General features: G+C 65.8%; 33 protein-coding genes. 10 read left to right on the top strand and 23 right to left on the bottom strand.

Annotated features, from left to right (window positions below):
- Positions 1–29: 29 nt before the first annotated feature.
- Positions 30–620 carry a maltose acetyltransferase domain-containing protein gene (locus J7360_RS15450; RefSeq protein ID WP_209034188.1) on the bottom strand — a complete coding sequence of 197 codons (591 nt, stop codon included), beginning with the start codon at positions 618–620 and terminating at the stop codon, positions 30–32.
- A gap of 452 nt (positions 621–1,072) precedes the next feature.
- On the opposite strand from J7360_RS15450, the gene J7360_RS21670 reads away from it, so the two are divergent.
- Positions 1,073–1,297, top strand: a complete 225-nt coding sequence (locus J7360_RS21670) for a hypothetical protein (protein WP_042805800.1) — start codon at positions 1,073–1,075, stop codon at positions 1,295–1,297.
- A 179-nt stretch (positions 1,298–1,476) separates the two neighbouring features.
- On the opposite strand, the gene uvrD is transcribed toward J7360_RS21670, so the two are convergent.
- From uvrD to J7360_RS15425, 4 genes are all read right to left on the bottom strand, one after another.
- Entirely contained in the window at positions 1,477–3,663 is a 2,187-nt protein-coding gene (uvrD, locus tag J7360_RS15440) for a DNA helicase II (protein ID WP_033481367.1), read from the bottom strand.
- Between the two features lie 312 nt (positions 3,664–3,975).
- Positions 3,976–5,370 carry an FAD/NAD(P)-binding protein gene (locus tag J7360_RS15435; protein WP_057659037.1) on the bottom strand — a complete coding sequence of 465 codons (1,395 nt, stop codon included), beginning with the start codon at positions 5,368–5,370 and terminating at the stop codon, positions 3,976–3,978.
- Between the two features lie 142 nt (positions 5,371–5,512).
- Positions 5,513–6,931, bottom strand: a complete 1,419-nt coding sequence (cls, locus tag J7360_RS15430; RefSeq protein WP_057659002.1) for a cardiolipin synthase — start codon at positions 6,929–6,931, stop codon at positions 5,513–5,515.
- 16 nt (positions 6,932–6,947) lie between these two features.
- On the bottom strand, positions 6,948–8,255 hold the full coding sequence (locus J7360_RS15425) for a LysR substrate-binding domain-containing protein (RefSeq protein WP_022560328.1): 1,308 nt from the start codon (positions 8,253–8,255) through the stop codon (positions 6,948–6,950).
- A gap of 101 nt (positions 8,256–8,356) precedes the next feature.
- Between J7360_RS15425 and J7360_RS15420 the strand changes: the two genes are divergently transcribed.
- The 3 genes from J7360_RS15420 to J7360_RS15410 all read left to right on the top strand — a co-directional run bounded on the left by J7360_RS15420 (position 8,357) and on the right by J7360_RS15410 (position 11,318).
- Entirely contained in the window at positions 8,357–9,019 is a 663-nt protein-coding gene (locus J7360_RS15420) for a 4-carboxy-4-hydroxy-2-oxoadipate aldolase/oxaloacetate decarboxylase (protein ID WP_057659006.1), read from the top strand.
- Positions 9,012–10,067, top strand: a complete 1,056-nt coding sequence (locus J7360_RS15415) for a 4-oxalomesaconate tautomerase (protein ID WP_046832436.1) — start codon at positions 9,012–9,014, stop codon at positions 10,065–10,067. Before J7360_RS15420 ends, J7360_RS15415 begins: the two co-directional genes overlap by 8 nt.
- Positions 10,068–10,295: 228 nt before the next feature.
- Positions 10,296–11,318: an amidohydrolase family protein gene (locus J7360_RS15410; RefSeq protein WP_057659008.1), complete on the top strand. Its 1,023-nt coding sequence runs from the start codon at positions 10,296–10,298 to the stop codon at positions 11,316–11,318.
- Positions 11,319–11,615: 297 nt separating this feature from the next.
- On the opposite strand, the gene rpmG is transcribed toward J7360_RS15410, so the two are convergent.
- The 8 genes from rpmG to rsmG form a co-directional block, all read right to left on the bottom strand.
- Entirely contained in the window at positions 11,616–11,783 is a 168-nt protein-coding gene (gene rpmG, locus J7360_RS15405; protein WP_002809462.1) for a 50S ribosomal protein L33, read from the bottom strand.
- Between the two features lie 13 nt (positions 11,784–11,796).
- Positions 11,797–12,033 carry a 50S ribosomal protein L28 gene (gene rpmB / locus J7360_RS15400; RefSeq protein WP_002809459.1) on the bottom strand — a complete coding sequence of 79 codons (237 nt, stop codon included), beginning with the start codon at positions 12,031–12,033 and terminating at the stop codon, positions 11,797–11,799.
- A 312-nt stretch (positions 12,034–12,345) separates the two neighbouring features.
- On the bottom strand, positions 12,346–15,540 hold the full coding sequence (locus tag J7360_RS15395; RefSeq protein WP_057659010.1) for a CusA/CzcA family heavy metal efflux RND transporter: 3,195 nt from the start codon (positions 15,538–15,540) through the stop codon (positions 12,346–12,348).
- Between the two features lie 822 nt (positions 15,541–16,362).
- Positions 16,363–17,634, bottom strand: coding sequence for an efflux RND transporter periplasmic adaptor subunit (locus J7360_RS15390; protein ID WP_007972839.1), 1,272 nt, complete (start codon positions 17,632–17,634; stop codon positions 16,363–16,365).
- 194 nt (positions 17,635–17,828) lie between these two features.
- Positions 17,829–19,100: a TolC family protein gene (locus tag J7360_RS15385; protein ID WP_209034186.1), complete on the bottom strand. Its 1,272-nt coding sequence runs from the start codon at positions 19,098–19,100 to the stop codon at positions 17,829–17,831.
- A 54-nt stretch (positions 19,101–19,154) separates the two neighbouring features.
- Positions 19,155–19,538 carry a DUF2946 family protein gene (locus tag J7360_RS15380; protein WP_057659014.1) on the bottom strand — a complete coding sequence of 128 codons (384 nt, stop codon included), beginning with the start codon at positions 19,536–19,538 and terminating at the stop codon, positions 19,155–19,157.
- A 265-nt stretch (positions 19,539–19,803) separates the two neighbouring features.
- Entirely contained in the window at positions 19,804–21,621 is a 1,818-nt protein-coding gene (locus J7360_RS15375) for a DUF885 family protein (RefSeq protein ID WP_209034184.1), read from the bottom strand.
- Between the two features lie 343 nt (positions 21,622–21,964).
- Entirely contained in the window at positions 21,965–22,603 is a 639-nt protein-coding gene (rsmG, locus tag J7360_RS15370) for a 16S rRNA (guanine(527)-N(7))-methyltransferase RsmG (protein ID WP_057659018.1), read from the bottom strand.
- A 223-nt stretch (positions 22,604–22,826) separates the two neighbouring features.
- Here rsmG and J7360_RS15365 point away from each other — a divergent pair, with 223 nt between their 5' ends.
- Together J7360_RS15365 and J7360_RS15360 are read left to right on the top strand one after the other, a co-directional pair.
- Positions 22,827–24,455: an alkaline phosphatase D family protein gene (locus J7360_RS15365; RefSeq protein ID WP_057659020.1), complete on the top strand. Its 1,629-nt coding sequence runs from the start codon at positions 22,827–22,829 to the stop codon at positions 24,453–24,455.
- Between the two features lie 169 nt (positions 24,456–24,624).
- Complete coding sequence (locus J7360_RS15360; protein ID WP_007972830.1) at positions 24,625–26,196, top strand: alkaline phosphatase D family protein; 1,572 nt, start codon at positions 24,625–24,627, stop codon at positions 26,194–26,196.
- Here J7360_RS15360 and J7360_RS15355 read toward each other — a convergent pair.
- Complete coding sequence (locus J7360_RS15355; protein ID WP_042675837.1) at positions 26,166–26,813, bottom strand: 4'-phosphopantetheinyl transferase superfamily protein; 648 nt, start codon at positions 26,811–26,813, stop codon at positions 26,166–26,168. The two genes, J7360_RS15360 and J7360_RS15355, sit on opposite strands and share 31 nt — an antisense overlap.
- Positions 26,814–26,939: 126 nt before the next feature.
- On the opposite strand from J7360_RS15355, the gene J7360_RS15350 reads away from it, so the two are divergent.
- Entirely contained in the window at positions 26,940–27,191 is a 252-nt protein-coding gene (locus J7360_RS15350) for a GlsB/YeaQ/YmgE family stress response membrane protein (RefSeq protein WP_005914591.1), read from the top strand.
- 64 nt (positions 27,192–27,255) lie between these two features.
- Here J7360_RS15350 and J7360_RS15345 read toward each other — a convergent pair whose 3' ends face one another.
- Together J7360_RS15345 and xth are read right to left on the bottom strand one after the other, a co-directional pair.
- The gene (locus J7360_RS15345; RefSeq protein ID WP_057659022.1) at positions 27,256–27,693 is read right to left on the bottom strand and encodes a GFA family protein; all 438 of its coding nucleotides are present in this window, start codon (positions 27,691–27,693) and stop codon (positions 27,256–27,258) included.
- Positions 27,690–28,469, bottom strand: coding sequence for an exodeoxyribonuclease III (gene xth, locus J7360_RS15340; RefSeq protein ID WP_057659024.1), 780 nt, complete (start codon positions 28,467–28,469; stop codon positions 27,690–27,692). Before xth ends, J7360_RS15345 begins: the two co-directional genes overlap by 4 nt.
- Before the next feature lie 391 nt (positions 28,470–28,860).
- Between xth and J7360_RS15335 the strand changes: the two genes are divergently transcribed.
- Positions 28,861–30,003 carry an ROK family transcriptional regulator gene (locus J7360_RS15335; RefSeq protein ID WP_057659026.1) on the top strand — a complete coding sequence of 381 codons (1,143 nt, stop codon included), beginning with the start codon at positions 28,861–28,863 and terminating at the stop codon, positions 30,001–30,003.
- 32 nt (positions 30,004–30,035) lie between these two features.
- Here the strand turns inward: J7360_RS15335 and J7360_RS15330 are convergent, their stop codons facing one another.
- From J7360_RS15330 to J7360_RS15305, 6 genes are all read right to left on the bottom strand, one after another.
- On the bottom strand, positions 30,036–30,743 hold the full coding sequence (locus tag J7360_RS15330) for a hypothetical protein (RefSeq protein ID WP_057659028.1): 708 nt from the start codon (positions 30,741–30,743) through the stop codon (positions 30,036–30,038).
- Positions 30,744–30,906: 163 nt separating this feature from the next.
- Positions 30,907–31,791 (bottom strand): peptidylprolyl isomerase, encoded by an 885-nt coding sequence (locus tag J7360_RS15325; RefSeq protein ID WP_057659030.1) that lies wholly within the window; start codon positions 31,789–31,791, stop codon positions 30,907–30,909.
- Between the two features lie 68 nt (positions 31,792–31,859).
- Positions 31,860–32,960: a glycerophosphodiester phosphodiesterase family protein gene (locus J7360_RS15320; RefSeq protein ID WP_057659032.1), complete on the bottom strand. Its 1,101-nt coding sequence runs from the start codon at positions 32,958–32,960 to the stop codon at positions 31,860–31,862.
- A gap of 497 nt (positions 32,961–33,457) precedes the next feature.
- Positions 33,458–35,185: a cation acetate symporter gene (locus J7360_RS15315; protein ID WP_007966464.1), complete on the bottom strand. Its 1,728-nt coding sequence runs from the start codon at positions 35,183–35,185 to the stop codon at positions 33,458–33,460.
- Positions 35,182–35,499 carry a DUF485 domain-containing protein gene (locus tag J7360_RS15310; protein ID WP_007966466.1) on the bottom strand — a complete coding sequence of 106 codons (318 nt, stop codon included), beginning with the start codon at positions 35,497–35,499 and terminating at the stop codon, positions 35,182–35,184. The genes J7360_RS15315 and J7360_RS15310 overlap by 4 nt, the downstream gene beginning before the upstream one ends.
- 86 nt (positions 35,500–35,585) lie before the next feature.
- Positions 35,586–36,968, bottom strand: a complete 1,383-nt coding sequence (locus J7360_RS15305) for a DcaP family trimeric outer membrane transporter (RefSeq protein ID WP_007966468.1) — start codon at positions 36,966–36,968, stop codon at positions 35,586–35,588.
- A gap of 295 nt (positions 36,969–37,263) precedes the next feature.
- On the opposite strand from J7360_RS15305, the gene acs reads away from it, so the two are divergent.
- Positions 37,264–39,207: an acetate--CoA ligase gene (gene acs / locus J7360_RS15300; RefSeq protein ID WP_057659227.1), complete on the top strand. Its 1,944-nt coding sequence runs from the start codon at positions 37,264–37,266 to the stop codon at positions 39,205–39,207.
- A gap of 174 nt (positions 39,208–39,381) precedes the next feature.
- Positions 39,382–40,050: a response regulator transcription factor gene (locus J7360_RS15295; RefSeq protein ID WP_005914583.1), complete on the top strand. Its 669-nt coding sequence runs from the start codon at positions 39,382–39,384 to the stop codon at positions 40,048–40,050.
- A 301-nt stretch (positions 40,051–40,351) separates the two neighbouring features.
- Here the strand turns inward: J7360_RS15295 and J7360_RS15290 are convergent, their stop codons facing one another.
- Positions 40,352–41,260 carry a DUF4424 domain-containing protein gene (locus tag J7360_RS15290; RefSeq protein ID WP_176214955.1) on the bottom strand — a complete coding sequence of 303 codons (909 nt, stop codon included), beginning with the start codon at positions 41,258–41,260 and terminating at the stop codon, positions 40,352–40,354.
- Positions 41,261–41,279 lie beyond the last annotated feature (19 nt).

Below are 41,279 nucleotides of genomic sequence, written 5' to 3'. Positions count from 1 at the left end.
GCGGGTCAATTTGAAGTTGCTGCGGTGGGTCAGATTAAAAGTGCTGGTGACACCTCATCGGCAGCAAGCCGGGGTGTGCGCACGCGCGCCGGATTGCCCACGGCGATCGCACCGGCCGGCACATCGCGCGTGACCACCGCACCGGCACCGATTACCGCATCGTCGCCGATGCTGACGCCCGGCAGGATGATCGCTCCGCCCCCAATCCACACATTGCGCCCGACGCGGATTGGCCGCCCGAACTCCAGCCCGCTGGCACGTCCGGCGGCATCGCGCGGATGGTCGGCAGCGTAGAACTGCACCGCTGGCCCCACCTGCGTGCCATCGCCGATGTACACCTGGCAGATATCCAGGATCACGCAATTGAAGTTGAGGAACGCGCCCGCGCCCAGATGGATGTTGTAGCCGTAATCGCAATGAAACGGCGGCCGGATCACCGCATTCGCGCCCACCTCGGCGAGCCGCTCGACCAGCAATGCATGCCGTTGCGCCGATGACTGCGCGCCAGTGGCGTTATAGCGCACCATCCACGCCGCAGCCGCCGCCTGATCGGCCTGCAGTTGCGCATCGGTGGCGTTGTAGAGCTCGCCTGCCAGCATTTTCTGTTTTTCGGTGTGCATGCCGCCGGGTGCCTATGCAATGAACGGCTGACAGGGTGGCATGGATAGAGCGCGGTATGCATCGAGCGATGCACCAATGGCCTTGGTTTGCCGATCCATAGCGGCCATAACACGTCGCGTCGGGCGATTGATGAAGGCGACTGGCATGTGCACCCTTGGGTGAAAACCGCCCATGTAGCTTTCGGGCACCTGCCTCACCCGCGTGCGGCTATGTGGTCATTCCATTGCTCGCCGCATCCGTTGCGCTGCCGCGGCGCCAGCATCGATACTCCCGGCCGTGCCCTTGCGGCATGGCGACGTTCAAGGATGATGTCATGACACGATTTTTAGCCGCTTGCATTGCATTGTTGCTATGGGCATGCCTAAGCACCCCTGCTAGTGCAACCTCGTCGCTCTCGTTCGAAGGCGGCGGATACTGGATAGATTTCGAAATCGGTCACGACACCCGACCAGTGATCGCCAGTCTTCGTTTCAATGCACCTGGCGCGAGCGAGACCGTGTTGTTGCGGGGCAATTTTCAGGTCAAGACGTTCGATACCAAACGCAGAATCCTCCGCCTGATCTACACAGGAGACGACAGGCGCGTGCCGCCCTTTACCCTGGTCGTGCTCGCAAACAGGTCGACGCTTACCGTGAACGGCAAGCAGATCAACTCAAGCTTCAGCTGGGAAATGTAAGCGCGCAACAGAGCAGGGCAGGCCACGCCTCATCCATCGATCATCTGTCGCAGATGATCACACGATCTCCCTCGACGTGAGGTGCAGCAGCGGCCGGTTCCACTTGCTGCACGCACAGCGCAACCGCACGACGCCCTCGCCTGCTGAAGAAATGCAATCGCAGACGAGTGCAAGCCTGGCTAGACCACAGTCAGATTGGCATAGGCCATCACCAGCCACTTGGCGCCGACCTCGTCGAACTGCACCTGCACGCGCGCATGCGCGCCAGCGCCTTCGTAATCGACGACCACGCCGCCGCCGAACTTGGGGTGTTCGACGTTGGCGCCGAGCTTGATCGGTGCCGTTTCCACGATGCCATGCACCGGGCCGCCGCGCGCCGCGCCCAGCGATGCGGTGCGCGAAACCTGCACCTTCGGGCGCACTTCGTTGAGCAGGTCGCGTGGAATCTCACGCAAGAAGCGCGAGGGCACGTTGTAATTGTCCTGGCCGTGGATACGGCGCGATTCGGCGTAGCACAGCACCAGCTTCTGCCGCGCGCGGGTGATGCCCACGTACGCCAGGCGACGCTCTTCTTCCAGCCGCCCGCTCTCTTCCAGCGAACGCGCACTCGGGAACAGGCCGTCTTCCAGGCCGACCAGGAACACAATCGGAAATTCCAGGCCCTTGGCCGAATGCAGCGTCATCAGCTGCACGCCCTCTTCGCCAGCCTGCGCCTGGCCTTCGCCGGCCTCCAGCGAGGCGTAAGCCAGGAAGGCGACCAGCTCGGTCATGCCCTGGCTGTCTTCATCGTCCGGGCGGGTGAAGCGCGAGGCGACCGACACCAGTTCGTCCAGGTTCTCGGTACGCGATTCCGAATCCAGCCCGCCGCGGCTTTCCTTGGCCCAATGCTCGCGCAGGCCCGAGCGCATCAGCACATGGTCGATGCGTTCGGCCAGTTCCATCTCGCCGGTTTCGGCATGCAGCTGGCCGATCAGGCTGAGGAAGGTCGCCAGGGCATTGCGCGCGCGCGCGGCCAGCGTGTTCTGCTGCGTGCACAGCATCGCCGCTTCCCACAACGACAGCGCACTGGCACGTGCCAGCCGGCGCACCTCATCCAGCGTCCGGTCGCCAATGCCGCGCGTGGGCGTGTTGACCGCGCGTTCGAACGCAGCGTCGTCGCTGCGATTGGTCAGCAGGCGCAAGTAAGCCAACGCGTCCTTGATTTCGGCACGTTCGAAGAAGCGCATGCCGCCATACACGCGGTACGGCAGCTGCTCGGAAATCAGCGCTTCTTCCAGCGCGCGCGATTGCGCGTTGCTGCGGTAGAGCACCGCCACTTCGCCATAACTGCCGCCGTCGCGCACCCACTGCCGTGCACGCTCCACCACATAGCGCGCTTCGTCCACTTCGTTGTAGGCCGCGTACAGATCGATCGGGTCGCCATCGCCGGAATCGGTCCACAGCTGTTTGCCGATACGGTCCGGGTTGTGCGCAATCACCGCATTGGCAGCGCCCAGAATATTCGCGCTGGAGCGGTAGTTCTGCTCCAGCCGCACGGTCTGCGCACCGGGGAAATCCTTCAGAAAGCGCTGGACGTTTTCGACCTTGGCACCGCGCCAGCCATAGATGGCCTGGTCGTCGTCGCCCACCACGAACACATTGCCCGATTCGCCGGCCAGCACGCGCACGAAGGCGTACTGGATGGCGTTGGTGTCCTGGAACTCATCCACCAGAATCTCGCGAAAGCGCGCGCGGTAATGCGCCAGCAACGCGGGCGTGTCGCGCAGCAACTCATGCGCGCGCAGCAGCAACTCGGCAAAATCCAGAAGCCCGGAGCGGTCGCAGCGTTCCTGGTAGGCCGCATACACCTGCCGGCGCACCTCGGTCCAATCGTCGTTGGGCTCGGGCTGGATATGTTGCGGACGGCGGCCCTCATCCTTCTGCTCGTTGATCCACCAGCTCATCTGCTTGGGCGGATACTTGCTCTCGTCCAGCTCCAGCGCCTGCACCACGCGCTTGACCAGCCGCAACTGGTCGTCGCTGTCCATGACCTGGAAGCCTTCCGGCAGCCGCGCATCCTGCCAATGCAGACGCAACAGGCGATGTGCCAGCCCGTGAAATGTACCGATCCACATCCCGCGGCTGCCATTGCGCAGCTGCAGGTCGGTGCGGTGACGCATTTCGCCGGCGGCCTTGTTGGTGAAGGTCACCGCGAAGATGCCGTGGTTGGGCACGCCCTGGACTTCATTGAGCCAGGCGATGCGATGGATCAGCACGCGCGTCTTGCCGGAGCCGGCGCCGGCCAGCACGAGGTAGTGCCCCGGCGGCGCAGAAACGGCCTCGCGCTGGGCGGGGTTTAAATGATCGAGCAAATGAGAGACATCCACCGGCGCATTTTACCGGTTGTGGCGTCGCTGCGGCTGAGATTGCGATGAAGCAGTTGGGATTGTGGTGATTGCTCGCCGGATGGACACCCCTCTTCCTCTGGGAGAGGGGTTGGGGTGAGGGTACGGGGCGAAGCAACGGGCATGTCACCTTTGCAGGCGCGTGGCGACGCGTTTCTCATTGCAGGGGCGCGTAAATTTCTGCGGCGCCCCTCATCCACCCCTGCGGGGCAGCTTCTCCCCCATGAGGGAGGACAATGTCCCGTCGGGAGAAGGAATCACCTCTCCGGCCGGAACCTGCGTACCGTCAATCCATCACCGCCCAAGCAGCAACAGCACATCCCGCGCAATCGCCGCAGCCTGCTCGCGCAACTCCGGCACCGCCAGGCTTTCCCACAACGTGCCGATGCGCAGGCTGCCGATCACCCGCAACTGCGGCTGCGTACGTCCATCTGCATCGATCAGGCTGCCATCGGGGCCGGTGTCCATGCCAATCCCGTGCGGGCCGGCCACTGCAATGCCCTGCCCCAGCAATTGCTGCAGCAGCCGGTTACGCATCGCCTGAACGCGCATTTCCACACCGGTGGCATTGACTAGGGTCTGCACATCCAGCTGCAAGGCATGTCCGGCACTGGCGGCCCCGGCGCTCACGCGCACGCAAGCGCCCACCTCGAAGGCCACATCCAGCCGCGCGCGATGCACCTGCAGCTGCCCGCGCGCGTGCATCGTCTGCAGCTGCGCATGCACCGTTGCGGCGATGCGATGCCGATGCACGTCCCAGTAGCGCACCACATGCCGTAGAAAACGGCGCTGATCGGCAACCGACAGCGTCTGCCATAACGCCTGACTCAACGGCCGGATGCGTTCCATCACGCTCTGCCATGGCAGGCCCTGCGCGGCGGCGGCACGCGCGTGCAGGCGCAGGGTACGCATGCGCGCGCGCAGCGGCATTGTCAGCAGAGGCTGTGGATCGAACAGCGCCATGCCGCCGTGCGCCTGCGGCAACGGCAGCAACCCATGCCGCGACACCACATGCACGCTTGCCCGATGCCCCTGCGCTGCCAGCGTCACCACGGTATCGGCCATGCTCAAGCCCGAACCGACGATGCACACGGCCGCGTCCGGTGGCAGCGCTGCCACCGCCTCGGTCTCCCAGGCTTCAACACGCTGCGCATGCGACAACCCGGTGGCCCCCCGCAGCGGAAGCGGTCGCAGTGCATTGCCCACCGCCAGGACCACCGCGCCAGCCTGCAGCAGCTGTCCATCGTCCAGCTGCAACAGTGCGCCACCGGCATTGGGGTGCAGGGACTGCACGCGTGCGCAGTGGACGCGCAACATCGCCGGGCTGTGCGCGCATGCCGCCTGCAAGCGATCGCGCAAATATGGCGCGTAGTGCCGGCGTCCCACGAACTGCCGCGGCAACTGCGCATCCTCCAGTTCGGGGCAACAGGCGTTCGCGCGCAGGTAATCGACAAAATCGTACGGCAGCTCCGGCAGCGCACTCATGCGCGCAGCCGGGACATTGAGCAGGTGTTCGACACGCGCAGTGGAATACGCCACACCCTCGCCAAGCGCCGCACGCGGCTCGATCAGGACGATCTGCAACGGCGCTGCAGCCTGGCGCAGCAGCTGCAGCGCAACCAGCACACCGGACGCGCCACCACCGACGATGGCGATGATTGCATCGCCGGGATCACGCAGTGTATTCATCTCGACATTGTAGGCGATGCGTCCGAACACCCGCAGGCCGTCACCGGCAGTGGTTGTCTTCCACGGCATCGCAAGCGGTACGACGGCCGCAACCCGGAAGGCAGCCTCTCCCAGGTCATGCGCCTGGATCGACGCAAGCGGCCTACATCAACGCATCGGCCAGCCGCGCAATGCCCTCGCGACTGCGGCGCCAGGCCGGGCGGCGACGCCACTGTTCCAACGTCAATTGCCGCGCGTTGGCCAGATAGTCCTGCTCGATCTCACGCAACCGCTGCACCACGCCAGTGTCGTAGCAGAGCATGCCGATCTCGGCGTTGAGCGCGAACGAGCGGATGTCCAGATTGATCGAGCCCACCAGCGCAATGTCCTCATCCATGCTCAGGTGCTTGGCATGCAGAAAGCGCGGGCGATACAGCGCAATCTTCACCCCGCAACGCAGCAGCTCTTCGAAATAGGCCTCCTGCGCCCACGCGGCCAAGCGTTGGTTGTTGTGTTCGGACAGGATCAACTGCACATCCACCCCCGACACTGCGGCGATGCGCAATGCGCTCAGCAAGGCTTCGTCGGGCACGAAGTACGGCGTGACCAGCACCACCTTGCGCCGCGCCAGATGGATCACCGCATTGATCGCATCGCGCGCATTTTCGAACGGATACGCCGGCCCGCTGGGCAGCAATTGCGTGGCGATATTGGCCTCGCACACCGGTGCATCGGGCCACACGTCCAGCCGCTCTCCGGTTTCGGTGAACCAGTCGCTGGCGAAGACCGCTTCCAGATGATTGACCACCGGCCCGCGCACGCGTGCCACCAATTCGCGATTGGGCACGCCATCAATGAAGCCGGCCTCGGCCAGATTCTGCGAACCGACAAACGCCACCCGGTTGTCGAGCACCGCAATCTTGCGATGGTTGCGCAGATCCATGCGGCCGCTGCGACGCCAGCGCAAACCTCCCGGCAATACTGCCAGCACCTGCACGCCACCGTCCTGCAGGCGCTTGCGGTAGCGGCGCAGGCCGCGCTTGGCGCCCACCGCATCCAGCAGCAAGCGGCAACGTACGCCGCGCACGCTGGCGCGTTCCAGCGCCGCTACCACCGCCTCGCCCACCGCATCGTCGAACATCAGGTAGTACAGCAGGTGCACACGTTTGTCGGCCGCGTCGATCGCCGCGATCAGGGCCTGCAACGACTGCGCGTAATCGTCGAGCAATTCCACCGCGTTGCCCAGCGTGGGCATGAAATCGCCTTCGCGTTCGATGAGCGGCACCACTTCGGCACTGCTGGTGTCTGCCTGGGGCATCCAGCGCAACGCATGCAAGGGCAGTTGTTGTTCGCGAATCACCTGCGAGGCGGTGGCTTGCCGCTCCACCCGCAGCCGCGACAACCACGGGTGGCCGAACAACAGATACAGCGGCAGGCCGACCACCGGCACGAAGCCGATCAGCAGCAGCCAGCTGCGCGCCGCACCCGGCGTGGTGCGGGCGGGAATCCATAGCAGTGCGGCCAGGCGGATCGCCCAGTCCAGTGCCAGCAGCCAAGTGCCTGTGACCCAATCGGGCAGCATCAGTGTTCCGTCTTCGTCAGGAACCCGATTCTGACTTGGCCGCGCGTAAACGCAACGGCGGCGGCGCACAGACAGGGGGGCAATAGCGAAACGGCCCGCCCTGGGCATCGGCAGGCTGCACGCGTTCGGCGCAGACCTGCCGCAATGTCTGCACGAAGGCCGACTGCATCCGGGTGGGATACCAGTCGCTGCGCGTGGTCATGCCGATCTGCCGGCGCAGCAGCGGCCCGGCGCTGCCGATCTCTTCCAGCAGGCCGGCGCGGCGCTCGAACAGGAACTGGTCGCGCGACATCAAGGTCAACCAGTCGCCCTCCAGCAGCAGGCCACGCACGGTCAGTTCGGCGCCGCATTCGATGCGCACCGGCGGCGGCTCCAGCTGGTGGTCGCCGAACAGCTGCTCCCAGCGCGCGCGCACCGGCGTGCCGGCCGCAGCGATCACCCAGGGATAATCGCGCAGTTGCGCAAACGCGTAGCCCCGCCCGGCCAGGGGGTGGCCGCTGCGCGCCACGATCACCGGTTCGTCGTCGAACAGCGGCTCCTGCAGCACATCGCGTACCGGCAACGGGTCGCGCAGCGCACCGATCAACAGATCCAGGCCACCCTCGCGCAGATGCGCCAGCAATTGGTCGTACGGGCCCTCGACCACCTGGACGCTGGCGCCCGGGTACGCATGCGCAAACCGCGCCAGCACCTGCGGCAACAGAATCGCGCGCGCCAGCGGCATCACCCCCAGGGTGAGGCGGCCGGCGTGCTGCGAACGCAATGCGGCCACCTCGTCCAGACCGGCGCGCAACTCGGCCAGCGCCAGCCGCACCTGCCGCAACAGCCGCAGCGCCACCGGCGTGGGCTGCATGGTCTTGCCGCGGCGTACCGTCAGCGGCACTTCGATCACATCGGCCAGCGCTTGCACCGCGCGATAGATCGCCGGCTGCGAAACGCCGGCGCGCACCGCCGCCAACGCGTAACTGCCTGCCACATCTACCGCCACCAGGGCCTGCAAGTGGCCCAGCGACACCCGCCGCTCCAGGCCAGGGCGGGCCGGCAGGCGCAGCGCGCGACGCGCGACCCCGATCCCCCGGCCCAGATGCGCCAGCACCCGCTCGATACGCGGCACCAGCAACCCGGCGGCCTCGGTGGCCAGCATGCCGCCCGGGTGCCGGTCGAACAGGCGCACGCCCAGTTGCTGCTCCAATCGCGCCACGGCCTGGGTCAGGGCCGGCTGCGACAAATTCACCCGCGGCGCCGCCGCGCTGATGCTTCCGGACTGATGCACCACGACCAGCGCGTAAAGGTGACGCAGATTTGGTTCCGGGCTCGGCTGCATGCTCTAACTATAAGCAAAACCAATATGCATACCTCAAATGAATCTTGAGCCAGCTGGCTCTGCCCGGCCAGACTCGGCGCACTCTTAACGAGGATGGATGGATGAGCCATGTCGTTACCCGGATCGAGCGTACGCCGTTGGCCATCGTCGACGGACTGGCGCAGTCCGGCGTGGCGACCGTGCACGAAGCGCAGGCCCGCAGCGGCCTGCTGCATCATCGGCTACGTCCCATCTACACCGGCTGCCGCATCGCCGGCACCGCGGTCACCGTGTCGATTCCGCCCGGCGACAACTGGATGATGCATGTGGCCATCGAGCAACTGCATGCCGGCGATGTGCTGGTGGTCGCGCCAACCAGCGACTGTTGCGACGGCTACTTCGGCGACCTGCTGGCCACCTCGGCGCAGGCGCGCGGATGTCGCGGCCTGATCATCGATGCCGGCGTGCGCGATCTCACCGCCATGCAGTTCCCTGCCTGGAGCCGCGCCATCTGCGCGCAGGGCACCATCAAGGAGACGCTCGGCTCGGTCAACGTGCCACTGGTGTGCGCCGGGCAACTGATCCAGCCCGGCGATGTGGTGGTGGCCGATGACGATGGCGTCTGCGTGGTGCCGCGTGCCACCGCTGTCGATGTGCTGACCGAAGCGCAGGCGCGCGAGGCACGCGAACTGCTCAAGCGCGAACGTCTGGCACGCGGCGAACTGGGCCTGGACATCTATGCGATGCGCGAACGTCTGGCCGCCAAAGGCCTGCGTTATGTCTGAGCGCGTGCGCGCGATGTGGATGCGCGGCGGCACCTCCAAGGGTGGATTCTTTCTGGCCGACGAGTTGCCCGCCGACACCGCCGCGCGCGATGCGTTCTTGTTGCGCGCCTACGGTTCGCCGGATGCGCGCCAGATCGACGGCATGGGCGGCGCCGACCCGCTGACTTCCAAGGTCGCCGTGGTGTCGCGCTCCACGCATGCCGATGCCGACGTGGACTATCTGTTCCTGCAAGTCGCGGTGGAACATGCGCAGGTCAGCGATGCACAGAACTGCGGCAACATGCTGGCCGGCGTTGCCCCGTTCGCGCTGGAACGCGGCTTGCTGCCCATACGCAATGGCCAGACCCAGGTGCGCATCTTCATGCGCAACACCGGCACCCTGGCCACCGCCACCGTGCAGACGCCCGATGGCAAGGTACGTTACGACGGCGATGCCCGCATCGACGGCGTCCCCGGCACGGCTGCGCCGATCGCGCTGGCATTCGCCGATATCGCCGGTGCTTCGTGCGGCGTGCTGCTGCCGAGCGGGCATGCGGTGGACACGCTCGACGGTGTGCAGGTCACGCTGATCGACAACGGCATGCCCTGCGTGGTGCTACGCGCCAGCGATGTCGGCATCAGCGGTTACGAAGACCGCGCCACGCTCGATGCCGATGCTGCGCTACGGGCGCGTCTGGAAACGCTGCGTCTGCAGGCAGGTCCGTTGATGCATCTTGGCGATGTGCGCGACGCCACGGTGCCGAAAATGATGCTGGTCGCCGCCCCGCGCGCCGGTGGTGCGATCAGCGCGCGCTCGTTCATCCCGCACCGCTGCCATGCCTCCATCGGCGTGCTGGGTGCGGTCACCGTCGCCACCGCCTGTCTGTTGCCCGGCTCGCCCGCCCACGCGCTGGCGCAGGTGCCCGGCGGGCGCAGCCAGCGGCTGGACGTCGAACACCCCAGCGGCGCAAGCAGCTGCCTGATCGATCTCGATGCGCAGGGCGCCGTGGTCGGTGCCGCGGTGGTGCGCACCGCGCGCAAATTGTTCGATGGTGAGCTGTATGGCTGAGTATTCCGCTGCGTCGCCAAGCTGCGGCAACCGCCATCGCAGCGGCACGTGTGCGTGTGTGCCGTTCGAGGAAGCCATTGCTACCCAGTGCGTCGCGATCCGTGCCCATCTGCACATCGGGACCACCACATCCACCGCGGCCTGCAGCGTCCGTGCACCCGGCCGGCCCACCTTGCGCACAGGCAATCGCTGGCGCGCCGCTTCCGCTGCAACACACACACCATCGCCATGATCATCGACTGCCACGGCCACTACACCACCGCGCCCGCCGCGCACGATGCGTTCCGCACGGCGCAGATTGCGCATTACAACGATGCGCACGCGCCTGTGCCGGTGTATCCGTACATCTGCGACGATGCGCTGCGTGAAAGTGTCGAGCTGCACCAACTGCGCCTGCTGCGCGAGCGTGGTGCCGACATGACGATTTTTTCGCCACGCGCCAGCACCATGGCGCATCACATCGGCGACGAAGCGGTGAGCCAGGTATGGACGCGCCATTGCAACGACCTGATCGCACGCGTGGTACAGCTGTATCCGCAGACCTTTATCGGCGTATGCCAGTTGCCGCAGTCGCCGGGAGTGCCGATCGCGCACGCGATCGCCGAACTGGAACGCTGCGTCAACGAACTGGGTTTCGTCGGCTGCAACCTCAATCCCGACCCGTCCGGCGGGCACTGGAATGGTGTGCCGCTGACCGACCGCGCCTGGTATCCCTTTTTCGAGAAGATGGTGGAACTCGACGTCCCGGCGATGGTGCATGTCTCCGGCAGCTGCAATTGCAATTTCCACGCCACCGGCGCGCATTATCTCAATGCCGACACCACTGCTTTCATGCAGTTGCTCGAAGGCGATTTGTTCACTGATTTTCCGGACTTGCGCTTCGTCATTCCACATGGCGGCGGCGCGGTGCCGTATCACTGGGGCCGCTTCCGCGGCCTGGCCGATATGCTCGGCAAACCTGCGCTGTCCACGCATGTGATGCGCAACGTGTTCTTCGACACCTGCGTGTATCACCAACCGGGGATCGACCTGCTGTTCGAGGTGATCGACATCGACAACATCCTGTTCGGCTCGGAGATGGTCGGCGCCGTGCGCGGCATCGATCCGCAGACCGGCCACTACTTCGACGACACCAAACGCTATGTCGATGCACTGGCGATTTCCGATGCCGACAAGCACAAGGTCTTTGAAGGCAATGCGCGGCGGGTGTATCCACGGCTGGACGCGCAATTGCGTGCGCGTGGGCTGTGATCCCCTTCTCCCTCCGGGAGAAGGTGCCCGTAGGGCGGATGAGGGTACGGGCGAAGCCTCGTGCACTCAGAATAATTGCGTAGGCTTCGCCCCGTACCCTCACCCCAACCCCTCTCCCGAGGGGAGAGGGGCTTTGTCACGCACCTTTGCCTCTCTTGGGCTTGGCTGGCAACCCGATAGTGGAAATCACACTGCCATCGGCGCCTACACGCATCAAGACCATTCCCCAACCCCACAAACGCAAACACCCGCCTTGCGGCGGGTGTTTGCTTGAAAGCGGATCCAGCGATCAGTCGATCACTTGATCTTGCCTTCCTTGTACATCACGTGCTTACGCACGACCGGGTCGTACTTCATCATTTCCATCTTCCCCGGAGTGTTCTTCTTGTTCTTGTCCGTGGTGTAGAAGTGGCCGGTAGCGGCCGAGGAAATCATACGAATCTTGTCACGCTTGCCTTTTGCCATGACTGCTTACTCCTCAGACCTTTTCGCCGCGCGCGCGCAGCTCTTTCAGAACGGCATCGATGCCGTTCTTGTCGATGGTGCGCAATGCATGCGCGGAAACACGGAGCTTCACCCAGCGGTTTTCGCTGGCAACCCAGAAGCGACGCTCGTGCAGGTTGGGCAGGAAGCGACGACGGGTTCTGTTGTTTGCGTGGGAGACGTTGTTACCCGTCTGCACACGCTTGCCGGACACTTGGCATACGCGGGACATTACGCACCTCGATAAATGAATTGCCACCCATAGCCTGGGGAGCGGCGGCCCCGACAGCGCCAGGGCTGTCACGCAACGTTGGGAATCAAGAACTTACGCTGGAACAGGCCGGCAACCCCATTGCGTTGGGTACCGCCATCCGGAGCGATCCGGGCACAGCGAGCCGCGCATTATGCACGGCTTTCCTATGTGCCGCAAGCACTTAGCGGACCCAAGACCGGGCCGGGCCACGCATCGACCCAAGCCTGCTTGGTCGCGGACGATTGCAGGTCTGGCTCACTGCCTGTCGCCCGATCATCCGCGTGACGCCCGCTACTCCGCCGCTCCACGCTCCCGACGGGGCGCCCGCTCCCGATGCAGCCAGCGATACAGCACCGGCAACACCAGCAGGGTGAGCAGGGTGGAAGAGACGATGCCGCCGATCACCACCGTGGCCAGCGGGCGCTGCACTTCGGCGCCGGCCCCGACATTGAAGGCCATCGGCACGAAGCCCAGCGCGGCCACCAGGGCGGTCATCAGCACCGGTCGCAACCGCGCCAGCGCGCCTTCGCGCAATGCCCGCTCCAGCGGTATGCCGTCAGCGCGCAGGCTGCGCACGAACGCGATCATCACCAGGCCGTTGAGCACCGCCACGCCCGACAACGCAATAAAGCCCACACCGGCGGAAATCGACAAGGCCAGCCCGCGCAGGGCCAAGGCCAGCACGCCGCCGGTCAGCGCCAGCGGCACGCCGCTGAACACCACCAGCGCATCGCGCAGCGAGCCGAACGACCAATACAGCAGCGCGAAGATCAGCAGCAAGGTGCCCGGCACCACCCAGGCCAGGCGCTGGCTGGCGGAGATCAGCTGCTCGAAGGTGCCGCCGTAGCCGATCCAGTACCCGGTGGGCAGCTTGACCTGCATCTGCACGCGCTGCCGCACCTCGGCCACGAAGCTCCCCAGATCGCGATCGCGCACGTTGGCGGTGATCACGATGCGGCGCTTGCCGTCCTCGCGGTTGATCTGGTTGGGCCCCAGCACGGTGTCGATCTTGGCGACCTCGCGCAGCGGCACGGTGGTCGGCTCGCCACTGCGCCAGCCTGCCGCGCGGCTGGACTCGTCCGCATCGGCACGCTCGCCATCGCCACGCAGCGGGATCGGCAGATCGGCCAGCGCGGTGGGATCCTGGCGCAGAGATTCCGGCAGGCGCACCACGATGTCGAAGCGCCGGTCGCCTTCGAACAATTGTCCGGCCTCCTGTCCGCCCACTGCCGCGGCCACGGTGTCCTGCACCACACCGGGATTGAGCCCGTAGCCGGCCAGCGCGGCGCGATCGGGTACCACCGCCAGCATCGGCAGGCCGGTGGCCTGTTCCAGGCTCACATCGGCCGCGCCCGGCACCGCGCTGGCGATTTCCTGCACGCGCTGCCCGAGCCTGACCAGCGTGTCCAGATCGTCGCCGTACACCTTGATCGCCACATCCGCACGCACGCCGGAAATCAGCTCGTTCATGCGCATCTGGATCGGCTGGGTGAACTCGTAATTGTTTCCCGGCAACTGCTTCACCGCCTCCTCGATCTCGGCCAGCAACTGCGCCTTGGGCTTGCGCGGATCCGGCCACTGCGCGCGCGGATGCATGATCAGGAACGTATCGGCGACCGATGGCGGCATCGGGTCGGTGGCCACTTCGGCAGTACCGAGTTTGCCGAACACATGCGCCACCTCCGGAAACTGCTTGATGCGTTTTTCCAGCGTGGATTGCATGGTGATGGCCTGTTCCAGGCTGGTGCCGGGAATGCGCAAGGCATGCAGCGCGACGTCTCCTTCGTCCAGGTTGGGGATGAACTCGCTACCCAGACGCGTGGCCAATACCGCGCACAGCGCCACCGTTGCAAGCGCCGCAATCCCGACCCAGCGGCTATGCCGAAGCGCACGATCGAGCAATGGCGCATAGACGCCGCGCGCCCAGCGCATCGCGCGGTTTTCGTGCTCGGCCACCTTGCCGCCGAGCAGCAACGCAATCGCTGCAGGCACGAAGGTCAGCGACAACAGCATCGCGCCGGTCAGTGCCAGCACCACGGTGATCGCCATCGGGTGGAACATCTTGCCTTCGATACCGGTGAGCGCGAACACCGGCAGATACACTGCAGTGATGATGCCCAGGCCGAACAGGCTGGGGCGGATCACCTCGGCAGTGGCTTCGGCAGTGAGCTCGAAACGCTCATCGCGTTCGAGTACGCGCCCCAGCCGACGTTGCGCGTCGCCAAAGCGGCGCAGGCAGTTCTCCACGATGATCACCGCGCCATCGACGATCAAACCGAAATCCAGCGCGCCCAGGCTCATCAGATTGCCGGACACGCCACCACGCACCATGCCGGTGAGTGTGAACAGCATCGCCAACGGAATCACAGCCGCCGTGATCAACGCTGCGCGCACATTGCCCAGCAACAGGAACAACACCACGATCACCAGCAACGCGCCTTCGATCAGGTTCTTGGCGACGGTGACGATGGTCCGGTCCACCAACGCGGTGCGGTCGTACACCGGCACCGCCTGCACGCCGGCCGGCAGGCTGGCATTGGCCACCTCCAGCCGCTGCGCTGCGGCCTGCGCCACGGTGCGGCTATTGGCGCCGACCAGCATGAAGACCGTGCCGAGCACCACTTCGGTACCGTCCTGGGTGGCTGCACCGGTGCGCAATTCGCGCCCCTCGCCCACCTGCGCCACATCGCGCACGCGGATCGGCACGCCGGCGCGCCGATCCAGCACAATCGCGCCGATCTGCGCGATGTCGTCCACCTGCCCCGGCACGCGCACCAGAAACTGTTGGCCGTTACGTTCGATATAGCCGGCGCCGATGTTGCGGTTGTTGGACTCGACCGCTCGGGCAACGTCGTCCAGGGTAAATCCCAACGCGACCAGGCGCGCCGGATCGGGCGTGATATGGATCTGCCGCGCATACCCGCCGATGGTGTTGACCTCGGTGACGCCCGGCACGTTGCGTAGCTGCGGGCGCACCACCCAGTCCTGCAAGGTGCGCAGATCGGTCGCCGTCCATGCACTGCCATCGGGCTTGCGCGCATTCGGCTTGGCCTCGACCGTGTACATGAAGATCTCGCCCAGGCCGGTAGCAATCGGCCCCAGCTGCGGCTCCAGATCGGCAGGCAATTGTGACTTGACCTGCTGCAGACGTTCGGCCACCTGTTGCCGCGCGAAATACAGATCGGTGCCATCGGCGAAGACCGCCGTGACCTGCGACAAGCCATAGCGCGACAGCGAGCGCGTGGATTCCAGACCCGGCAAGCCCGCCAGCACCGTCTCCAACGGAAAGGTCACCCGCTGCTCGGATTCCAGCGGCGAATAGCCCGGCGCGGCGGTATTGACCTGCACCTGCACGTTGGTGATATCGGGTGTTGCATCGATCGGCAGGCGCGAAAAACTCCACGCCCCGATCGCAATCAGCACGCCTGTCAACGCCAGCATCAACCAACGTTGGGCAATTGCAAACCGGATGATGTCGGTCAGCATGACAAGCCCCTCCGCATACGCCTGGCAGCGCCCTGCGCCTGCCGGTGCTCTCGCCGCGTCACCGACCGATAACGCCGCCTCCCTACCGCGCTACCGCGCAACGCGCCAAACAAACAACCACCCAAACACCAGCGCTGCGTTGGCTGTGGCTGTGGCTGTTGGCTTTCGGGGCCCCATACCGCAGCGGCGAGGCCGGCAGAGACAACCCGCAGGGCGGCGCGCATGGATGCGCGACGTTTTTGTAAGGGACAGGGATGTCCCTTACAAAAATTTCTGCCGGACTTGCGCACCCACAGCGCCATAGGCGCGGAGGGCGCGAGGACGGGGTGTGCTTTCTTTTGGTTACTTTTCTTTGCACAAGCAAAGAAAAGTGACTCGCGCCCGACAGGGCGTGAAAGCCTTTGCCTAGGTCTGAAAGGGCGCGAACGCTTCGCTACCGCGCTGCCGCGCAACACGCCAGACAAACAACCACCCAAACAGCAGCGCTGCTGTTGCTGTTGCTGTTGGCCTTCGGGGCCCCATACCGCAGCGGCAAGGCCGGCAGAGACAACCCGCAGGGCGGCGCGCACGGATGCGCGACGTTTTTGTAAGGGACAGGGATGTCCCTTACAAAAATTCCTGCCGGACTTGCGCACCCGCAGCGCCGCAGGCGCGGAGGGCGCGAGGACGGGGTGTGCTTTCTTTTTGGTTACTTTTTCTTTGCACAAGCAAAGAAAAGGTGACTCGTGCCCGACAGGGCGCGAAAGCCTTGGATCTGGCGTGCATCCCCGTATCCGACATTCGCTCCCACTCAAAGACGCAATGACGTCGACCCCAGCGCGATCAATGATCATGCGAAGCCCCCGACTTTTCGATGTCGGCCTTCACCAGGTAACTCTGCTCCACCACCACCGCATCACCTGCCACCAAGCCCGATAACACGTGCACCTGCTGCGCATCGCGCGCGCCCAGCTTTACCGGGCGCACTTCGTAGACATCGCCCAACCGCACAAACACCACATCCCAGTCGCGGAACCGCTGCAACGCAGCCACCGGCACCACCATCGCTGCCGGTTGCTGCGCCACCGTGACCCGCGCCTTCACCGCAGATCCCGGCCGCCACAACCCATCGCTGTTGCGCAACACTGCGCGCGCCACGGTGCTCTGGCTCGCCGTGGCGGTGCCAGGCAACACCCGCTCCAAGGTGGTCTGCGCCACCACACCATCGCTGATACGCGTTACCGCCACCGGTGCACCGGCGGTGATGTGCCCGGCGTCGGCGCCGAAGATGTGCAGATCCACCCACAAGATGGACAGGTCGGCGATTTCGAACAGTGCCTGACCTTCGCCTGCGTTGCTGCCCAGGCTGGCATTGCGGGCAAGCACGACGCCGCTGATCGGTGCGCTCACCGAATAGGTGGTCAGGCTCAGATTGCTCTCCACCGTGGCCAGCACCTGACCGGCACGCACCCGGTCGCCCACGTTGACGCGCAGGCTGCGTACCGGCCCGGGAAAACGCGCGGTCGCCTGCGCTTGCGCGCCTTCTGCCGGCGTCAGTAGCCCCTGCACTTCGTGCTGGTCGGCAATGCTGCCGGCGCCGACGGCGGCCACACGAATGCCTGCGTCCTGCGCGACCTTCGCCGCGATGGTGGTGCGCCCCTCGTAGCTGGGATAGCGCCAGCGATGGGTCTTGCCCTGCACGGTGGCACGCACTTCCACATCGAACGAATGCGGCTCGCCGACCGTGCTGTCGGCCAGCAGGCTGCCGTCGTCGCGCGGCCGCAATTGGTGCACTTCATTAATGCCGCCGAGCCGCTTCAGATGCACCTCCACCTTGCCGGCGGTGGCCGGCAACGGTTTGCCATCGCGGTACAGCCAGGCCTGGTACGTAGGCGGCGTGCCGTCTTCGGCGATGGCCAGCTCCACGCTGTCGCCGTCCTGGCTGAGCAATCGCCCGCCGTGCGTGCCGGTCTGGGCTTCATCACCGTGCGCATCGGCGCCCGCCTCGCCTTCGGCGGCGTGCCCTGTGCGGTCATCGTGCGCGGCGTCGCTGTTGCGGCTGCAGCCACTGAGCGCCAGCGCCAGTAGCAGCGGCGCAATCATGAAACGTGTCATCGACGGTGGTCCTGGTTGGCGCCGACGCGCTGCGTCGGGCGAACGAATGGAGGTGGGCTGCATCGAAGGTGCGACTGGCGTGGGTATTGCGTGGCGAGCACTGGGCGCGGATGCGGATGCAGATGCGGATGCGGATGCGGCAGATTCAAGCGGGCACGTGCACGCGGCACGACAACGCCATACGGAAACCGCGTTCATGGCGTCACCTGCGCAGCAGGATCGCGTACGAACGGCTGCCCGGTCAGGCGCTGGATTTCGATCAACGCGGTCTGCGCTTCCGACGCAGCAGCCAGTTGCTGCCGACGTGCCTCGCTGCGTTGCGCCTGCAGCTGCGCCCAGTCCAGATAACTGGTGGCGCCGGCGCGGTAGGCGCGCTCGGCGGCGGCATCGGCACGTGCGAGCGCGGGCAGTACATCGACGCGCATGCGCGTCACTTCCAGCTGTGCGGCGCGGTAGCGGCCATGCGCATCGGCCAGGGTTGCGTAGAGCACCAACGCCTGCGATTGGCGTTCGATATCCAGCAACGCCAGCTGCGCTTCGGCAGCGCCAATCTCCGGCTGCGCGCGTGCAGCGCTACCCAATGTCAGCGAGACGCTGCCGAGCAACGCAGTGGCGTCATTGCCTTGGAGCCGGCGCACGCCCACCTGCCAGTCCAGATCCGGACGCGCCTGGCTGCGCGCCAGGCGCACACGGGCTTCGCGCACGCGCTGCTCGCCGTTCAAGCGCGCCAGTTCCGGCGTGGCATCGAGCAGTTGCGCCAGCACCTCGAACTCGGGAATCGCCGGCAGCTGCAACGGGTCGCCGGTGATCGCGCCGAACTGCAGCGTGCGCTCGCCCCACAGCACGGCCAGCTGGCGGCGTGCCGCGAGCAGTTCCTGCTGGGCGCGGTCGCGTTCGAGTTCTGCACGCGCCTGCAGGGCCTGGGCGGTCAGCAGCACCGATTCGGGCGATGCGCCGGCCTGCAGCCGTTGGCGCGCAGCACTGACGGTGCGCTGGCGCTGGGTCAGCATTTCCAGCGCCGCCGCGTGCCGCTGCGCGGCCATGCCGATGGCCAGGTAACGCCGTGCCACCTCGGCCAAGACGTCGAGCCGGGCCAGGGCGCGTTGCGGTGCCAGCGCATCGAGACGCGCTTGCGCCAGGGTGCGGCGCGCGTCGAGCTTGCCGCCGCGTTCCAGCACGCCGGCCAGGGTGACGGTGAGTTCGGCCTGGTCCAGCGCGCGGGTGGGGCCGGTGCCGAAGACGTTTTCCAGTTCGGCACCGATGCGCAAGGGCGGACGCAGCGCGTCGCGCTCGGCTTCGGCGGTGAGGACTGCGCGTTGGCCATCGGCCAGGCGCAGATCGGGGTGCTGGCGGGCGACGCGCGCAATGGCGTCGTCCAGGGTCAGCACGGGTTTGGGCGGCAGGTCCTGCGCCTTGGCGCACGGCACCACCGCGAAGACGGCAAGCGCCGTCAGTCGCAACCACATGAGGGTGTCTCCGGATCGGGATCGATGGACAGGCCGGCAGCTGCCGGCGATGCATCAGGCCGCGATCGGAGGACGCAATGCGGTCTCGCTCAGATGCGAGCGGTAGGCGGTAGTCAGCACGGGCGGCTGCCCATGTGCGCGCGCAGGCAACGGGCCCCAGGCCAACGCCGGCAGCATGGCCGGGCTGTGCCCGTGGCAGTAGCCGCTGTGCATCAAGGCATGCAGCAAACCCGCACCGTCGCGCTCGCCGGCATCGCCTTCGTCGGCACCGTCATGGCCATGCGGTGCGGTGTCGTCCAGGTGCGCCTGGTCGTGTGCGAGCGTATGCACATCGCCCAGTGCGCAGGCGACCGGTGCGACCAGCACGCCCATGACCAGCACCAGCAACGCCATCAGGCGCAGCAAGGGAGGCAATCGACGGGCGCGGCGGAGCAGCATGGGCGCAGCGTATCGGGGCCAGGTGAGTTACACAATCGCATGCACGGTCTGGCGCGCAGCATCGTAGGAGCGGACCTGGCCGCGACGCCGTCCGGGCCAGCGCGATGGCGCTCTGCCTGCATGCCGGTTGTTCGCAGACAGCGCCCGGGCGGGCGAGAAGCGGCCGACGATTACCTGGAACTGGGATCGAGGCCAGAACGGCGCCAGGGGCGGGACGGCGTCGCGGCCGGGTCCGCTCCGACGGGGAGCGGACGGTTGGTCAGGGTCAGGGCGCGGCGGCGCGGGGCTTATTGGACGTTGCCGGGCGTGCCTTGCTTTCGGCGATGAAGGCGCGCACCTGCTGCTCCAGCACCGGCAGGGTGACCGAGCCCTGGCGCAGCACCACATCGTGGAAGGCCTTGATGTCGAAGCGGTCACCCAACTCCTTTTCTGCCTCGGCGCGCAGCTTGACGATGGTGATCTCGCCCAGCTTGTAGCTCAGCGCCTGGCCGGGCCAGGAGATGTAGCGGTCCACTTCGGTGGTGACTTCGTGCTCGCTGAGCGCGGCCCGATCGCGCAGATAGGCCAGTGCCTGCTCGCGGCTCCAGCCGTCATGGTGCACCCCGGTGTCGATCACCAACCGGCAGGCGCGCCACATCTCGTAGGTGAGCCTGCCGAATTCTTCGTACGGGGTTTCGTAGATGCCCATCTCCTGGCCGAGCTTTTCGGTGTACAACGCCCAACCTTCGCCGTAGGCGGAAATGTAGTTCTCGCGCCGGAACGCCGGTTGCTCGCCCTGCTCCAGCGCCAGCGACCCCTGCAGCGAATGACCGGGCGAGGATTCGTGCAGGGTCAGCGCCGGCAGGTTGTACAGCGGCCGCGACGGCAAATTGTAGGTGTTGACCCAGTAGGTGGTGGCACCGCCGCGGCCGGCGGTCCAGAACGGGGCGATATCGTCGGGCACCGGCTTGATGGTGAAGCGCCCGCGCGGCAGCGTGCCGATGAACTTGCCCACCTGACCGTCCACGCGCTTGGAAATCCATGCGGCGCGATCGAGCAACTCCTGCGGGGTCTTGGCGTAGAACTGCGGGTCGGTGCGCAGGAAGGTCAGGAACTGCGCGAAGCTGCCCTTGAAACCCACCTGTTTGATGATGGCGTTCATCTGGGTCTGGATCCGCGCCACCTCGTCCAGGCCGATCCGGTGGATCTGCTCGGGCGTCAGTTCCAGCGTGGTGTATTCGCGGATCTGCTGGCGATAGAACGCCTTGCCGTCGGGCAATGCTTCGGCCGCCAGCGTGGTGCGTGCCTTGGGCATGTAGTCGTTGCGGAAGAACGTCAGCAGCTTGCTGTACGCGGGAAGGACGGCAGTGCGCAACGCGGCCTCGGCCTGTTCGCGCAGTTGCGCCTGCTCGGCCGCCGGGATCTGCGCAGGCAGTTGCTTGAACGGCGCGTAGAAGGTCGATTCGGTGGGGTCTTTGACATCGGCCACGGTGGCGATGGAGACATCGCGCCCGTCGAGCACTGCGCGCGGCACGCTGAATCCGCGCGCCAGGCCGGCGCGCATGTTGACCGTCTGCTGCTCGAAATAGCGTGGTACATCGTTGAGACGCGCAATGTAGGCGCGGTACTCGGCCGCCGTCTTCATCGGCCGCTGCGCCATGAAACCCAGATTCGACCAGAACGAGCTGTCGGAATTGAACGGCATCTCGTAGGCACGCAGACGCACTTCGGCCGCCAGGTTCTCCACTTGCGGGCGGTAGATGGCGAAGTTGATCTGGTTGGCGGGCGAGAGCTGCTTGGGGTCGATGCCCTCGAGCTGCTTGAGTACGCCGTCCCACACGGCCAGACGCGCCTGCTGCGCGGTTGCGCTGACATCGGGCAGATGGGTGTTGTCGCCGGTGGTGTCGCTGTCTTCGTCGGCCTGGCCGGTCTCGGCCTGGCGCCAGGCCCACTCTTTCTCGTAGATGGCGCGGAAGCGCGCGTCGGCCGGTGCCTCGGCGGTGAGCGTGGCCGGGGCGGGTGGCGTGGCGGCCTGCGCCGAGGTGGCGGCGAAGCCTGCGCCCAGCAGGGCGAGCGAGAGTGCGGCGGCGAGCGGAGAGGTCACGTGCGGAAGGCCTGATCTGGAGCGAACGCCCGATCATGGCAGCCTGCGCGTGAGCTGCCATGGGCCGGAAGTCCCAACGCGGGCTGGCGCAGAGGCATGGCTGGAGTGTCGGCGCTGCCCTGATATTGACGGGCGTGTCAGGGGCTGCCCCCATCCGCCCTGCGGGCACCTTCCCCCGCAGGCGGGGGAAGGGAGTTGGTGTGCTCGTCGAGGGGGAAGGGGCTGGTGTGCTTATCCAACGAAGGCAGGCGCTGAGCTTGTCGGGGACGCTGCTCGCCCCCTCTCCCGCTTGCGGGAGAGGGTGGGGTGAGGGCCGCTTGAGACCGGCCGACGCGGCTTCGCCTCAGCCCTTGCGCACCACCACCAGATGCCGCTCGCCCTCCAGGCCGGGGACCCGCAGCGGCTGCACCTCACCCACGGTCCAGCCGGCCGGCAATGCGGCGATTTCGTCGTGCGGGTACACACCCTTCATCGCCAACAAACTGCCGCCCGGGCGCAGCAGGTGGCCGCCGACGGCGATGATGCCGGCCAACGTGTCCAGCGCGCGCGCGGTGAGATGGTCGTAGGCGGCCGGCTCGGCCAGCGCCTCGGCGCGGGATTCGGCAACACGGGCGTTGCCCAGCTCCAGATGGCGCAAGGCCTCGCGCATGAAGCGCGCCTTCTTGCCGTTGCTTTCCACCAGCGTCACCTGCAGCTGCGGGCGGGTGATCGCCAGCGGGATGCCGGGCAGGCCGGGGCCAGTGCCCAGGTCGGCCAGGGTGCCGCTGGCGATGTAGGGCTGCATGGCCAACGAATCGAGCAGATGGCGGGTGACCATTTCGCGCGGGTCGCGCACGGCGGTCAGGTTGTAGGTCTTGTTCCAGCGCACCAGCAAGGCCAGGTAGCGCAGCAGCGGTGCGGCGAAGGCCGCATCCAGGGATTGGGCCTGCAGGCCGCGCTCGAGCGCGGCGGAGACATCGGGGGCGAGTGCGGCATCGTTCATGGCGCGATTATCGCAGCTGGGCTGGCGGGCATGCGCGTACCGATCTCGGCATCGCGGCTGGAGATGGCGTGGTTGCCTCCCGCAGGCGTTCCCCTGCCACGTACTGTCCGTCCGCGCCGTGGCGGCCTGTGCTGAACCACTCGCAGTGACGGCGCAATACGCGACACAAAACGGACATGTCCTGACCACAGCATGGTCGTGTCTGCTTGCCTGCCGTTTGTCCATGCCCGTGATCGACCCGCCTGCCGCCTCACCCCTGCCTGATTGCGCTGCCACGCTTATGCCACCGGACCCGAGCCGGCGGCGCATCCTCATCGCTGGCGCCAGCCTGGCTGCGGCGGGGCTGCTGAGCCCGTTCGCACGCGCCAGCGGCAGTGCCGATCCCTTCACGCTGGGCGTGGCGGCCGGCGACCCGTTGGCCGATGGCTTTGTGATCTGGACGCGGCTGGCACCCCGCCCGCTGGACCCGGACGGACGTGGCGGCCTGCGCGCAGCGGTGCCGGTGCGCTGGCAGGTGGCCAGCGACCCGCAGATGCGCACCATCGTGCGCCAGGGCGAGACCATCGCCAGCCCCGTCTGGGGCCACGCGGTGCACGTGGAGCTCACCGGTTTGACGGCCGATCGGCCCTACTGGTACTGCTTTCAGGCCCTGGGGGCACGCAGCCCGATCGGCAACGCGCGCACCCTGCCGGCAGCGCATCAGACGCCGGACGCAGCGCGGTTCGGGTTTGTCTCCTGCTCGCACTGGGAACTGGGGTATTTCAGCGCCTACCGCCACCTCGCCGCCGAACAGCCGGACCTGGTGTTCTTCCTGGGCGATTACATCTACGAGTACAGCAACCACGGCGAGGCGGCGAACAAGATCGTGCGCCCGCACGGCAGCGGCGAATGCCTGGATCTGGCCGGCTACCGCAATCGCTATGCGCTGTACCGCACCGACCCGGACCTGCAGGCGCTGCATGCCGGCAGCGCCTGCGTGGCGACCTGGGACGATCACGAGGTACAGAACGATTACGCCAATCGCTGGTCGCAGGACCCGTCGATTCCGGTCGATACCTTTCTGGCCCGGCGCGCTGCCGCCTACCGCGCCTTCTACGAACATTTCCCGCTGCGTGCGCGGCATCGCCCGCACGGCGCTGACATGCGCATCTACCGCTCGTTCGATTACGGCCGGCTGGCGCGTTTCTACGTGCTCGATGGCCGCCAGTACCGCAGCGAGCAACCCTGCCCGCAGGCCAATGGCTGGCGCGGCGGCCATGTGGTGGCCGACAGTTGCCGCGAGCGCACCGAGCCGCGGCGCACCATGCTCGGCTGGGAACAGGAGCGCTGGCTGCATGGCGGCTTCGCGCAGTCGCCCGCACGCTGGAACGTCATTGCGCAGGATCTGCTGGTGGCACCGATGCAACAGGCAGGGCGCGACGGCGTGGTCGGGCACTGGACCGACGGTTGGGACGGCTACCCGGCCACGCGCGAACGCATGCTCGATGCGATTGCGAAGACGCGCCTGCGCAACCCCGTGTTCTGGGGCGGCGACATCCACTCGTACTGGGTCACCGACCTGAAGGCCGATCCGGCCGACGAGGCGTCGGCAACGCTGGCCACCGAATTCGTCGGCACCTCGATCACCTCCGACGGCCAGAGCAATGTCCAATTGCACGCGACCATGGCAGCCAACCCGCACGTGCATTACGTGGACGGGCAAACGCGCGGCTACGTGTCGGTGACGCTCACGCCGGGCCAGATGGAAACCCGGCTGCAGGGCATCTCCGATCGGCGCGACCGCAACGCCACGGTGTCGACAACCAAGCGCTTCGTGGTGGAGGACGGCAGGCCCGGCGCAGTGGAGGCGTGATCCACTGCGGCAGCGGCGGACGCACTGCCCCCCAGATGCGGCGCGCGGCATCCTGATCGCGGCGCACCGTGCGGCCCATCGCGTTAAAGCGGCCAGGCGTGGTCACCGACACGTAGCGGTAAGACGGCCGCGCTAAACCTGCACGCTGCCAGCCGCCTGAAGGACACGCATGACCGCCTCCGATCCCGCCCGTCGCCGCGTCCTGCAAGGCTTGGGCGCCGGTTTCTTGCTGCCGGCCACTGCCGGTTGGTCCACGCGCAGCCTGGCCGCGCCGTCGGGGCGACCAATCATCACCGACGGTGTGCAGAGCGGCGATGTGCTGGACGACCGCGCGATGCTGTGGAGCCGTGCCGATCGCCCGGCGCGGTTGCGGGTGGAATGGGACACGCGTCCAAGCCTGCGTCAGGCGCGGCGCGTGGACGGCACGACCGCGTCGGCGGCGCACGACTTCACCGCACGCGCGGACCTGAGCGGTCTGCCGCGCAATCAGGACATCTTCTATCGCGTGCGCTTCGAAGATGCCGACAGCGGCGTGTTGAGCGCGCCCGTCCACGGCCACCTGCGCAGTGCACCGCAGGCGCGCGGCGATGTGCGCTTTGTCTGGAGCGGCGACACCGTCGGCCAGGGCTTCGGCATCAACCCGGACATCGGCGGCATGCGTATCTACAGCGCGATGCGCGAGCGCAATCCGGATTTCTTCCTGCACAGCGGCGATACCATCTACGCCGACGGCCCGATCCCGGCCGAGCTGACGGTGGAAGAGGGCAAGCGCTGGCGTAACCTCACCACCGCGGCCAAGAGCAAGGTGGCCGAAACGCTGGACGAATTTCGCGGCAACTATCGTTACAACCTGCTCGACGAGCATGTGCGCCGCTTCAACGCCGAGGTGCCGCAACTCTGGCAATGGGACGACCACGAAACCACCAACAACTGGTCGCCCGGCAAGCAACTGGATGCGCGCTATCAGGTGCGCGACATCGACGTGCTGGCCAGGCGCGCCCGCCAGGCCTTTCTGGAATATGCGCCGATGCGCGGCGTGCGCGCCGATGGCAACGGGCGCATCTACCGCAGGATTGCCTACGGCCCCTTGCTGGATGTCTTCGTGCTGGACATGCGCAGTGACCGCGGCGCCAACAGCGACAACCTGCAACTGCAGCCCGGCCCCGATGCCGCGTTTCTCGGGCCGGAGCAATTGGCGTGGTTGCAACGCGAACTGGCCGGCTCGCGCGCGCAATGGAAGGTGATTGCCGCCGACATGCCCATCGGCCTGCAGGTGCCCGATGGCGAAGATGCGAACGGGCGCCCGCGCTGGGAAGCGATCGCCAATGGCGACCCCGGCGTGCCGCGTGGCCGCGAACAGGAAATCGCCATGCTGTTGCGCTTCATCAGCCGCGCACGTATCCGCAATACGGTGTGGCTCACCGCCGACGTGCATTACTGCGCGGCGCACTACTACCACCCCGATCGCGCAGCGTTTCAGCAGTTCGAACCGTTTTGGGAATTTGTCGGCGGCCCGCTCAATGCCGGCAGTTTCGGGCCCAATGCACTGGATGCCACGTTCGGCCCGAGCGTGGTGTTTCAAAAAGCGCCACCTGCGCCCAACACCTCGCCGCTGGCCGGTTACCAGTTCTTTGGCGAAGTGGAAATCGACGGCCGCAGCGGCGTGCTCACGGTGACGCTGCGCGACCTGGATGGGGTGGCGCAGTTCCGTCAACCGATTCTGCCGCACGGCGTGGCGTAGAGGCCCACGCAGCGGACCGGTGACGCGCCCGCCAATGGATAGAACGCCAGCGCCGCGCGGCACTCCGGTGCCGCCCACCATTCGTGCAGCTGCCACTGCGCGGCCTGGCCAAGTTCCGGATCGCACCACTGCAGGTGCAGCGCGCCGTCGGGCGCGAGCGCATATGCAAGCCGGTGCAAGCCGAACGACAGGCCATGCCCATGGGCCTTGAGCAAGGCTTCCTTGGCGCACCACAGCCGAAAGAACAACGCGTGTTGTGCGTCCGGCGCCAGCGCAGCGAGCAAGGCGATCTCGTCGGGATGAAAGAAGCGTTGCGCGATCTCCAGCACACGCGGACGCGCGCGAATGCGCTCCAGATCCACGCCCAGTCGCACGCCTTCGCCCAGCCCCACCAGCAGATGCTCGCCGCTATGGCTCCAGCCGGTATCGCGGTCGGGCAGCGCCGGCTGCAGCGAGGGACGCCCGCGTGCATCGCGCTGCAATGGCACCAACGCCGGGTCGATGCCCAACGCCGGGCCGAGCAGCTGACGTGCCTGCGGCTCGCCACGTTCGCCGGGGCGGTGCGGGCGTAGCCATAGCTGCACCGGGCCAACCCGCCAGCTCGCATGCGCTGTCACGCGCCGTGCACCAAACCGAACAGTCGGCCACACCGTTCATCGCGTTCGACAGCTGCTTCACGTGCGGCTGCGTTGAATGGCGCCCATGCACCACTTCCGGTGCGCGCGAACAAGGAGATCGGCATCATGGGCATCATCATCTGGTTGATCGTCGGCGGCATCGTGGGTTGGCTGGCCAGCATCATCATGCGCCGCGACGCGCAGCAGGGCATCATCCTCAATGTGGTGGTAGGCATCGTGGGCGCGCTGATCGCCGGTTTCCTGTTTGGTGGCGGCATCAACCAGGCCATTACGCTGTGGACCTTCGTGTGGTCGCTGGTAGGTGCGGTGATTTTGCTGGCCATCGTCAACCTGGTGACCCGCGGCCGCCTGCGCTAACGCATCGCCTTAACGCTGTCGCATCGCATTACGTAACGCCCGGGCCTGCCCGGGCGTTGTCGTCTCAGCCTTTGGCGGCGATGCGATCGGCCGGATGGTGCACGCCGTCTTCCACCGGCACGGCAATGTTCAAGGCATATGGATTGACGCCTTCCAGGCAGCCAACGTTATAGCCGTATTCGTTGGGATTGGAGCGGCGCCGGTGGTGGGTATAGATGCCGCACACGCCGCAGAAATAATGCGCTGCCGTCTGCGTGTTGAATTGATACAACCGCAGCACTTCTTGGCCCTGCACGACATGCAGGCCATCGAGGGTGACCGACGCGACGATGGCGCCGCGCCGGCGGCACATCGAGCAATCGCAGCGGCGTGGATCGAGCAGGCCGTGCGGCAGATCCAGATCGATTTGCACTGCACCGCAGTGGCAACTCAGGCGATGCACCGGCCCCAGCGTGACATCGCCCACCTTGTGCGTGCTACGACGCAGATGCCGCTCGCTCATGCGCCGACCTCCGCCAGCCGCACCCACGCCGGTGCATGGTCACTGGGGCGTTCCCAGGTCCGCGGTTCGCGGTCGATGCCCGATTCCACCGCGCGTGCGCGCAAGGTATCCGACACCAGCGTCAGGTCGATACGCAGGCCCAGATTGCGGCGGAAACCGGCCTGGCGGTAATCCCACCAACTGAAGTGTTCGGCGTCCTGGTTGTGCAACCGGAAGGCGTCGTGCAAGCCCAGCGCCAGCAATTTGTCCAACGCGGCACGTTCGTCGGTCGAGGTGAGGATGTGGTGCTCGTTCCACACCGTTGCATCGTGCACGTCGCGCGCATCCGGGGCGATGTTGAAGTCGCCCAGCACCACCAGCTGCGGATACCGCTGCAGCTCCTGCGCGATCCAGTCGTGCGCTGCGGCGAGCCAGCGCAATTTGTAGGCGTACTTGTCGGTGCCCACGTCCTGGCCGTTGACCACGTACAGATTGATGATGCGCACGCCATCGACAGTGGCGGCGATGACGCGCTGCTGCACATCGTCCAGCCCAGGGATGCCCATCTGCACATCAATTGCCGGCGAGCGCGACAGGATCGCCACGCCGTTATAGGTTTTCTGCCCGCAGAACACGCTGCGGTAGCCCAGTGCCGCCAGTGCCGCATCGGGGAACTTGTGGTCTTCCAGCTTGGTTTCCTGGATGCCCACCACATCCGGCGCAGACGCAGCGAGCCACTGTTGCAGGTGCGGCAGGCGCACATTGAGCGAGTTGACGTTCCAGGAGGCAATCTTCATGGCGCGGACCGTGGTTCAAACCCCGAATGGTACCGCGCCATGTGTCGCCCTCAGGACGGTGGCGCCATGCGTCACCGCGCTGAGGCATTCCGCCGCGCGCTGCAGTTGTGTATTTGGGGAGGCGCGAGTGCCATCCTGGCACGTGCGTCATCGGTGCCGCCCCATGAGCTGGCGTATTGGCTCAGCGCAACTGACGCGCTCGCCGCCGAACGGTGGCGAGGGGCAAGCACCGACGCGCGGGCGCTGCCGGTCGGGCGACCGATGCCTGTGAGCCAAGGCGCGAGGCGGGCACGTGTAACGGACAGGTGCCATCAATTCAATCACTTACCGTGAAGCAATCCGCTCGGTCGAAGTAGGTAAGCTAGTCCGACCCCCCATGACACCGCTAGCCATGCCGTCATCCGCCGCAGTCGCGTTGCCGCCGCAGTCGCCTGCCTTTCCCAGCCTGAGCCGCAACGAGCGCGACATGCTCGACCGCCTGCGTCTGGCCGGTGCGCTCACCCGTGCCGACCTCAGCCGTGGCACCGGCTTGACCATGCAGACTGCGGTGCGCCTGATCGAAGGTCTGCACGCGCGCGGCATGGTGCAGATGGGCGAGGCGGTGGCACGCCACGGGCGCGGTAAGCCCGGGGTGGCGGTGTCGCTGAATCCGGCGCATGGGCACACGTTGGGCATCTCCATCGCCACCGATGCGCTGGCCCTGGCGCTGGTGGATTTTTCCGGTGCCCTGCTCGCCTGCAGCGAGGCCGCGCTGACCGACACCACGTTGTACGGGGTGCTCACCCAACTGCAGGCCGCCGATGCGGCGCTGCTGGCACGCGTGGACACAGCCGGCGCGCGCCTGGGCATCGGCGTGGCGCCGGGCGGGTACTTCACCGGCGAGGATGCCTTCATCCATCCGCCCGAACCGCTGCGCGCCCTGGGCCAGATCGCACTGTGCCCTTGGCTGGCCGAGGCGTTCGGGCAACCGGTCTGGATGGATAACGACGGCAGCGTTGCCGCCGCCGGCGAAGCGATGCTGGGCGTTGGCCAGCGCCATCGCGACTTTGCCTATCTGTCTGTGGGGTACGGCCTGGGTGGCGGCCTGGTCATCGACGGCCAGGTGATGCGTGGGGCACATGGCAACGCCGGCGCATTCGCCGACATTTTGCCGGCGCGGCAGCTGGAACGGGCCACCCTGGAATTGCTGCGCGAACTGCTGGCCGAAGACGGCCTGGCGTTTGCCGATGCGCGCAGCCTGCTGGCGGCCTACGATCCGGCCTGGACGGCGATCGAGCGCTGGATTGCCCGCAGCGTACCGGGGATCGCGTTGATCGTCTCGGCCATCACTGCCGTGTGCGACCCCGACGCCATCGTATTCGGCGGTCGCCTGCCGGGCGATCTGGCGCAACGCCTGATCGCCGCAGTGCAGATCGCCCACCTGCCACGCGGCGGGCAGACGCGCCTGCCGGCGCTGCTCCCGGCCGAAGCACCTGCCGATGCCTGCGCGATTGGCGCGGCCACCTTGCCGTTGAAGGCGCGTTATTTCGGCTGAGCGAGGCGCTGCCCCGCGCATGGCCGGCGCGGCTAGCGTCCTTGCTGCGAAGAGAGATGCGTTCCCTGGTGAGCCGAAGCGCTACCGTCATTTCGTAGTCGCGGCAGGCGGCGGCAGCAATCGTCGAACAGCTCCAGCGCCAAACTTCGTGCCTGTTGCTGCTGCTGTTGAGTAAGCGCGTCCAACACCTCGTCTTCGGCCTGCAGCGGCGCAGTTGCATCCAGCGGCCGCCCCGGCGGCTGGCGTGCGGCGAGTCGCCACGCGGCCGCATAGACCGGGTCGGGCGCATGCAGCAGGGGCGATTCCACCACTTGCGCCAGGGTATCGATGGCATCGCGGTGGCCTGCCAGTGCCAGCGCTTCCAGGTCGCTCACGATGACAGCCACCTCGCGCTCTGCATCCGGCGACAACGTTTGCTGCGTGCCCGCAGGCGCGGCCGCCACGGCACGCTGCATCAGGTCGGCCGCGTGGTGCGCCAGCAGATAGCGCTGGGCATCCACATCGCCACGCGCGGCAGCTGTACGTAACATCGCCTCGATCTGCAAGGGCGTGTCTGCCACGCATCCGGCACGACCAGACAACCCTGCGACGATCACTCCACCGCGCGCGATCTGCGCAGCCTGTTCGTGCTGACGTTCGCGGCAGGCAAGTTGCTGCATGGCGGTATCGAACAGGCTGCGCGAGATGTTGTCCGATCGCTGGCGCGATCGGGCCGCGACCGGAGGCGTGCCTGGCATCATCGATTTATCCTGCACGTGCCGGGGGGCTGAAGCATGCAACGCGCACAGCCACCACGCGCTGCACGCCAGCAATACCATGACCGCGACACGCAGGCCCCAGCTCGGCCAAGTTGGCCGCTCGCCAGATGCATGCACGGTATGCACTTGGCTTGTCATGGCCCCCTCAATGCAGTGCCGCTTCCAGCGCGGCGCGATCGAAACGCACCGGATTGGCCTGACGCAATTGCTCCAATGCGTTGGCAGCCGCCTGGTCACGCAATTGCACCTCGATCTGTCCGCGTGCGCTGTCCAGGGTTGCCGGTCGCCGCGCATCGACACGGATCAGGTGGTAACCCTCCGCGCCACGTACCGGCGCCGACACCTGCCCCACCGCCAGGTCCTGCACCGGCGCGACGAACGCGTCCGCCACATTGCGCAGAAACATCGGCGACAGTTCGCCGCCTTCGGCCGCAGTACTGGCATCGTCGGACTGCCGCATCGCCAGTTCGGCAAACGGTGTGCCGGACTCCAGCTGTTGCTTGAGGCGCTGCGCCCGGGCAAGCGCCTGAGCATCGGTCAGGGGCGTCCCACGCCGCGCGGCGCCCTGCGGCTTCAACGCCACGAACAAATGGCTCAAGTGCACTTCATCGTAATCGTGGGGATGCGCATCGAACTGCGCTTTGATCTGCGCAGCATCGATCTGCGCGCTTTCGCGCGCACGCGTCTGCACGGCCTTGGCCAGGATCGCATCGGTCGCCTGACGTATGCGCGCGGCCACGACCGGGTCGTCCTGCAAATGCTCACGCCGAGCCTGCTCCACCAGCAACAGGCGATCGGCGAATTCGCGCACAAATTCCGGGTCGGCTGCACTGGCGGGATTGAAATCCTGTGGCAAGCCAGCCAGTGCAAGCACGCGGTACTCCTGGGCATCGAGCGCTTGCTTGCCGATCTGCAGCACCGTTGCCTGGTGACTGCGTACATCGGATACGGCAGCGCCGGCCTGCGCCGCTGCCACGCAGAAGATCAGGCTCACCGCTAGCGCAGCGAGCAACAAACGTGTGGACACCATACGACAACCTCCGTTAGACAAGACCCGACGGCGGTCAGCGCCGCCGTCGGGTCGGCCAGATGCACGCGTTATTCGTGCTTGCCGCGCGCACGCAGATAGGCGATGGCGGCCTTCGGGTCATCGGTGGTGATCAGGCCGAATGCCTCGTCGCGCACGATGAAATCCAGGTTGCCGCGATTGTCGGCGGTGTCGCGGCCACCGGAGTAGGAGAAATACAGATCCGACAAGGCATAGCAGCAGGCACCGCTGTTTTGATAGAACTTGCCGGCATACGGTCCATCGGGAATGGCCTGGAATACACCGACGCGATAACCGCGCTCACGAATGAAGTCGGCATCGCTTTGCAACAAGCCACCGAGCTGCTTGACGTTGATCTCCATCGTCTGCTGGCCGTCGTTCATCCACGCCGAGATCGTCTGGCGCACGTTGATCTTGCCCAGCATGTTGGTGGTGAACACCGGAATGCCGACCATGCCGCTACCGTCGGCACGGTAGGCATCGCGACTGGTGTACAGCGTTGCATTGACCTTGGCGGCGACATAGCTGCCGGACGCCAACCCGAACGCGCCTTCCGCCGCTTTGCGGACGGCGCGTACCGTCGCCGCATCCTTGATGTCGAACACCATCGGAGTGCGCAGGTTGTGCTGCTTGTAATAGGCGAACACGTCATCGACGCGCGGCACGTGATAGCCGGTAATGGTGGTGCGGTCCGGGCTCAACAGAAAGAGCGCGCTGACCTGCGACCAGGGCGTCACCAGGACCGACGGGTTCACACCCTGGTTGGTGATGGGATCGTATTTGACGCCGGGATGCTGCTGCCACACGGTGGTGGTACGGCCAAGATTGTAGTCGTGCAACAGGACCGGTACGCCATCGCTGGTGAGCTTGACGTCCAGCTCCACGCCATCCATGCATTGGTCGTTGGCAGCCTGCAGCGCGCCGCGCGAGTTCTCCGGCAGATCGGCGATCCCGGCGTATTTTCCCCATAGGCCGCGATGCGCCAGCACCGTGGTCTTGTCGGCACCATTGAACAGGATGGCATTCATTTTGGTTGCGCTGGAGTCGCCGCAGGCGGCCATCGCCCACTGTGGCAATGCTGCAAATAACGCGATTGTTCCCAGGCGCCGACAGGCACGGGCCAGCGTATGGATCTCACGGGAAGTGGTCATATCTGTTTGTCCAGAGTGAAGGAAGGTGCATCCCCAACGACAAGGACCGACGGGTCGACACCATCGATGCACTCGCCGGACAGCGCACTCGCTCAACGGACCAATGGCCGCGAGGGAGCGCAAGCCGGCCGCGATCGGCGGTCGGCTTGGCGAAAAAGTTAGTCACTTTCCATGACTTAATTTCGTCGGCCAGATGGCGGTTTGCTACCAGGGCGCAGCGATGGCGCACGCAACGAACGACATGTCCAACATGTGTCGGCCAGGGCCGATGGCCTGGTATCTCCCGGCATAAAGACAAAGACGAGGTGTCGACACTCGGCCTGCGCAGGGCATGCGTGCGAGCACCACCACGCCTGCGCGGCCACCCGGGCCGGGGCGCTGCGGGCATCTCGCACACTTCCCTGGCCGGGCCGCGAGAACAGCGGCGGCGTTACCAAAACGCAGAACGCCGGCACTGGGCCGGCGTTCTGCGATCACATCAACCACCAACCCGTCGATCAGTGACCGGAGGCGCCACTGGCACCCAGGCCGGTTTCGGCACGGATCTGCTGCGCCTTGAAGGCGGCGCGTTCGTTGGCTGCCTGCGGGCTGCGATCCAGCACGGAGAACAACCAGATGCCGACAAAACCAATCGTCATCGAGAACAGCGCCGGCGAGGTGTACGGGAACGGCGCCGAGCCGGCCGCATTGCCCAGCGTGTCCACCCATACCGACGGCGACAGGATCGTCAGCACCAGCGACGAGATCAGGCCGAGGAAACCGCCGATCACTGCGCCACGGGTGGTGCAGTTCTTCCACAACAACGACAGGATCAGCACCGGGAAGTTGGCCGAGGCGGCAATGGCGAAGGCCAGCGACACCATGAAGGCCACGTTCTGCTTCTCGAACACGATGCCCAGCAGCACCGCGATCACGCCCAGCACCAAAGTGGTGGCACGCGAGACCTTGAGCTCCGAACCCGGCGCCGGGTTGCCCTTCTTGATCACCGTGGCATACAGGTCATGCGACACCGCCGAGGCGCCGGACAGGGTCAGGCCCGCCACCACCGCCAGGATGGTGGCGAAGGCCACTGCCGAGATGAAGCCCATGAACACGTTGCCGCCCACCGCGTTACCGACCAGCACCGCCGCCATGTTGGCCGCACCCTTGCCGCCATGGATGGTGCCGGTGGCAACATCGGCGAACTGCGGATTGGTCAGCACCAGTGCGATCGCACCGAAGCCGATGATGAAGATCAGGATGTAGAAGTAGCCGATCCAGGTGGTGGCCCACAGCACCGACTTACGCGCCTGCTTGGCATCGGGAACGGTGAAGAAGCGCATCAGGATGTGCGGCAGGCCCGCGGTACCGAACATCAGCGCCATGCCGAAGGAAATGGCCGAAATCGGGTCCTTGACGAAACCGCCCGGTCCCATGATCGACAGGCCTGCTTTTGCCGCATCCTCCGGCGAAGCGCCACCGCTGGCCGCGACCGCGGTTTTGACCCGCACGCCTTCGGCAAACAGCGCCTCGAAGCTGAAGTTGAAATGCCACATGATCGCCACGGCCATGAAGGTGACGCCGGTCAGCAGCAGCACGGCCTTGATGATCTGCACCCAGGTGGTGGCGGTCATGCCGCCGAACAACACGTAGATCATCATCAGCACGCCGACCAGGGTCACCGCCACCCAGTAGTCCAGGCCGAACAGCAACTTGATCAGCGCACCGGCACCAACCATCTGTGCGATCAGATAGAACAGCACCACCACCAACGTGCCCGACGCCGCAAAGCTGCGGATCGCCGTCGGCGCGAAGCGGTAACCGGCCACATCGGCGAAGGTGTACTTGCCGAGGTTGCGCAGGCGTTCGGCCATCAGGAAGGTCAGGATCGGCCAGCCGACCAGAAAACCGATCGCATAGATCAGGCCGTCGTAGCCGTTGGCCATCACCGCAGCGGTGATGCCCAGGAACGAGGCCGCCGACATGAAGTCGCCTGCGATCGCCAGGCCGTTCTGGAAACCGGTGATGCCACCGCCAGCGGTATAGAAGTCAGCGGCCGACTTGGTCTTGGCCGCCGCCCATTTGGTGATCCACAGGGTGGCCAGCACGAAGAAGCCGAACATGGCGATCGCCACCCAGTTGGTGGGCTGCTTGTCGACCTGGCCCAGGTCGCCGCCGGCTGCCAGCGCGATGCCGGCGGGCATCAGGCCGGCCAGAATCAGGAGAAGGCGCGAGTACTTGCTCATTTGCGGGCTTCCTCCAGGATCTGCGCGGTCAGCTGGTCGTAGGTGTTGTTGGCGCGACGCACGTAGATGGCGGTAATGAGGATGGTGAATACCATCACCCCGATCGCGATCGGAATGCCGATCGAGGTCACGCCGGCACCGATCGGCTTGGCGAGGAATTCCTTGTCGAAGGCAATCAGGCCGATGTAGCCGTAATAGGCCAGCAACATCAGCACGGTGAGTGTCCAGCCCAGCGAATTACGCTGACGCTTGAGTGCGTGATACTTCGGATTGGCGTCGATCTTGGCGATCAACGCGTCATTCGAGACGGTCATGGTCTGTCTCCTGATAGAGCGCTGGTAAGACATAAGGCGGCGATGCCCGCTCCACCGCAGTGGAGCAGGCCGCCAGTGGCAGAACGCTAGAAGCTGTATTTGGTGGTGAACTGCAACCGCGAGATGTCGCCGCTGTCACCGTTTTCGGCTTCGCGACGGCCATACATCAGCTCGGCGCCGACATCCACCTTCGGCAACGGCGAATAGAACACGTTGGCGCGAACGCTTTGCTGGGACTTGCTGGCAAGCCCACCGGTATTGGCGATGTCGTGGTCGTAGTTCACGCGCGAATACATGAGGGTGCTGCGCAGTTTGGCGTTGTAGTCGTGGCGCCACGCCACCCAGCCGGCAATCGTGCTGACGGTCTGGATATTGCCGTCGATGTCGATCTCCACATCCGAGCCGTTGCCCAGGCCCAGATAGCGTCCCAGGCCCTCGCCGTAGCTGAGCTGGTAACGCAGATCGTTTTTGGAGTTGATGATCCAGCGACCGCCGCCGGCGATGGCGCCGCCGAAGTCGGTGTCGTTGGTCAGCGCGCTGCGGGTGCGGTACTGACGCGCAATGGCCGACAGCCCGAACGTGCCCCAGGTGCCCTTCCAGTTGTAACGCGCGGTCAGGTCCGGCATCGCGCCATGATCCGAGGCCAGGATGGTGTTGCCGCCCTGGTACGGGGTGGTCAGCGTCTCGGGGTTTTCGGCCGACACGCTGAAGGCGCCGCGGGTGTAGCGGATCTGGGTCTGACGGCTGAACAACGCACCGTCGGTCGGTCCGACGATGTCGGCGGCCTCGGGCAGGATCGTGGAATCGATGAAGTTGGACCAGGTCTGGCCGGCCAGCCAGTTGTTCCAGCTCACGTAGGCGTGGCGCAAGGTGCCGCCGTACAGATTGTTGACCTGGTTGGCCAGCGCGTTGCCGAAGAAATCCAGTTCGATGAAGCCGGTGATCTTGTCGCCGTTCTCGGTGACCGTGTCCACGCCCAGGTTGAAGCGCGAGAACTTGGCATGGAAGTCGGTGTCGGTGCTCGAGGCCTGGCCACCGACCGGCGTCTGGGTCGGGATGTACAGGTAACGCCCCACCGCACCTTCAGGCAATGCGCCGTCGGAGGTACGGGTGGTCATGAAATCGGCCTTGATGAAACCACCGTAACGGAACGTTGTCCCCGCCGCTGCGTTCGGTGTGATGCTGGTCAGCTGGATCGGCCGCTTGCCCGCCGGTACCGCAGGCGCGGCCGGTGCCTGCGCCTGCGCGGCACGCACCTCGGTCACCTGGGTCTGCGTCTGGGCGATCTGGCCCTGCTGTTGTTGCTGCGCAGAGACCAGCAGCTGGACCTGACGCTCGAGCTCGGCAATACGGGCTTCCAGCGCCTTTTCCTTGGCCGTTTGCGCGAACGCCACGCCCGGCAGGATGCTGGCCACAAACAAGGCAGCCGCCAACGGATGGCGCACCAGCGGTGCAGTACGGTGTCTCATGAACCCTCTCCCCAATGAAGGCCTCGCGCTTGATGGCGATGCTGTGCGGAGCGTGAGGCAGTCCGCGCTTCGGAGCCTATTCGCCTTTGGTCGTAGCTGCAACGCAGCATTCCGCAAGATGACCGATGGTCGCACCGCAGCACGTCAGGCATGTGCGTTGGCGCACTCACCAGGGTTACGACCATGGTCTAAGGCGCCGTTGACCGCCGGGACAGAATGGATGCGGCACACTGATTGTCTACCGAGGGCAGCCGCAACGCCCTCTTCCGACAAGTTCATTGCAAGTGAGGGTGCCATGGCTGATGTTTATCCCGTCGATCCCGCGTTCGCCGCCGATGCGCGCGTGACGCGCGAGCAGTACGCCGCGCTGTACCGCGAATCGATCGAACACCCCGAGCAGTTCTGGGGCAAGGCCGCGCAGCGGCTCGAGTGGTTCAAGCAACCCACCCAGATCAAGGATGTCAGCTATGCGCTGGACGACTTCCATATCCGCTGGTTCGGCGATGGCGAGCTCAATGCCAGCGTCAACTGCCTGGACCGCCAGCTGGCCACGCGCGGCGACAAGACCGCGCTGCTGTTCGAACCAGACAGCCCGGATGCGCAGTCCTACCCGGTCACCTACCGCGAGTTGTACGAGCGCGTCTGCAAGCTGGGCAATGCGCTGCGCAACCTGGGCGTCAAGAAGGGCGACCGTGTCACCATCTATCTGCCGATGATCGTCGATGCTGCCGTGGCCATGCTCGCCTGCGCGCGCATCGGTGCGGTGCACTCGGTGGTGTTCGGCGGCTTTGCCGCCAACTCGATCGCCGACCGCGTGATCGATTGCCAGAGCAAGCTGATCATCACCGCCGACGAAGGCCTGCGTGGCGGCAAGAAGATTCCGCTCAAGGCCAATGTCGATGCTGCGCTGAAGATTCCCGGCACCAACACGGTGGAAACCGTGCTGGTGGTGCGTCATACCGGCGGCGCAGTGGAGATGCAGGCACCGCGCGATCGCTGGTTCCATGATGTGGTCGACGGCCAGCCGGCCGCGTGCGAACCCGAGCGCATGAACGCCGAAGACCCGCTGTTCATCCTCTACACCTCCGGCTCCACCGGCAAACCCAAGGGCGTGCTGCACACCACCGCCGGCTACCTGCTGTTTGCCAGCTACACGCATGAAGTGGTGTTCGACCTGCGCGAGGACGACATCTACTGGTGCACTGCGGACGTGGGCTGGGTCACCGGCCACAGCTACATCGTCTACGGCCCGCTCGCCAATGGCGCCACCGCGGTGATGTTCGAGGGCGTGCCCAATTACCCGAACGTGTCGCGCTTCTGGGAAGTGATCGACAAGCATCAGGTCACCATCTTCTACACCGCACCTACTGCGATTCGCGCGTTGATGCGCGACGGCGAGGCGCCGGTCAAAAAGACCTCGCGCAAGAGCCTGCGCCTGCTCGGCAGCGTCGGCGAGCCGATCAATCCGGAAGCCTGGCGCTGGTATTACGAGGTGGTCGGCGACAGCCGTTGCCCGATCGTGGATACGTGGTGGCAGACCGAAACCGGCGGCATCCTGATCTCGCCGCTGGCCGGCGCGGTCGATCTCAAGCCGGGCTCGGCCACCTTGCCCTTCTTCGGCGTGCTGCCGGCGCTGGTCGATGCCGAAGGCAAGATTCTGGAAGGCGCCACCGAAGGCAACCTGGTGCTGCTCGATTCCTGGCCGGGCCAGATGCGTAGCGTATATGGCGACCACCAGCGTTTCATCGACACCTACTTCCGCACCTATCCGGGCAGCTACTTCACCGGCGACGGCTGCCGCCGCGATGCCGACGGTTACTACTGGATCACCGGCCGCGTGGACGATGTGATCAATGTCTCCGGGCACCGCATCGGCACCGCCGAAGTGGAAAGCGCGCTGGTCTCGCACCCCAAGGTCGCCGAAGCGGCCGTGGTGGGCTTCCCGCACGACGTCAAGGGCCAGGGCATCTATGCCTACGTCACCCTGATCGCGGGCGAGACCCCGAGCGAGGACCTACACAAGGAATTGGTCAGCTGGGTGCGCAAGGAGATCGGCCCGATCGCCTCACCCGATCATCTGCAGTGGGCGCCCGGCCTACCCAAGACCCGCTCGGGCAAGATCATGCGCCGCATCCTGCGCAAGATCGCCGAAAACGCCCCTGACCAGTTGGGCGATACCTCCACGCTGGCAGATCCGTCGGTGGTGGATTCGCTGGTCAATGAGCGTCTGGCGCGCTGACGCGCTGAAGGGCCGGGATTAGGCATTCGGGATTGGGGATTCGCACAAGCGGGTTTCCAATCTTTTCCATTGTCCTCTCCGGATCTGCAATGTCGAACAGCGATGCGTGCGGGCAGTTAGGAATCCCCGACATCCCTTCTTTGCGAACCCCCAATCCCCAATCCCGGCCCCACCATGACCACCCTGCTAATCGCCGACGACCATCCCTTGTTCCGTGAAGCCTTGCGCGGGGCGGTGCAGCGTGTGATGCCGGGGGTAGAACTGTTCGAAGCCGATAACGTGGATGCGCTGTATAGCCTGGCCGATGCGCAACCGGACGCCGATCTGTTGCTGATGGATCTCAACATGCCCGGTGCACAGGGGTTCAGCGCATTGGTGCACATGCGCTCGCTGCATCCTCAGTTGCCGGTGGTAGTGGTCTCCGCACGCGAAGAACCCACCGTGATGCGGCGCGCCATCGACCACGGCGCGTTCGGCTTCATTCCCAAATCCGCCGATTCGGACACCATCGGGCGGGCACTGGCCACCGTGCTCGATGGCGAGCGCTGGATCCCGGCCGAGGCGCAAAACCTGCCGCCCACCGACAGCGAGGAACGCGAGGTTGGCCAGCGTCTGCGCGATCTCACGCCACAGCAATTTCGCGTGCTGCAGATGCTGGGCGCTGGACGCCTCAACAAACAGATCGCCTACGACCTGGGCGTGTCCGAAGCCACCATCAAGGCGCACGTCACCGCGATCCTGCGCAAGCTCGGCGTCACCAATCGCACCCAGGCAGTGCTGATGGCCGGCAAGCTCGCCATCGATGCCGACGGTATCGTGCTGCCGCCGCCGGAAGAAGACTAACGCGCGCAGGTGTAGGTCTGCGTGCGTTGGGGTCGATCGGGTGACGCTTGGTCGCGTCCGGCTGCGCTCCTGTCTGTGATCCCGCTACCGCGGCCGTCATCGGTGGTGGGCAATCGGCAGACGTGCCATGCAACGCAGCGTGGCACCAGCGTCGGAGCGCACCTGGGCGCGATGCGCGTTCTGGGCAACGCTTCATTTGCAGAGGACAAACGATGCGCGTTGGCGCCTACGATCGTGGTGGGCATCGCAGGTAACGCTTCGTCGCGCCCGGGTGCGCTCCCACGCTTGCTGCTTGTCGGATTTATTCCGGTGCGCGCACGAACAGGATGTTCAAATCGCGCACCGGCACGAAGTTGGCCTGCTTGAACTGGAAGGTCAGCGGGTCGATCTTTTTCAGTTCGCCATCGAAGCACAGGCTCAGGATGTCGCTGGCCGCCTGCTTGCGGATGGTCAGCTGGAAGTCCTTGATCGGGCCGTTCCAGTTTTTGCCGGTAGTGAGCACATAACGCAGGTTGGCCCATCCCAACCCGTAGTTGCCTTCGCGACGCTGCATGCTGGCTTTGGTCGCCGGTTCGATGCAGGTGTCTTTTGCATACGACTCCAGCAAGTAACTGCTGGGCTGCGGGACGCCGGTAGACAGGCTGGGTGTGTAGGTGTGACGGATCTGCACGCTTGCCTTGGCAGGAAACTTCTGCTGCCAGACGAAGTAGGCGTTGAGCGTGAAACGCGGCTGCCCATCGCCATCGACCCAGCGCGCGGGTAGCGGCTTGCGTCCCTTCGGCGGCGTGGCCGATTCGGTGAACGCGGCGACATCGTCCTGGGTCCAGCCGGTGGCGGCGAACGCCGTGGAGATGTCGCTGCCGTCATCCAGCAGCACCACCAGCTTGCGCGTGGTGGCAACCGGTTTGCCGTCGGCCCAGAGCTTGAAATCGGTCAGCGCATTGTGGTCGGCCATGCCGAAGTACATCGGCGGCATCGGGAAGGCCACCGGCACGCTCAGGTCGCGCTCGCTGGTGTTGGTGAACACATAGTCCACTTGCACGCGTTCCTCGCTGAGCAACAGCGCTTCGCGGTCCATGCTGATGTCGGGCTGATGCAGCAGGCGGATGGTGCCGTTGTCGTCGCCGAAACTGCTGTCATTGGCCTGTGCAGCACTGCAGGCAAGCAATGCCAGCACACACAGCCGGACGGAAAACGCCATTGCGCGCACTAGGGAAGGTCTGAACAAC

Source organism: Xanthomonas sp. D-99, from assembly GCF_017746145.1.
GTDB lineage: Bacteria > Pseudomonadota > Gammaproteobacteria > Xanthomonadales > Xanthomonadaceae > Xanthomonas > Xanthomonas cissicola.
Note: the sequence above shows the minus strand (reverse complement) of the source record. Positions and strands in the feature narration are given on the sequence as shown.

Bases quoted from the DNA above. Each gene is read 5' to 3' on its own strand.
- J7360_RS15330 (WP_057659028.1), bottom strand. From the start codon at position 30,743: ATGATGCCAGGCACGCCTCCGGTCGCGGCCCGATCGCGCCAGCGATCG.
- J7360_RS15410 (WP_057659008.1), top strand. From the start codon at position 10,296: ATGATCATCGACTGCCACGGCCACTACACCACCGCGCCCGCCGCGCAC.
- J7360_RS15315 (WP_007966464.1), bottom strand. From the start codon at position 35,185: ATGAGCAAGTACTCGCGCCTTCTCCTGATTCTGGCCGGCCTGATGCCC.
- J7360_RS15350 (WP_005914591.1), top strand. From the start codon at position 26,940: ATGGGCATCATCATCTGGTTGATCGTCGGCGGCATCGTGGGTTGGCTG.
- J7360_RS15365 (WP_057659020.1), top strand. From the start codon at position 22,827: ATGCCCGTGATCGACCCGCCTGCCGCCTCACCCCTGCCTGATTGCGCT.
- cls (WP_057659002.1), bottom strand. From the start codon at position 6,931: ATGCTGCCCGATTGGGTCACAGGCACTTGGCTGCTGGCACTGGACTGG.
- rsmG (WP_057659018.1), bottom strand. From the start codon at position 22,603: ATGAACGATGCCGCACTCGCCCCCGATGTCTCCGCCGCGCTCGAGCGC.
- J7360_RS15415 (WP_046832436.1), top strand. From the start codon at position 9,012: ATGTCTGAGCGCGTGCGCGCGATGTGGATGCGCGGCGGCACCTCCAAG.
- acs (WP_057659227.1), top strand. From the start codon at position 37,264: ATGGCTGATGTTTATCCCGTCGATCCCGCGTTCGCCGCCGATGCGCGC.
- J7360_RS15320 (WP_057659032.1), bottom strand. From the start codon at position 32,960: ATGACCACTTCCCGTGAGATCCATACGCTGGCCCGTGCCTGTCGGCGC.
- J7360_RS15335 (WP_057659026.1), top strand. From the start codon at position 28,861: ATGCCGTCATCCGCCGCAGTCGCGTTGCCGCCGCAGTCGCCTGCCTTT.
- J7360_RS15425 (WP_022560328.1), bottom strand. From the start codon at position 8,255: ATGCAGCCGAGCCCGGAACCAAATCTGCGTCACCTTTACGCGCTGGTC.
- J7360_RS15390 (WP_007972839.1), bottom strand. From the start codon at position 17,634: ATGACACGTTTCATGATTGCGCCGCTGCTACTGGCGCTGGCGCTCAGT.
- J7360_RS15295 (WP_005914583.1), top strand. From the start codon at position 39,382: ATGACCACCCTGCTAATCGCCGACGACCATCCCTTGTTCCGTGAAGCC.
- J7360_RS15305 (WP_007966468.1), bottom strand. From the start codon at position 36,968: ATGAGACACCGTACTGCACCGCTGGTGCGCCATCCGTTGGCGGCTGCC.
- J7360_RS15380 (WP_057659014.1), bottom strand. From the start codon at position 19,538: ATGCTGCTCCGCCGCGCCCGTCGATTGCCTCCCTTGCTGCGCCTGATG.
- J7360_RS15310 (WP_007966466.1), bottom strand. From the start codon at position 35,499: ATGACCGTCTCGAATGACGCGTTGATCGCCAAGATCGACGCCAATCCG.
- xth (WP_057659024.1), bottom strand. From the start codon at position 28,469: ATGAAGATTGCCTCCTGGAACGTCAACTCGCTCAATGTGCGCCTGCCG.
- J7360_RS15325 (WP_057659030.1), bottom strand. From the start codon at position 31,791: ATGGTGTCCACACGTTTGTTGCTCGCTGCGCTAGCGGTGAGCCTGATC.
- J7360_RS15420 (WP_057659006.1), top strand. From the start codon at position 8,357: ATGAGCCATGTCGTTACCCGGATCGAGCGTACGCCGTTGGCCATCGTC.
- J7360_RS15345 (WP_057659022.1), bottom strand. From the start codon at position 27,693: ATGAGCGAGCGGCATCTGCGTCGTAGCACGCACAAGGTGGGCGATGTC.
- J7360_RS15385 (WP_209034186.1), bottom strand. From the start codon at position 19,100: ATGTGGTTGCGACTGACGGCGCTTGCCGTCTTCGCGGTGGTGCCGTGC.
- rpmG (WP_002809462.1), bottom strand. From the start codon at position 11,783: ATGGCAAAAGGCAAGCGTGACAAGATTCGTATGATTTCCTCGGCCGCT.
- rpmB (WP_002809459.1), bottom strand. From the start codon at position 12,033: ATGTCCCGCGTATGCCAAGTGTCCGGCAAGCGTGTGCAGACGGGTAAC.
- J7360_RS15450 (WP_209034188.1), bottom strand. From the start codon at position 620: ATGCACACCGAAAAACAGAAAATGCTGGCAGGCGAGCTCTACAACGCC.
- J7360_RS15360 (WP_007972830.1), top strand. From the start codon at position 24,625: ATGACCGCCTCCGATCCCGCCCGTCGCCGCGTCCTGCAAGGCTTGGGC.
- J7360_RS15395 (WP_057659010.1), bottom strand. From the start codon at position 15,540: ATGCTGACCGACATCATCCGGTTTGCAATTGCCCAACGTTGGTTGATG.
- J7360_RS15435 (WP_057659037.1), bottom strand. From the start codon at position 5,370: ATGAATACACTGCGTGATCCCGGCGATGCAATCATCGCCATCGTCGGT.